Source organism: Stecheria intestinalis (assembly GCF_009696165.1).
Classification (GTDB): domain Bacteria; phylum Bacillota_I; class Bacilli_A; order Erysipelotrichales; family Erysipelotrichaceae; genus Bulleidia; species Bulleidia intestinalis.
The window spans coordinates 1-57,671 of the sequence record NZ_VUMN01000017.1 but is presented as its reverse complement, the minus strand read 5'-3'; the positions used below and the strand labels follow the sequence as shown (position 1 = coordinate 57,671).

51 protein-coding genes (1 of these 51 running past the window's edge) are annotated in these 57,671 nt (G+C 47.8%); 46 read left to right on the top strand and 5 right to left on the bottom strand.

From position 1 onward, the window contains the following. From polA to FYJ51_RS07980, 16 genes are all read left to right on the top strand, one after another. A protein-coding gene (polA, locus tag FYJ51_RS08055; protein ID WP_154504816.1) for a DNA polymerase I crosses the window boundary here: on the top strand, positions 1 to 1,638 show its 3' portion. The gene continues 975 nt to the left of window position 1, outside the view; only the last 1,638 of its 2,613 coding nucleotides appear in the window; its start codon lies off the left edge, out of view; the stop codon is at positions 1,636 to 1,638. Then, complete coding sequence (gene mutM, locus FYJ51_RS08050) at positions 1,638 to 2,444, top strand: bifunctional DNA-formamidopyrimidine glycosylase/DNA-(apurinic or apyrimidinic site) lyase (RefSeq protein WP_105304001.1); 807 nt, start codon at positions 1,638 to 1,640, stop codon at positions 2,442 to 2,444. The genes polA and mutM overlap by 1 nt, the downstream gene beginning before the upstream one ends. Before the next feature lie 9 nt (positions 2,445 to 2,453). Next, positions 2,454 to 3,059, top strand: a complete 606-nt coding sequence (coaE, locus tag FYJ51_RS08045; RefSeq protein ID WP_154504814.1) for a dephospho-CoA kinase — start codon at positions 2,454 to 2,456, stop codon at positions 3,057 to 3,059. Next, on the top strand, positions 3,049 to 4,230 hold the full coding sequence (locus tag FYJ51_RS08040) for a DnaD domain protein (protein ID WP_105303999.1): 1,182 nt from the start codon (positions 3,049 to 3,051) through the stop codon (positions 4,228 to 4,230). The genes coaE and FYJ51_RS08040 overlap by 11 nt, the downstream gene beginning before the upstream one ends. Positions 4,231 to 4,233: 3 nt before the next feature. Then, complete coding sequence (locus FYJ51_RS08035) at positions 4,234 to 5,154, top strand: ATP-binding protein (RefSeq protein WP_154504812.1); 921 nt, start codon at positions 4,234 to 4,236, stop codon at positions 5,152 to 5,154. A gap of 33 nt (positions 5,155 to 5,187) precedes the next feature. Then, positions 5,188 to 6,150, top strand: a complete 963-nt coding sequence (pfkA, locus tag FYJ51_RS08030; RefSeq protein WP_105303997.1) for a 6-phosphofructokinase — start codon at positions 5,188 to 5,190, stop codon at positions 6,148 to 6,150. 24 nt (positions 6,151 to 6,174) lie between these two features. After that, positions 6,175 to 7,614 (top strand): pyruvate kinase, encoded by a 1,440-nt coding sequence (pyk, locus tag FYJ51_RS08025; RefSeq protein WP_105303996.1) that lies wholly within the window; start codon positions 6,175 to 6,177, stop codon positions 7,612 to 7,614. A 53-nt stretch (positions 7,615 to 7,667) separates the two neighbouring features. Next, positions 7,668 to 8,291: an MBL fold metallo-hydrolase gene (locus FYJ51_RS08020; protein ID WP_205946249.1), complete on the top strand. Its 624-nt coding sequence runs from the start codon at positions 7,668 to 7,670 to the stop codon at positions 8,289 to 8,291. Between the two features lie 221 nt (positions 8,292 to 8,512). Further along, on the top strand, positions 8,513 to 9,202 hold the full coding sequence (locus tag FYJ51_RS08015) for an ABC transporter substrate-binding protein (RefSeq protein WP_154504808.1): 690 nt from the start codon (positions 8,513 to 8,515) through the stop codon (positions 9,200 to 9,202). A gap of 53 nt (positions 9,203 to 9,255) precedes the next feature. Further along, positions 9,256 to 11,205, top strand: a complete 1,950-nt coding sequence (locus tag FYJ51_RS08010; RefSeq protein ID WP_205946248.1) for an alpha/beta hydrolase family protein — start codon at positions 9,256 to 9,258, stop codon at positions 11,203 to 11,205. Further along, complete coding sequence (locus FYJ51_RS08005; protein ID WP_105303991.1) at positions 11,186 to 12,106, top strand: ABC transporter permease; 921 nt, start codon at positions 11,186 to 11,188, stop codon at positions 12,104 to 12,106. Before FYJ51_RS08010 ends, FYJ51_RS08005 begins: the two co-directional genes overlap by 20 nt. Before the next feature lie 12 nt (positions 12,107 to 12,118). Beyond that, on the top strand, positions 12,119 to 13,075 hold the full coding sequence (locus tag FYJ51_RS08000; protein ID WP_235897254.1) for an ABC transporter permease: 957 nt from the start codon (positions 12,119 to 12,121) through the stop codon (positions 13,073 to 13,075). A gap of 2 nt (positions 13,076 to 13,077) precedes the next feature. Beyond that, positions 13,078 to 14,097, top strand: a complete 1,020-nt coding sequence (locus FYJ51_RS07995) for an ABC transporter ATP-binding protein (RefSeq protein WP_154504804.1) — start codon at positions 13,078 to 13,080, stop codon at positions 14,095 to 14,097. Beyond that, complete coding sequence (locus tag FYJ51_RS07990; protein ID WP_105303989.1) at positions 14,094 to 15,080, top strand: ABC transporter ATP-binding protein; 987 nt, start codon at positions 14,094 to 14,096, stop codon at positions 15,078 to 15,080. Before FYJ51_RS07995 ends, FYJ51_RS07990 begins: the two co-directional genes overlap by 4 nt. Next, entirely contained in the window at positions 15,073 to 16,476 is a 1,404-nt protein-coding gene (locus FYJ51_RS07985) for an amidohydrolase (protein WP_154504802.1), read from the top strand. The genes FYJ51_RS07990 and FYJ51_RS07985 overlap by 8 nt, the downstream gene beginning before the upstream one ends. Before the next feature lie 53 nt (positions 16,477 to 16,529). Further along, entirely contained in the window at positions 16,530 to 16,778 is a 249-nt protein-coding gene (locus tag FYJ51_RS07980; RefSeq protein WP_154504800.1) for a hypothetical protein, read from the top strand. A 202-nt stretch (positions 16,779 to 16,980) separates the two neighbouring features. Here FYJ51_RS07980 and FYJ51_RS07975 read toward each other — a convergent pair whose 3' ends face one another. From FYJ51_RS07975 to def, 3 genes are all read right to left on the bottom strand, one after another. Further along, a complete protein-coding gene (locus FYJ51_RS07975; RefSeq protein WP_205946247.1) occupies positions 16,981 to 17,766 on the bottom strand; it encodes a helix-turn-helix transcriptional regulator in 786 nt (261 codons plus the stop codon). A gap of 112 nt (positions 17,767 to 17,878) precedes the next feature. Next, a complete protein-coding gene (gene rnjA / locus FYJ51_RS07970) occupies positions 17,879 to 19,717 on the bottom strand; it encodes a ribonuclease J1 (protein WP_154504796.1) in 1,839 nt (612 codons plus the stop codon). 81 nt (positions 19,718 to 19,798) lie between these two features. Further along, on the bottom strand, positions 19,799 to 20,365 hold the full coding sequence (def, locus tag FYJ51_RS07965) for a peptide deformylase (RefSeq protein WP_105303984.1): 567 nt from the start codon (positions 20,363 to 20,365) through the stop codon (positions 19,799 to 19,801). Between the two features lie 166 nt (positions 20,366 to 20,531). Here def and FYJ51_RS07960 point away from each other — a divergent pair, with 166 nt between their 5' ends. The 9 genes from FYJ51_RS07960 (at position 20,532) to FYJ51_RS07920 (ending at position 31,179) form a co-directional block, all read left to right on the top strand. Continuing rightward, complete coding sequence (locus FYJ51_RS07960) at positions 20,532 to 21,788, top strand: FtsW/RodA/SpoVE family cell cycle protein (RefSeq protein WP_235897253.1); 1,257 nt, start codon at positions 20,532 to 20,534, stop codon at positions 21,786 to 21,788. Beyond that, positions 21,785 to 22,351, top strand: coding sequence for a 16S rRNA (guanine(966)-N(2))-methyltransferase RsmD (gene rsmD / locus FYJ51_RS07955; protein ID WP_277084792.1), 567 nt, complete (start codon positions 21,785 to 21,787; stop codon positions 22,349 to 22,351). Before FYJ51_RS07960 ends, rsmD begins: the two co-directional genes overlap by 4 nt. Continuing rightward, on the top strand, positions 22,348 to 22,836 hold the full coding sequence (gene coaD, locus FYJ51_RS07950; RefSeq protein ID WP_154504794.1) for a pantetheine-phosphate adenylyltransferase: 489 nt from the start codon (positions 22,348 to 22,350) through the stop codon (positions 22,834 to 22,836). Before rsmD ends, coaD begins: the two co-directional genes overlap by 4 nt. A gap of 154 nt (positions 22,837 to 22,990) precedes the next feature. Then, positions 22,991 to 24,022, top strand: a complete 1,032-nt coding sequence (hrcA, locus tag FYJ51_RS07945; protein WP_154504792.1) for a heat-inducible transcriptional repressor HrcA — start codon at positions 22,991 to 22,993, stop codon at positions 24,020 to 24,022. Next, positions 24,019 to 24,654 carry a nucleotide exchange factor GrpE gene (gene grpE, locus FYJ51_RS07940; RefSeq protein WP_154504790.1) on the top strand — a complete coding sequence of 212 codons (636 nt, stop codon included), beginning with the start codon at positions 24,019 to 24,021 and terminating at the stop codon, positions 24,652 to 24,654. Before hrcA ends, grpE begins: the two co-directional genes overlap by 4 nt. Positions 24,655 to 24,676: 22 nt before the next feature. Next, positions 24,677 to 26,512 carry a molecular chaperone DnaK gene (gene dnaK, locus FYJ51_RS07935; RefSeq protein ID WP_154504788.1) on the top strand — a complete coding sequence of 612 codons (1,836 nt, stop codon included), beginning with the start codon at positions 24,677 to 24,679 and terminating at the stop codon, positions 26,510 to 26,512. Between the two features lie 88 nt (positions 26,513 to 26,600). After that, a complete protein-coding gene (dnaJ, locus tag FYJ51_RS07930; RefSeq protein ID WP_154504786.1) occupies positions 26,601 to 27,755 on the top strand; it encodes a molecular chaperone DnaJ in 1,155 nt (384 codons plus the stop codon). A gap of 42 nt (positions 27,756 to 27,797) precedes the next feature. Next, complete coding sequence (locus tag FYJ51_RS07925) at positions 27,798 to 30,356, top strand: ATP-dependent Clp protease ATP-binding subunit (protein WP_154504784.1); 2,559 nt, start codon at positions 27,798 to 27,800, stop codon at positions 30,354 to 30,356. A gap of 241 nt (positions 30,357 to 30,597) precedes the next feature. Then, positions 30,598 to 31,179, top strand: a complete 582-nt coding sequence (locus FYJ51_RS07920; protein ID WP_154504782.1) for a hypothetical protein — start codon at positions 30,598 to 30,600, stop codon at positions 31,177 to 31,179. Between the two features lie 107 nt (positions 31,180 to 31,286). Here the strand turns inward: FYJ51_RS07920 and FYJ51_RS07915 are convergent, their stop codons facing one another. After that, on the bottom strand, positions 31,287 to 31,499 hold the full coding sequence (locus tag FYJ51_RS07915; RefSeq protein WP_105303973.1) for a hypothetical protein: 213 nt from the start codon (positions 31,497 to 31,499) through the stop codon (positions 31,287 to 31,289). A gap of 96 nt (positions 31,500 to 31,595) precedes the next feature. Here FYJ51_RS07915 and FYJ51_RS07910 point away from each other — a divergent pair, with 96 nt between their 5' ends. From FYJ51_RS07910 to FYJ51_RS07810, 21 genes are all read left to right on the top strand, one after another. After that, positions 31,596 to 32,504: a nucleoside hydrolase gene (locus FYJ51_RS07910; protein WP_154504780.1), complete on the top strand. Its 909-nt coding sequence runs from the start codon at positions 31,596 to 31,598 to the stop codon at positions 32,502 to 32,504. Further along, on the top strand, positions 32,501 to 33,151 hold the full coding sequence (locus tag FYJ51_RS07905) for a hypothetical protein (protein WP_154504778.1): 651 nt from the start codon (positions 32,501 to 32,503) through the stop codon (positions 33,149 to 33,151). Before FYJ51_RS07910 ends, FYJ51_RS07905 begins: the two co-directional genes overlap by 4 nt. A gap of 29 nt (positions 33,152 to 33,180) precedes the next feature. Continuing rightward, entirely contained in the window at positions 33,181 to 33,843 is a 663-nt protein-coding gene (locus tag FYJ51_RS07900) for an acyltransferase (RefSeq protein ID WP_154504776.1), read from the top strand. A 102-nt stretch (positions 33,844 to 33,945) separates the two neighbouring features. After that, positions 33,946 to 34,578, top strand: coding sequence for a lactate utilization protein (locus FYJ51_RS07895; protein WP_205946246.1), 633 nt, complete (start codon positions 33,946 to 33,948; stop codon positions 34,576 to 34,578). A gap of 17 nt (positions 34,579 to 34,595) precedes the next feature. Continuing rightward, the gene (locus FYJ51_RS07890; RefSeq protein WP_154504772.1) at positions 34,596 to 35,090 is read left to right on the top strand and encodes a hypothetical protein; all 495 of its coding nucleotides are present in this window, start codon (positions 34,596 to 34,598) and stop codon (positions 35,088 to 35,090) included. Between the two features lie 4 nt (positions 35,091 to 35,094). Continuing rightward, positions 35,095 to 36,612, top strand: a complete 1,518-nt coding sequence (locus FYJ51_RS07885; RefSeq protein WP_154504770.1) for a nicotinate phosphoribosyltransferase — start codon at positions 35,095 to 35,097, stop codon at positions 36,610 to 36,612. Then, positions 36,609 to 37,238, top strand: coding sequence for a nicotinate (nicotinamide) nucleotide adenylyltransferase (gene nadD / locus FYJ51_RS07880; protein WP_154504768.1), 630 nt, complete (start codon positions 36,609 to 36,611; stop codon positions 37,236 to 37,238). The genes FYJ51_RS07885 and nadD overlap by 4 nt, the downstream gene beginning before the upstream one ends. Beyond that, positions 37,235 to 39,190: an NAD(+) synthase gene (locus FYJ51_RS07875; RefSeq protein ID WP_154504766.1), complete on the top strand. Its 1,956-nt coding sequence runs from the start codon at positions 37,235 to 37,237 to the stop codon at positions 39,188 to 39,190. Before nadD ends, FYJ51_RS07875 begins: the two co-directional genes overlap by 4 nt. 425 nt (positions 39,191 to 39,615) lie before the next feature. Beyond that, positions 39,616 to 39,990: a peptidoglycan recognition protein family protein gene (locus FYJ51_RS07870; protein ID WP_154504764.1), complete on the top strand. Its 375-nt coding sequence runs from the start codon at positions 39,616 to 39,618 to the stop codon at positions 39,988 to 39,990. Positions 39,991 to 40,032: 42 nt separating this feature from the next. After that, a complete protein-coding gene (locus tag FYJ51_RS13935; protein ID WP_154504824.1) occupies positions 40,033 to 40,371 on the top strand; it encodes an SPOR domain-containing protein in 339 nt (112 codons plus the stop codon). 26 nt (positions 40,372 to 40,397) lie between these two features. Continuing rightward, on the top strand, positions 40,398 to 40,787 hold the full coding sequence (locus tag FYJ51_RS07860; RefSeq protein ID WP_328597272.1) for a phage holin family protein: 390 nt from the start codon (positions 40,398 to 40,400) through the stop codon (positions 40,785 to 40,787). Between the two features lie 202 nt (positions 40,788 to 40,989). Next, complete coding sequence (locus tag FYJ51_RS07855) at positions 40,990 to 43,098, top strand: site-specific DNA-methyltransferase (RefSeq protein ID WP_154504760.1); 2,109 nt, start codon at positions 40,990 to 40,992, stop codon at positions 43,096 to 43,098. Then, positions 43,098 to 45,953, top strand: coding sequence for a DEAD/DEAH box helicase (locus tag FYJ51_RS07850; RefSeq protein WP_154504758.1), 2,856 nt, complete (start codon positions 43,098 to 43,100; stop codon positions 45,951 to 45,953). The genes FYJ51_RS07855 and FYJ51_RS07850 overlap by 1 nt, the downstream gene beginning before the upstream one ends. Positions 45,954 to 45,973: 20 nt before the next feature. Beyond that, positions 45,974 to 48,616, top strand: a complete 2,643-nt coding sequence (locus FYJ51_RS07845; RefSeq protein ID WP_154504756.1) for a DNA-directed RNA polymerase subunit alpha C-terminal domain-containing protein — start codon at positions 45,974 to 45,976, stop codon at positions 48,614 to 48,616. Positions 48,617 to 48,618: 2 nt separating this feature from the next. After that, positions 48,619 to 49,827 (top strand): hypothetical protein, encoded by a 1,209-nt coding sequence (locus tag FYJ51_RS07840; RefSeq protein WP_154504754.1) that lies wholly within the window; start codon positions 48,619 to 48,621, stop codon positions 49,825 to 49,827. Beyond that, the gene (locus FYJ51_RS07835; RefSeq protein ID WP_205946245.1) at positions 49,827 to 51,701 is read left to right on the top strand and encodes a DEAD/DEAH box helicase; all 1,875 of its coding nucleotides are present in this window, start codon (positions 49,827 to 49,829) and stop codon (positions 51,699 to 51,701) included. The genes FYJ51_RS07840 and FYJ51_RS07835 overlap by 1 nt, the downstream gene beginning before the upstream one ends. 13 nt (positions 51,702 to 51,714) lie before the next feature. Beyond that, positions 51,715 to 53,322, top strand: coding sequence for an AAA family ATPase (locus FYJ51_RS07830; protein WP_154504752.1), 1,608 nt, complete (start codon positions 51,715 to 51,717; stop codon positions 53,320 to 53,322). Next, on the top strand, positions 53,319 to 54,392 hold the full coding sequence (locus tag FYJ51_RS07825) for a 5-methylcytosine restriction system specificity protein McrC (protein WP_154504750.1): 1,074 nt from the start codon (positions 53,319 to 53,321) through the stop codon (positions 54,390 to 54,392). Before FYJ51_RS07830 ends, FYJ51_RS07825 begins: the two co-directional genes overlap by 4 nt. A gap of 242 nt (positions 54,393 to 54,634) precedes the next feature. Then, a complete protein-coding gene (locus FYJ51_RS07820; RefSeq protein ID WP_154504748.1) occupies positions 54,635 to 54,970 on the top strand; it encodes a hypothetical protein in 336 nt (111 codons plus the stop codon). 364 nt (positions 54,971 to 55,334) lie between these two features. Then, positions 55,335 to 56,111, top strand: a complete 777-nt coding sequence (gene udp, locus FYJ51_RS07815; RefSeq protein WP_154504746.1) for a uridine phosphorylase — start codon at positions 55,335 to 55,337, stop codon at positions 56,109 to 56,111. A gap of 37 nt (positions 56,112 to 56,148) precedes the next feature. After that, positions 56,149 to 56,532 (top strand): VOC family protein, encoded by a 384-nt coding sequence (locus FYJ51_RS07810; protein ID WP_154504744.1) that lies wholly within the window; start codon positions 56,149 to 56,151, stop codon positions 56,530 to 56,532. A gap of 158 nt (positions 56,533 to 56,690) precedes the next feature. On the opposite strand, the gene FYJ51_RS07805 is transcribed toward FYJ51_RS07810, so the two are convergent. Further along, the gene (locus tag FYJ51_RS07805) at positions 56,691 to 57,596 is read right to left on the bottom strand and encodes a patatin-like phospholipase family protein (protein ID WP_154504742.1); all 906 of its coding nucleotides are present in this window, start codon (positions 57,594 to 57,596) and stop codon (positions 56,691 to 56,693) included. Positions 57,597 to 57,671 lie beyond the last annotated feature (75 nt).

Below are 57,671 nucleotides of genomic sequence, written 5' to 3'. Positions count from 1 at the left end.
CAGGAACCGTTCTATGCTTCAGCCATCAGCGGCCTGGCTCTCTCGGATGGGAAGATGTCCTATTATATTTCACTGGAAGATGCAGAGCAGGATCAGAAGCTTCTTGCCTATCTTGCCGGAAATCAGCCATCCAAGATCGGCTTTGATGTCAAGCGGGCCATGCACCAGCTCAAGCGCACCAAGCTGAAGATTGCTTTTTCAGAAGATGCGATGATTGCTGCTTCCCTGGCCGACAGTTCCCTGACTTCTCCGGAGAAGATCTATGAAGCCTGCGGCATTGAGACGACGAAGAAGCGGGAAGATATCTACGGCACAAAGGCCAGACCGAAGCTTGCGGATCTCTCTGATGCCGTGCAGTTTGCGTGCGAGAATGCGGCAGGCATCTACGCGATCTTTGAACAGATGATGCCGAAGATTCATGAGTCATTGATGGATTCGCTGTACCGGGATATGGAGATGCCGCTGACAGAAGTCCTTTATGAGATGGAAGAGACCGGCATCACATGCTCGAAGGAGACGCTCGGTCAGCTTTCTGCAGAGATGAAAGAGAAGATGGACCGCCTGCAGGATTCGATCTATGCAGAGGCAGGCGGACCATTCAATATCAACAGCCCGAAGCAGCTTGCGGAAGTGTTATTTGACAAGCTCGGTCTTCCGGGCGGGAAGAAGCGCAGCACGAGTGCAGATGTTCTCGAGAAGCTCAACGGGTTCCATCCGATCATCGGCGAGCTGCTGGAATACCGCAAGCTTTCGAAGATCTACGGAACGTATGCAGAAGGACTGCAGCGCTTCATCTGCAGTGATGGAAAGATCCATACGCTTTACAACCAGTGTGCAACCCAGACCGGAAGACTCAGCAGCAGCGATCCGAATCTGCAGAATATCAGCGTCCGCGATGAACAGGGCAAAGTGATCCGCAAGGCATTCCTGCCTTCAGAAGGCTGCGTGCTGCTTTCATCCGACTACCATCAGATCGAGCTGCGCATGCTTGCAAGCATGGCTGGCGAGACTTCGATGATCGAAGCATTCCGCAATGGCGTCGACATTCATACGAAGACTGCCATGGATGTGTTCGGAATCGATCGTCCGGAAGACGTGACCCCGGAACAGCGCCGCCGTGCCAAGACCGTCAACTTCGGCATCGTCTACGGCATCAGCGACTTCGGCCTGGCCGAACAGCTCGGCATTTCCCGCAAGGAAGCAGCCGACTTTATTGAGACGTATTATCAGAAATTCCCGAAGATCCGCACCTATATGAATTCGATTGTCGAGTTCTGCGAGGAACATGGCTATGTGACGACGCTCTGCGGCAGACGCCGTGAGATTCCGGAGATTCATGACAAGAACCGGATGGTGAGGGAGTTCGGCAAGCGGGCCGCGATGAATGCGCCGATCCAGGGCAGTGCGGCAGATCTGATCAAGATCGCGATGCTGAAGATCGATGCCGAGATGAAGAAGCAGAATGTGAAATCGAAGATGATTCTCCAGGTTCATGATGAACTGATTTTTGATGTGCCGAAGGAAGAAGTGGAGCTGATGACGAAGCTCGTGACTGACGGCATGTGCAATGCGATGAAGCTGGATGTTCCTCTGACCGTGGAGTGTGCGGCCGGTTCTGACTGGTATGAGGCGAAGTGATGCCGGAGCTGCCTGAAGTAGAAACCGTCGTCCGCACGCTGGAACATCAGATCCAGGGCAGAGAGATCGAGGATGTTGCGGTGCGGACCCCGATGATTCTCGAATGCGATCCGGACCAGTTTCGGAAAACGCTGATCGGACAGCATTTCCGCACGTTTGAAAGACGTGGCAAGTATCTGCTGCTCTATATGGATTCCGTGCTGTTCCTGTCGCATCTGCGCATGGAAGGCAAGTATTATCTGCAGGCCCCGGAAGAACCGCTGGACCGGCACATGCATGTGATCTTCCAGCTGGATGACGGAAGACAGCTGCGCTATCGGGATACGAGAAAATTCGGGAGGATGAATTTACTGCCGATGGATACGGATCTCCTGACGTTTCATGGACTTGGTCCGGAACCGTTCTGGGATTCGTTCAATGCGGACTATATCAGGGAGTACTGCAAGGGCAGAAAAGAGCCGGTCAAGTCATTATTGCTCGATCAGCACTTCGTGGCAGGCATCGGCAATATCTATGCTGATGAGATCTGCTTTGCCTGCGGCATCCGCCCGGGCAGAAGCTGTGCAAGGATGACAAAGAAAGACCGGGAAAATCTGGTCACGGAAACGAGAAGAATCCTGACGAGAGCGATCGCGGCGGGCGGAACGACGATCCGTTCCTATACATCGAGTCTCGGGGTTACCGGAAGGTTTCAGCTGGAGTGCATGGTCCATGAACAGAAAGTATGCAAGGTGTGCGGAAATGAGATCCGCATGAAATGGATCGGCGGCAGAAGCAGCTACTACTGCCCGCATTGTCAGCACTAGGAGGAATTCATGAAGAAAGTTGCAGTGACCGGAACGATCGGCTCCGGCAAATCGACGGTATCCATTCTGTTAAGGAGAAGGCATCTGCCGGTATTTGATGCGGATCATTACAGCCGCATCTGCATGCACCGGGATCAGCCGGTCTATGCAGAGATCGTGAAGACGTTCGGAACGGAGATCCTGGATGATCATGAGGAGATCGACCGGAAGATGCTTGCCTCGACCGTGTTCTNTTCTGAAGAGAAGCGGCATGCCCTGAATGGACTCGTGCATCCGTTTGTGCTGGAAGGTCTGCAGAAATTCTTTGACAGTCATGAGAAAGATCCGCTCGTCTTTGCTGAGATTCCTCTGCTGTATGAAGCAGGCTGGGAGAAGTATTTCGATGAGGTCCTCGTTGTGACATGCAGCGATGAAACAGCAGTGAAGAGGCTCGTGGAATACCGGAATTTCACGGAAGAAGATGCCAAGGCAAGATTGCGTTCTCAGATTTCGAAGGAGCAGCAGCTTGCAGAAGCGGATTACATCATTCACAATGATGGCAGCCTGAAAGAACTGAATCAGACAGTCGGAGCAGTTCTGAAAGAACTTCGCGGGGTGAAACGGCATGGAGCTTGATCCGAAAGATACGTATCGGACAGAAGGAACGGAATTTCTGAGCGAGGATGGGATTTCTTCGCTTGTTTCGCTGTATCAGCCGATTGTGGGCATGGATGCGGTGATGCTGTATCTGACCCTGCACAGCGAGGGCAGAAGGCAGAAGACGCTGGAGCCGCACAGCCGGCTGACCGCGATTCTGAATCGTTCGATAGATGAGATTGAACGGGCCAGAATCCATCTGGAAGAGATGATGCTGGTGAGAAGCTATGTGCTGAAAGGCGATTCGAAGAACAGCTATCTGTATCATCTCAATGCGCCGCTGTCTCCTTCTCTGTTTCTGGAGAACCGGGAGTTCTATGCAAGACTTGTTCAGGCACTGGGAAGAAAGAATGCGGAACTGAGTGCAGGAAAGTTCATGACTGGAACGAACCTGAAGGGATATGAAGACATCACCAGAAAGATCTCGCATTCCGTGCTGAGGGATTATGACAATGAGGTGACATTCCAGCAGGTGAAGCCGCGCTACCGGTTCAGCGGGGAAGATGTCTCGATCTCGTTTGATTATCAGTCCTTCCTCGAGAAGGCGACGAATCTGATCTTCCCGGTGGAACTGAGAACGCAGGAGAACATGAAGCTGATCGGACAGCTGGCCAGCATCTACGGAATATCTCCGGATCAGATGCTGATCTGCGTGAGCAGAGCATGCAATCTGAGCACGATGACGTTTGATGAAGAGAAGCTGAAGCTGTACTGCGCAAGGGCGAAGACAGAAGTCAGGAAAGTCAAGGATCCGTATGAGCTTCCGCCGGTTTCGTTTCTGCAATCGAAGCAGAACGGAGCCCAGGTCACGCTTGGCGACAAGAAGATTCTCGAGCATCTGTCGCTTGATATGCATTTCAGCTCAGAAGTCATCAATATTCTCGTGGAATATGTGCTGAATACGAGCGGAAACCGGCTGGTTCCGTCGTTTGTCGACAGCGTTGCTTCGCAATGGGCAAGAGATGGCGTGAATGACCGGAAGACGGCACTTGCGGAAACGAAGAAGATGAATGGCTATAAGAGCGGCAGAACTCCGCATCGCAATGTGCTGCCGGCATATTATCAGAAACCGGATTCAGCTTCGGAACAGAAGATCAGCGAAGAAGAAGCACGGTCTGTGGAAGCGCAGCTTCAGAGAATGGGGAAATAAGTTATGCAGAAAGCAGAGTTCCGGATGCCGGAAAAGACGGAAAAAGAACTGCGGGAAGATCAGGAACTGATTGCCTCGCTGAAGAAAGATCCGGCAGTGAAGAAACTGCTGGAGAAGGAAGAGATTCCGGAAAGCGTTCTGGAAGATAGGGCCTATACGTTCAAGCGGTGGCGGAAAGAAGTAGCGCCGTGTCTTGGCTGCAAGGCTCTTTCCGAGTGCCGGCAGAAGCGGAAGGGATACCGCATGGGATTGTCCTATGACGGTCTTTTGCAGGAGACGATGCAGGCGTGCCCGTATGAACGAGAAGCGGAGCAGAAGACTGCGCATCTTTCCAATTACCTGATCTCGGATCTCGGCGAGGAGCTTTCCTGCGTCCGGTTCCGGGAGATCCGGATGTCTGGAGAATCAAAGGAGTACACAGATGCAGTTCTGAAGGTCAGCACTGCCTGCGAGAATCATCAGGGAATCTATCTCTACGGGCCGATGGGTACCGGCAAGACGTATCTGGCGGCGTGTGCGGCGAACTATGTTGCTGGCTTTGATGGACGGCCTGCATTCGTGCATGTTCCGTCCTGGGCAGACCGGGTCAATGCGACGTACTATTCCGGCGAGTTCCGCACGGAAGTGTCCAGGATGAAGTTTGCAGACCTATTGGTTCTGGATGATATCGGTTCGGAAGAAGTGACGGATCGGTTAAGGTCTCTGCTGCTGTCGGTACTGGATGCACGCATGCAGAATCACCGCATGACGTGGTTCACGTCCAACGAGGACTTCACGTCTCTGAAGGATCATTTCACCGTCAGCTCAAAGGGAAATGAGGATGTGATGGAATCAGAACGGATCATGGAGCGGATCCGGGTACTTGCAGAACCGGTTTTCCTTGCTGGGAACGATCGTCGTCATCTTTATCAATCCACAGAATAATGGTAGAATAAGGGCGATTTGGAGGATAGCGGAATGGTCCGTAAGATTGGGATTCTGACATCCGGCGGCGATGCCCCTGGAATGAATGCAGCGATCCGTGCGGTCACCCGCGTTGCGCTCAGCAACGGTATTGAGGTGGTAGGTGTACGGGACGGATACCGGGGACTTCTGGATGAGAATTTTGAGACAATGACCCGTTCTTCCGTTTCGGACATTCTGGATCGCGGCGGAACGAAGCTTGGTTCGGCGCGGCTTCCGGAGTTCAAGGAAGATGAAGTGCAGGAGAGGTGCGTTGCGACGATGAAGAAGAGCGGTATTGATGCCCTGGTCGTCATCGGCGGCGATGGTTCCTACCGCGGAGCGCTGGCGCTGACGCAGAGAGGAATCAACTGCATCGGTCTGCCGGGAACGATTGACAATGATATTCCGGGAACGGATTTCACGATCGGCTTTGATACAGCTCTGCATACGTGCGTCGAGTGTGTCGATAAGCTCAGAGATACGAGCAGCTCACATCATCGGGCAAGTGTGGTCGAGGTCATGGGCAATCATTGCGGCGATCTCGCATTATATACGGCAATCAGCTGCGGTGCGGAGATGGTCATCACGCCGGAGACCGGCTATGATGAGCTCGAAGTGCTGGAGAAACTGAGATATCTTGGCGAAGCGGTGCATAAGAACCATGCGATCATCATCATCTCCGAGAAGATCACGGATGTGGATGCGCTGGCCAAGAAGATTTCGCAGAATACAGGGTTCAGCGGCAGAGCAACCGTGCTTGGTCATATTCAGCGCGGCGGCAGCCCGACTCCGAAGGACCGCATGCTTGCCAGCATGATGGGTGAGAAGGCTGTGGATCTCCTGATGGAGGGGATCGGCGGTCAGTGTGTCGGAATCATCGATAACTGCATTACCTCCATGCCGATCAATGAAGCGCTGGAGCGCCCGCGGCAGAGCCGCAAGCGTCTCTACAGACTGTTTGATCGTCTGGTATAGAATCAGCTGAAAGGGGATCTCAAAATGGAAGATCAGAAGAATCACTTATTCAAGAAAACGAAAGTAATCTGCACCATCGGCCCGGCAAGCGAAGACAAGGATACGCTCCTCAAGCTTGCTAATGCCGGCATGAATATTGCCCGCATGAATTTCTCTCATGGTACGCATGAAGAGCACCTCGAGAGAATCAAGAGAGTCCGTGAAGTCAGCGATACGAGCGGAATCAATCTGGCCGTTGCGCTGGATACCAAGGGACCTGAAATCCGCTGCGGCGTCTTCAAGAATGATGTCGAGGAATATCACAAAGGCGAGATTGTCTATGTGGAGAAAGCCGAGATCGAAGGAACGCATGAGCGTTTCCATATCGACTGCCCGGAGCTCTTTGATGATCTGAAACCGAACAACTATATCCTGATCAACGACGGAAAGATGAGGCTCACCGTTCTCGAGAATGACGGCAATGAGCTCAAGTGCCGTGTCGAAGTCAACGGACCGATCAGCTCCCGCAAGGGCTGCAACGTGCCTGGTGTCAAGCTTTCGATGCCGTTCCTTTCTGCAAAGGATGAAGCAGACCTGCGCTTCGGCTGCGAGAATGATGTCGATTTCATCTTCGCTTCCTTCACCCGCCGGGCAAGCGATGTCAACCAGATCCGCAAGATTCTGATTGAAGAAGGAAAACCGAAGATCCAGATCATCGCGAAGATCGAGAACCAGGAAGGCTATGACAACATTGATTCCATTCTGGAAGCTGCTGATGGCGTCATGGTTGCCCGCGGCGATCTCGGCGTGGAAATACCGACCCAGATGGTTCCGGTCTATCAGAAGAATATCATCAAGAAGGCAAACATCATCGGCAAGCCGGCGATCACTGCTACGCATATGCTGGATTCCATGACCCACAATCCGCGCTGCACGCGTGCAGAAGCTTCTGATGTCTGCAACGCAGTGCTCGATGGTTCCGACGGCGTCATGCTGAGTGCTGAATCTGCTGCCGGCGAATATCCGGTAGAGTCCTGCGAGATGATGTCTGAGATCTGCGAAGAAGCAGAGCGCATCATCCCTTACCGCGATCGTCTGGAAATCTCCAAGCGTTCCAGCAACCGCACGATTCAGGATGCGATCGGCATTTCCGTATCCGATGCAACCCTGACCCTCGAGAATGTCGGTGCAGTCGTTGCCTTCACCCAGGGCGGCACGACGGCCCGCAGAATTTCCAAATTCCGTCCATGTGTTCCGATTCTTGCAATTACATTTACGAAGAGCACCCAGAGAAAGCTGGAAAGCTACTGGGGCGTGACTCCGATTTTCTCGGATGTGCAGAATAATATGACCAATGATGATGACCTGGCATGCCTGTTCGCAAAGGGTTACGGCATCAAGCCTGGTCAGCTGATCATCCTCACCGCCGGGTACCCGACAGGCGAGGGTTCTGCGAACATGATGAAGATCATCCAGGTCAAGTAAACAGACAGTGCAGGGAAGGGGAAACCCTTCCTTTGCTGTTTCAGGAGGTTCTTATGACAGCAATTACTTATTACGGACATTCCTGCTTCCGCCTGGAAGCAGATAACGGCTGGAGTGCCGTGTTCGATCCCTATGAAGACTACAGCGTGCCGGGACTGAAGCTTCCCCGCACGATTACCGCTGATGAAGTATTCGTCAGCCATCCTCATGAAGACCATAACGCTGCCCATCTCATCCAGATGAACAGGCGGAAGCTGCACAGCCCTTATGAAGAAAGCGCGCTGATCGTCCCGCACGATGACGCTAATGGCACCAAGCGCGGCATGAATCAGATCCGGATCCTGGAAAACAGCAGTGAGAAGATCGTGCATTTCGGAGATCTCGGCAGAATGCTGAACATCGAGGAAATCAGCCGTCTTCATCATGCGGATGTGATCATGATTCCATGCGGCGGCTATTATACCATCGACTCCCGGATTGCCCGTGCGATCATTGAGCGGGTCGAACCGAAGCTTGCAATCCTGATGCATTACCGCACGGATACTTCCGGCTATTCCATGCTTGAGAACATCGCTCAGCTGAAAGAGACGATGCCGGAACTCATTCAGACAGATCAGGATGAGATCACACTCGGATCTTGCAGCGGAATTATCCTGATGAAGGCAAGACAGAAGTAGTCAGAACTCAGACAGACCTGTGATACGCAGATCTGTCTTTTTTTATGTCCTGACTGATACTGTTTCTGCGGTTTCATGATTTTTCTGAATGACTCTGTCGATGACAAGAAACAGAGTTTTCTTAAGATGCCACTCCTAGGGACAAAATGGTCAGAAATAATGTATAGAGAATTTAGCGACCAGCTTCTCTGACTGCAAGAGATGGTCAGAAGCAAAGACTGATGAAATGTGCGGAAGCGATTGTCAAGACCTCTCTGGCTGACGTGCTAGGCGGCGAGAGCTTCTATCCGCCAATGTATGGCTATGTTCCGAAAGGATTTTCCGGCAATCACGGTGATTACTGTGAAGAAGGTGATCAGGAAGCAGCAGATGCCGGAAACATGATTTCGTATGATCCGGATGATGCCAAGGCACTGCTGGCAGCCGCCGGATATGATGAAAGCAACCCGCTGCATATCACTTACAAGTATTCGAACTCCGGCATCCACGGTGATGTTGCGACGGTCCTGCAGCAGATGTGGCAGGCAGTCGGAATCGAGGTAGACTTCGAAGCAGTCGAGTCCGGCGTCTTCTATGATCAGCTCGATCAGGGCGACTTCGAGATTGCCCGTTACGGATATTCCGCAGGTGATTCTCCGATCCAGTTCCTCGATCTCTGGACCACAGGAATTCAGGTCACTGCAGCAGTGGATGATGCGACGTTCGATCAGATGGTAGCGGATATCAAGCAGATCGCCGATCCGGCAGAATTCATCACGAAGTGCCATGAAGCAGAAGAATATCTCTATTACGAGAATGTCTATGTGATCCCGCTGTTCCAGTACACGTCACAGTATCTGGTGAATGCGGACCTGGCCGGATATGAGCTGGATGGAACGAATACGTTCTACGGCCACGCCTATTTCAAATGATTCCCAGGCAGAGGAGTCTGACTCCTCTGCCTCATTTTAAGAAAGGATCTGAAATGGAACTTGTCAGAAAAGAAGACATTGCAAAGCTCAGCTGCCTGAATCATCTGGTGCTGAGCCCGGATCAGGAGACCGCAGTCTTCACGGAAATCACTCCGGACCTCAAGGAGAACAAGGAACACAGGAATCTCTATGTCCTGGTTCCGGAAACCGGAAAGGTATCTCAGCTTACGTCCGGAAACAGTGATGACATGGCAGTATTCGAAGACGATCGCACGATCCTCTTCATGAGCGGACGGAAAGAATCGGAAACGGATCCGCACAGCAGCTTCTATCGCATCGATGTGAATGGCGGTGAGGCAGTGCCAGCATTTGAACTGGATGAAGACGTTGAGCAGATCTGGAAGCTTCCGGAAGGAAAGTATCTGCTGAAAATCTGCAGAGACCGCTATCGTTTGGATCCGAAAGAAAAGGCCAGCGATGTGCATGTGGCGGAAGAGATTCCGGTATGGGCAAATGGCAGAGGATTTGTGGCAGGAAAGAGATCAGGATTATTCCTCTTTGATCCTGAAACGAAAGAACTGAAAGCTATCACGGATCAGAATGAGGATACCGCGCATACCTGCGTGTATGGCTCTAAAGTTCTCTGGATCAGCCGGACATTCGATGACATTCTGCCGGAGACAAGCACGCTGAAGCTGCTTGATACTTCGACTGGAGAAAAGCAGATCCTCGTTCCGGAAGGAGTCATGAGGGTCAGCTTCTGCACATTCACGGACAAGGCAATCATATTTGCCGGCACCGACATGAAGCCATGGGGACTCGGACAGCTGTGTGATTTCTATCAGGCAGATCCGAAGACCGGAACGTATTCTCCTGTTCATCAGAATGCGGAAGAGCTTGCGATCGGCGATACACCGCTGACGGATACGCTGCGTCCTTCGGGAACGGTGTTTGCCGGAAGCGGAAGCGATGTCTATTTCACGGCAATGTGCCATACGCATACGGATCTCTACAAGCTGTCTGCAGACGGAGAAATCTCAGAAGCAGCAGATGCAGAGGGCGGCGTGATTCTGAACTTTGCGAAGACGGATGCAGGATTGATCACGATCCAGGCTCCGGTCAATGGCCTGAGCCAGGTATGCGTGAATGGAAAGTGTGTCTATGATCCGAATGCGTCCTATCTGAGGGAACATGTCGTCTCACCGGTGAAGAAGCTGTCCTTCACGAACCGGAATGGCGATATCGTCGAAGGCTTCTATCTCGAACCTGCAGGCGCAACGAAAGAACAGGCGGCTGGCGTGCTTGAGATTCATGGCGGTCCGAGATGTGCATACGGACTGACGTTCTACCATGAGATGCAGACGCTGGCGGCAGATGGATACTATGTCTTTTTCTGCAATCCGCATGGCAGCGAAGGCTATGGCGAAGCGTATGCAGACCTGCGCGGAAAGTACGGAACGATCGATTATGAAGATCTGATGGACTTCACGGATGAGGTGCTTAAGCAGCTTCCGATTGATCTGGAGAGAATCVGAGCAGGCGGCGGCAGCTATGGCGGCTTCATGAGCAACTGGATTGAAGGGCATACCGATCGCTTTGCGGCAATCGTGTCGCAGCGTTCCGTCTCGAACTGGGTATCGGACTTCGGAGCCAGTGAGATCGGCGTCTCGTTTGATTCCAATGAGATGGCTGCAGATCCGTGGAGCGATATGCAGGCGATGTGGAAACAGTCTCCGCTTGCCTATGCGGATCATGCCAAGACCCCGATTCTGTTCCTGCACAGCTTATGCGATTACAACTGCACGATCGATCAGGGAATGCAGATGTATACGGCGATGAAGTATTTCCATGTGCCTGCCAAGATGGTGCTGTTTGAAGGAGAGAACCATGGACTCAGCCGTTCGGGCAAGCCTCAGCACAGAATCCGGAGGCTGAAGGAAATGACAGAGTGGTTCCATACGTATCTGAAGAAAGGAGAAGGGAATGGGAAAGTATCTTGCTAAGAGAATTCTGCTCGGAATCGTGACGCTGTTTGCATTGATGTTCATCACGTTCTTCCTGATGCATTCCATCCCTGGTTCTCCGTTTGCCGGGGAGACCTCACGTCTTCCTGCATCGGTCAGAGATGTGCTGATTCAGAAATATCAGCTCGATCAGCCGATCAGCGTGCAGTTTCTGGCCTATCTGAAAAATGTGCTGCATGGTGATTTCGGAACGTCCCTGAACCGCAAGGGAACAACGGTCATGTCGATTATTCAGAAGGGTCTGCCGACGACAGCAAAGCTTGGCGCAGCTGCCTTCGTGGTTGCGATGGTTGCCGGCATTGCGCTGGGTATCGCATCTGCCCTCTCGAATAAAGCATGGGTGCAGGGCCTTGCTGCATTCTTCGGTACGATCGGTGTATCCGTGCCGAGCTTCCTGCTGGCGCTGCTGCTGATGTTCGTGTTCGGTGTCTGGCTGCACTGTCTGCCAGTCATCGGTCTCAATACCCCGCAGAGCTACATCATGCCAAGCGTTGCCCTGGCAATGAGTCCGATTGCGATGATCTCGCGTTTGACCAGATCCTCCTTAACCGAGGAGATGAAGCAGGATTACATGATCCTGGCTCGTTCCAAGGGCACCAGCAAGAAAAGGGCAATTCTTCATCATGCGATGAAGAATGCCAGCATTCCGGTCATCACCTATGCCGGACCGCTGCTGGCGACACTTCTTACCGGTTCATTCGTCGTCGAGACGATGTTCTCGATTCCGGGTATCGGCGCTGAATTTGTCAACAGTGTCTCCAACCGTGACTATACGATGATCATGGCGCTGACCATCATCTATGGTGCTGCCATCATCGTTGCCAACATCGTGACCGATCTGATCACGGCGATGATCGATCCGCGTATCCGTCTGAAGTAAAGGAGGGAAAACATGTCTGAACTGGAAATGAAACAGCCGTATCCGGATGCTCAGAGTGTTCCGGAAAGCGAATTCGAACCGCTTCCGGATTCGGAAAAAGACGCCGAATTCGTAGCCATGGAATCCCGTACCTACTGGTCGGATGTATGGCGCAATTTCAGAAAGAACAAACTGGCGGTAGTCAGCCTCGTGTTCCTGATCGTGATGATTCTCTTAGCGATCTTCGTGCCGATGTTCTCTCCGTATACGTATGACGGACAGGATCTGACGACCCGCAATGCGATGCCATCGCTTGCCCATCTGTTCGGAACGGATAAGTTCGGCAGAGATATCTTCGTGCGGGTGATGTACGGCGCGAGAATCTCTCTGTCGGTCGGGTTTGCGGCAGCTGGCATCAATCTCGTGATCGGCACGATCTACGGCGGCATTGCCGGATACTGCGGCGGCAAAGTCGATCTGATCATGATGCGGATCGTCGATATCATCTATGCTGTCCCGACCCTGCTGTACGTCATCCTGATCATGCTGGTGTTCGGATCGAATGTCTGGTCCGTGCTGCTGGCAATCTGCGTGAGCTCCTGGGTCGGACTTGCCCGTCAGGTCAGAGCCCAGGTCATGTCCCTGAAAGAACAGGAATATGCTCAGTGTGCCAGAGTCATGGGTGCTTCGGATGCCCGGATTCTGTTCCGCCATCTGATTACCAACAGCATCGGCCCGATCATCGTCAACACAACTCTGATGGTTCCGAGTGCCATCTTCACCGAAGCATTCCTGTCCTTTGTCGGCATCGGCATCTCGATTCCGCAGGCTTCCTGGGGCACGATGGCAAACGATGCCCGTTCGCTGATCAGCTCCTATCCGCTGCAGATGGTATGGCCGGTTGCGGCAATCTGCCTCACGATGCTGGCTCTGAACTTTATCGGCGATGCGCTGAATGACGCGCTCGATCCGAAGAAACGGGGGCAGTGAACATGACCCGTCATATTCTTGAAGTCAATGATCTGGTCGTGAATTTCAGCACCGACCAGGGCACCGTCTATGCAGAACGGGGCATCACGTATGAAGTCAATGAAGGCGAGATTGTCGGCATCGTCGGCGAGTCCGGATCCGGCAAGTCCGTCTCGATGTATTCCGTCATGGGACTTCTGGCAGGCAATGGCAGAATCGAATCCGGCGAGATCATCCTGAATGGCGAAGACATCACGGCTTCTCATTTCAAGGATGAGAAAGCATATGAAAAACGCATGGATGAGATCCGCGGCAAAGAGATGTCGATGATTTTCCAGGATCCGATGACCTTTCTGAATCCGACCCTGACAATCGGAAAACAGATCAAGGAAATCATTCTGAACCATAACAAGGTCAGCGATGCCGAAGCGACGAAGCGGGCCATTGAACTGCTGAAGGAAGTCGGCATCAATGAACCGGAAAAGCGGATGACTCAGTATCCGCATGAATTCTCCGGCGGCATGCGCCAGCGTATCATCATCGCCATTGCCTTAGCCAATAAGCCATCGTTAGTCATCGCGGATGAACCGACGACTGCTCTGGATGTGACCATCCAGGCCCAGGTTCTCGACCTGATCAAGAACCTGTCGAAGAAGGAAGGTTCTTCCGTCATCCTGATCACGCATGACCTCGGCGTCGTCGCTTCGATGTGCGATTACATCTACATCATGTACGGTGGCAAGATTGTCGAATCCGGAACGGATCTCGATATCTTCTATCATCCGACCCATCCGTATACGATCGGTCTGCTGAACTGCATCACGAATCCGGAAGACGATACGTACAAGGAACTGCAGCCGATTCCTGGTTCTCCGCCGGATCTTCTGAAGCCTCCGGTCGGCTGTCCGTTTGCGGACCGCTGCAGCAAGGCGATGAAGATCTGCCGGAAACAGATGCCGGCCTTCACCCAGTTCACCGAGAACCACAAGAGTGCCTGCTGGCTGAATGAAGTGAAGCGCAGAAAGGGGGAGAGTCCGGTATGAGTGAACAGCCCATTGTATCGATCCAGCATCTGAAGACGTACTTTGATGTGACCAGAGGCATGTTTGCCAAGAAGCAGATCGTCAAGGCAGTCGATGATGTGTCGTTTGATGTGTATCCCGGTGAGACGTTCGGTCTGGTCGGAGAGTCCGGCTGCGGCAAATCCACGCTCGGCAGAACAATCGTCAAGATCTATGATCCGACTGGCGGCAAGATCTTCGTGAAGGGCAAGGACATCACAGAGCTGAAGGGCAAAGACCTGCATGAGTTCCGCAGAACCTGCCAACTGATTTTCCAGGATCCGTATGCCTCGCTCGATCCGCGCATGACGGTCGGCGAAATCATCAAGGAACCGATGCAGATCAATCATCTCTACGGCACCGCAAAAGAACAGGAAGAGAAAGCGGAAGAGCTGCTGAAGCTCGTCGGCCTGAAACCGGACCATATCCGCCGCTATCCGCACGAATTCTCCGGCGGCCAGCGGCAGCGGATCTCGATCGCGAGAACCCTTGCCCTGAACCCGGAATTCATCGTCTGCGATGAACCGATCTCCGCCCTGGATGTTTCCATCCAGGCCCAGATCATCAATCTGCTCAAGCAGATCCAGAATGAACTCCATATCGCCTATCTCTTCATTGCCCATGACCTGGCCATGGTCGAGCATATCTCCGACCGCATCGGCGTCATGTACCTCGGCCACCTCGTCGAAATCGGCGAAGCCCGTGAGGTCTATCATCACCCGCTTCACCCGTATTCCCAGGCATTGCTGTCAGCAGTGCCGATTCCTGACCCGATCAAGGGCAAGAACAGCCACCGCCAGATTCTGCAAGGAGAGATTCCTTCTCCGATCAATCCGCCGGTATGCTGCCCATTCTGCACCAGATGTCCGTTTGCGGAAGAACGCTGCCATCACGAGATGCCAGCTATGAAAGACTACGGCGGACATTCGGCGGCCTGCTTCAAGCTGGAGAAAGAACATGAATAACCCATACACAGAAGATCTGAAGAAACTGGCAAGATTCGTCTATTCGCATCCGGAACCAGGATTTTCGGAAGTTGAATCGAGCAATGCGCAGATTGAGTATCTGAAATCGCAGGGCTTTGCGGTGGAAACCGATCTCTGCCATACGCATACCGGCTACCGTGCTTCCTATGGAAGCGGTCATCCTGTGATTGCATTGCTCGGTGAGTTCGATGCATTATACGGACTCGGCCAGAAACCGGATGTTCCTGAACCATGCCCGGATGGAAAACCGATGGGACACGGCTGCGGACATCATATGCTCGGCACCGCCGTGATCGGAGCAGGACTCCTGATCCGCGATTATCTGAAAGAGAAGGGCATTCCGGGAACGGTCCAGATCTACGGATGCCCAGGTGAAGAAGCAGGGTCCGGAAAAGCCTACATGGCAAGAGATGGGGCCTTTGACGGCGTCGATCTCGCGTTCTCGTATCATCCGTCCGTATTCCACCAGGTATGCACCGGCAGTTCGCAGAGCTGCATTTCTGCCAACTTCCGCTTTCATGGCGTCGCTGCCCATGCGGCTGGCGAACCGCAGAACGGCAGATCCGCTCTCGATGCGGTCGAGCTCATGGATGTCGGTGCCAACTATCTGCGCGAGCATATGGAAAGCACGGACCGCATCCACTATGCGATCACGAATACCGGCGGCAGCTCGCCGAATGTCGTTCAGGCCGAAGCAGAAGTCAAGTATCTGATCCGTTCCACGAACAACCGCAAGTGCCTTGCTCTCTATGACCGGGTCAAGAAGATTGCCCAGGGAGCAGCGCTGATGACGGAGACTTCCGTTGACATTCTGTTTGATGAAGGCCTCTCGAATACGATCGTGAACTTCACGCTGGAGGATGTGCTGGCTGATGCATTCCGCAAAGCCGGTGCTCCGGTCTATACGAAGGAAGACCTGGCCTATGCGAAGAAGTTCTACGACACCTGGAAGGAACCCTATACGCTGGATCAGATTCCGTATCCGGTCAAAGATAAGCAGAAGCTGCTGGAGTCTGAGAAGACTTCTGTGATCGATGACTACTTCGTTGAGACGATTCATTCTGATCGCTGCGAGATGGGATCCACCGATGTCGGCGATGTGAGCTATGTTGTGCCGACCGCAACTCTGAATACGGCCTGCTACAGCTACGGTGCCAATGCGCATTCATGGCAATGGGTAGCTGAAGGCGCCAGCGAGATCGCGATGAAAGGCATGCTGAAGGGGTCTGAGGTATTGGCTCTGGCAGCAGAGTCTCTCTATGAATACCCGGAAACAGTGGAAGCCGCAAAGAAGGAATTTGCAGAACGGACCAAGGATGATGCGTATCAGTGCCTGATCCCGAAAGACGTGATGCCTCATCAGATCCTGATGTGAAGCGCTTGCAGAAACCTTTTTGCTGCAGAAAGCTTATTTCATGAAAACTCTTCATGAATCCGGAACGATCGCTGATCGGAATCAGCTCTCTGTTCGCTATAATACGGGCAAGCAAGGAGGAACAGGACATGGCTTACAACATGCAGATGATCAGCGTGGCAGCAGATGATGCCCTGAATGCAGAAGTAGAAAGCTTCCGGATTCAGAACCATATCTGCACTAAGTCCGAGGCCGGCGCCGAACTCATGCGGCTTGGTCTTGAAGCTGCAAAAGCACATGCCGGTGCAGCAGAGAGACGCTGAAGCGTTTCCTGTTGACATATCGGTAAATGAAAGGGCAGAACTTAATCAATCAGTTCTGCCTTTTAATGACTTCAGATCCCAGGTGAATATCAAGGCAATCTGCGCAACGATTTCTCAGTATGTACTGTAGCTGAATGAATCAGGCATCTGCGGATAGATCACAGATGCCTTTTATTCATGAAGCCTTCGGTAAGGGTGTGCATTACTTTTCTGCACCGGTCTCTTTTGCTTCTTTTGCTGCTTTCTTCTTCTGAAGTCTCCGGTAGCGGGCCGGGGTCATCTGATACTGCTCATGAAACTTCTTCATGAAGTAGCTCTTGTCATGGAAGCCGATTCGGGCGGAGATCTCATCGATCTTCAGATCGGTTGTTGTCAGCAGATGCTCTGCTTCGTCCAGCCGCATTGACAGCAGTTTCTGCTTGAAGGTCTTTCCGGTGACCGTACGAAAGCGGGTGGAGAGATAGTTCGGATTGTAGCCGAACCGGGCAGCCGTATCTTCCAGGGTTGCCGTCGCATAATTCTCTTTCATGTAATCCAGGATTTCGGCAAATCTCGTATTGGATTCCAGAAATGCACTTGATGGTTCGATCTCTGCCGGGACGCAGCTGTCAATGGTCATGAAGAACCCGAGCATCAGCACTTTCATGATCCGTTCATGATGGTCCTGGTTCCTGACTGCCTCTGCCTTCAGCAGTGTGGTCCAGTCGGCGAGAACCGGGTTCTCTTCGGCCCGGAAGAAGATCGGCTGCCATACTTCTCCGGAAAGAAAGCGGGAAAGGACGGTGCAGTCTTTCAGTTCCTTCCGGAGATCTTCCGTGAAGAAAGCTTCCCGGAACGTTAGTGAGATCAGGCTGCCGCGGCTTGAGGTCTTGTAGACAAATGCCTCCGGGGCAAGGATCAGATCGCCCTGATACATGGCCAGGCGGCTGCCTGGAAAACAGAAAGAACAGCTGCGCAGGCAGTACAGGATCGTAAAGTATCCGGTCATCCCGGCATCAGCATCGGAGAATACGACAGATTTCATATCGGAAAAATAGTATAAATTGCAATAAAAAGCAATAAGAAAACGCAGGCGGAATGATTTCTGCCTGCGTAATTACTTATTCGGCTTTCTCTTTTTCTTTTGATTTTGCGCTGTGAGAAGCAGTGCGGGTGTGCGGTTTTGCGGCCTTTGCCTGAATCTCCGCAATCGCAGCCTTCTGATTCAGGATGACCGGAATCACGATCGGATTCCGATTTGTGCGCTGGAACAGCCATGGCTCAAGCGAAGAGCGAATGCAGTTCTTCAGTTCGCCGAAGGTCGTGCGCTGCTGCATCTTCTGCTTCAGGGCATCGTAGACGACCAGTTCTGCTTCCTTGAGCAGGGTCTGATTGTCCTTGATATAGACGAATCCGCGGGAGACGATGCTCGGCCGGCAGAGGATCTTGTTATAGCGGCTGTCGATGGTCACGATGACCGCAACCAGACCGCTGCTTGCAAGGATCTGACGATCCTTGATGACGCTGGTAGATAAGCCGCTGGCATCGTTGCCATCAACATAGATCGCATCCGTCTGGATCCGTTCGTTGGCGATGAAGGCTTCTTCATTGCGCAGCACGACAATGTCGCCGTTCGAGCAGATGAAGCAGTGATCGTCCGGAACACCGGTTTCCTGGGCGGTAGCACTATGCTGCACGAGCATCTTGTATTCGCCATGGACCGGCATGAAGTATTTCGGCTTGATCAGGTTCAGCATCAGCTTCTGCTCTTCCTGCGGCGCATGTCCGGTGGTATGGAAAGACGTGAGCGGGGAGTTGACGACAACGTTGGCGCCGACTCTTGTCAGCTGATCGATGACTCCGCTGACGCTGACACCATTGCCCGGAATCGGGTTGGAGCTGAACAGGACCGTATCGCCTGGAATGATGTGAATGTATTTGTGCGTGCCATTCGCAATGCGCGAAAGAGCAGCCATCGGTTCACCCTGCGATCCGGTGCAGACAATGCAGATGCGGTTGGCAGGGAGGGTATTCAGATCGTTGCCGGTGATGAAGTTTTCATCGCTGATCTTGATGAATCCGATCTTTCTGCCGATCTCCAGCACATTCTCCATGGAACGGCCGAAGACAGCAACCTTGCGGTTGCAGGCAACGGCTGCCTGAAGAATCTGGTTCAGACGGTTGACATTCGACGCGAAGGTCGAGACAAGAAGTCTGCCCGGGGTCTTGCGGATCTGCTCCATGATTGCCATGGCAACCTTCTTCTCGGAAATCGAGAAGCCCGGAACGCCTGAGTTCGTGCTGTCGCTCATGAGCAGGGTCACGCCGACCTGGCCGATATATGCCATCTTCTGATAATCGGACTGCACGCCGATCGGGGTGAGATCGAATTTGAAGTCGCCGGTTTCGACGATGCGTCCGTTCGGGGTATTGATCAGGACTCCGAGAGAATCCGGAATCGAGTGAACGGTATTGAAGAAGCCTACATTGAAGTATTTCGTGCGGACCCGGCTGTCGCCGTTGATCTCGATGACCTTGCAGGCTCTGGTCAGATGATGCTCTTCAAGTTTCTTTTCGATCAGTGCCTTGGCAAAGCGCGGTGCGTAGATCTGCTTCAGATGGATCGAGCGCAGAAAGAACGGGATGCCGCCGATATGATCTTCATGACCATGGGTGATGATGAGCGCCTTGATCTTGGACGCATTCTTCTGCAGGTAGGAGAAGTCCGGAATGACATAGTCAATGCCGAGCAGTTCATCCTCCGGGAACAGCACGCCGCAGTCGACGATGATGATTTCGTCATCGTGTTCGAAGCAGTACATGTTTTTGCCGACTTCCCCGAGTCCGCCCATAGCATAAACAAGGGTGTCAGTCTTGTGATTGATCGCATTCCTGCTGTAATCCGGTTCCGGGACCTGCGTATAATGAGCCGGCCGTACAGCTTTTGCTTTTTCTTCCATTAATTATAAACCTCATTTCCAGATGCGGTTGAATCTGTCAACCGCATTATATCATTCTTTGGAGACTGCACAATGCAGAAATCAGATCACCATTGCGCCGGGAACTTTGGCAAATGGATCCTTCTTGCTGATGTGGTCATAGAACAGAACTCCCTTGAAGTGCTCCAGCTCATGCTGAAGGACAATGGCAAGATATCCTCTTGCCCGGATCGTGATGTTCGAATCCGTCAGAAGGTCGTAGCCTTTCACCGTAACCCGGGCATGACGGACTACATATCCCTGATGTTCCTCGGGTACGGACAGACAGCCTTCGCCGCATTCCAGATAGGCCGGCTGCACCGACGCAGAAACGATCTTCGGGTTGGCAAGCATGTACTGATAGACTTTCTCATTGCCGGCCGAGTCTTCTTCCTTGACGATGACTGCCGTCAGCTGCTTCTTCACGCCAAGCTGGATCGCACTGATGCCGACTGCCGGACGGAGGTTTCTAGCCTCAGCAAGCTCCGGCACGGTGCTGTCCTTGACATACTGGAACATATCTCTTAACAGCTGCTTGTCTTCTTCTGAAAGAGGAAGGGGAACTTCCTCAGACTTCTCACGGATAACAGGATTATCATCTTTGATAATCGTATCATTATTAATAATCATACTCTTTTCTCAATCTCCATACGGTATTCTAGCAGAAAGTGATTCCATGTCAAAAACAAATGCATCAGAAAGCGGCGCTGTAAGCGCTTAATCCAAACTTTTCCTCTCTGATCTGCAGGGTACAGGGCAGGATGCTCTCCCATTTGGAAATAAAGAGACTCATCCTTTGTGCTACAATCTTACTGCTATTATGACTGTTCTGGAACAGAACCGGCTGGCGGCAGTGCCGAAGAAAAAACAGAAACTGCTGTCTCTCCGCATGCCCGCAAAGAGCGATCGTGCCATTCAGGGAGCGATGATCGTGCTTTCCGTATACGGACTGCTGATGATCGCCAGTGCCTCGATGGGTCTTGCGGTCAATAATCAGAGATATCTTCTGCTTGTCGTTCTGAAGCAGATTGTCTTTCTTGCGGCAGGTTATTATGCCATGTGCTTCTTTGCCCGCCGGTTCTCGCTGAAGTACCTGCAGAGCTCGAAGTTTCCTCCGCTTGCCATCGGCATGGGCTTTGCGCTGATGGCATGCCTCGTGTTCCCGGAAGTCAATGGCGCCCGGGCATGGATCCGGGTTCCGGTCAGCAGTGTGGATATCTCGATTCAGCCATCTGAATTCGCCAAGATCATGACCTATCTCATCATTGCCGCATACTGCGGCGATGTGCGCACCCGCTATCCGCGGGGCAGGGATATCTGGAAGCGGCCGCTGATCTTCATCTTCAGCTATCTGATCATCATCGCGGCATTTCAGTCTGATGCCGGTTCGGCTGCCGTCATCGTGCTGATCGCTGCCTTCTGCATGCTCATTCCGGCAAACAAGCAGCTGAAGCCGATTCAGGGACTCATTGCAGGTCTATTGATTCTGGGCATCGTATTCTTCCTGTTTCTGATGACGGATCAGGGCGTTGCACTCATCGAGAAACTGCCGCTGAAGGAATATCAGAAGAACCGTTTCCTTTCTTCCATCAATCCTTTCATCGACCGCTATAATACCGGCTATCAGCTCGTCAACGGTCTGATCAGCTTTGCTTCCGGCGGCTGGACGGGACTGGGCTTCGGCAACTCCGTACGCAAGTACACGAACTTCCCGGCCGCGAATACCGACTTCATTCTCGCAATCGTCGTCGAGGAGATGGGCCTGATCGGCTTCCTGCTGATCTTCATCCCGTATCTGATCATTGTCATCCAGCTGTTCCGCTATGCGATGAAGATGAGAAGCGAGAAGGGCAGAATCATCCTGGTCGGCACGGCATTATACTTAGTCATCCACTGCCTGTTTAACATCGGCGGAGTTACCGGACTGATTCCGCTGACCGGCGTCCCGCTGCTGATGATTTCTTCCGGCGGTTCTTCGACCCTGTCGTTCATGTCGGCAATCGGCATTGCCCAGGCTGTCATCTCCGCTTATCGCAGAAAGGAAATCCAGTGAGAATCGTAGCCGGGGAGTGGGGATCCCGGAAACTTGAAACCCTCAGCGGTTCCCTGACCAGACCGACGCTCGACAAAGTCCGCGAAGCAGTCTTTTCCACGCTTGGCGGCTTCTTTTCCGGCGGGGTTGTGTTCGATCTTTATGCAGGCTCTGGTGCAGTCGGCCTGGAAGCATTGAGCAGGGGGATGGAACATGCGTATTTCGCTGACCGCAATCCTGCGGCCTGCCGCATCATTCGGAACAATATCGCTTCTCTTCATGCTGAAGAGAAGTGCACGGTCTATCACGTTTCTGCAAGAAAAGCCATCGAGCTGCTGGCAGAGAAAGAAGTCAGAGCAGATATCGTCTATCTCGATCCTCCGTATGCAGAACAGGAGAATGAAGCAATTCTATCCCTGCTGTCAGAGAAACATCTGCTGAACCCCGGAGCAGTCATTGCCGTGGAATCCCTGAAGGAAGAATCCTTCGCTGCTTCCATCGGCTCGCTTCAGCGGGTTCTGGAAAAGATCTACGGCATCTCGAAAGTCACATATTATAAGGAAGCAGCAGGAGAACACATATGAAAGCAATCTACCCCGGAACATTCGACCCGATCACGAACGGCCATCTCGATATCATCGAGCGTGCATCTCATGCCTTTGATGAAGTGACGGTCGTTATCATGAGAAATCCGAACAAGCACGTTCTGTTCACGGAAGAAGAGCGGGCCGAGATGATTGAGCAGAGCATCGAAGCGCTGACGAATGTCCATAATGTACATGTGGCGATCGGCAGCGGCCTGACCGTAAAGTTTGCAAGAGCCCATCATGCCGGCGTCATCATCAGAGGCATCCGCGCTGTTTCCGATTATGAATATGAACTGCAGCAGGCTACTGCGAACCTGATGCTCGATGATACGATCGAGACACTGTTCTTCATTGCCAGGCCGGAGTATTCCTTTCTGTCCTCTTCGGCAGTCAAGGAGATCGGTTCCAACGGCGGCAGCCTGGAGGGCTTCGTGCCCCGGCCGATCATTGGCAGAGTGACAGAAAAACTTCAGCAGATATGACCATCTCCGGATGGTTTTTCTTTAGGAAAAAGGCATGGTTATGCGGGATTCAGAAATTCAAAAAGATTTAGCACACCAATATTGACAGTGCTAAACCCTCGAGCTATACTGTTAGCAGTCAAACGAAATGAATGCTAAAAGGAGGCGATTCGGAATGCTGACACCAAGAAGAATAGAAATATTCAAAGCGATCGTGGATGAATATATCCGAACCGCAGAACCGGTTGGCTCCAAGACTCTGCAGCAGAAATACAAGCTCCCGTATTCGAGTGCGACGATCCGCAATGATATGCAGGTTCTGGAAGAAATGGGCTATCTCGAAAAGACTCATACTTCCAGCGGCCGGATTCCGAGCACTGCCGGATACAAGTTCTATTGCGAGAATCTGCTGAAGGATTCCAACATCGACAAGAAGATGGAAGTTGCCATCCGATCTGCCTTCGATGCGTCAAACCTCAACGTGCAGGAAGCGGTCGAGCAGAGCTGTCAGATCCTCAGCGAGATGACCAATATGACCACAGGAGCGGTGGGGCCTGATTCCAGCTCCCAGCGCCTGGAGCATATCAAGCTGTTCCCGATTGACGATCAGAATGCCGTAGCCGTATTCATCACGAATACCGGTCATACGGAAACGAAGAACTTCCATTTCGAACGGGCAATATCCATCAAGGACATCGAGACGTGCACCGATGTGCTGAATCAGAGGCTCAAGGATGTACCGGTCAGCCAGCTGGTCCGGCGGATGGAAGAACTCAAGCCGGAGCTTGGCCAGGTCGTGGAGCAGCACGATGTGCTATTCACCGCATTCGTGCAGGCATTCGTGAAGTTTGCCAGCGAGAACGTCTATTTCTCCGGCAAGGACAAGATGCTGTATCAGCCGGAATTCGAAGATATCAGCAAGCTCAAGAAGCTGATGTCGGTGCTCGATGATACTTCCAAGTGGAAAGAACTGAACAATTCCGAGCATGCCGTGACGGTAACGACCAGCAAGGGTGCAGAACTGACATGGGTCAATGATGTGGCAATTGTCCGAAGTACGTTCCATGTGAATAAAGATGAGAAAGGGCAGCTGATGGTCGTCGGGCCATCCCGGATGAATTATGAACGGGTTGTCTCGATGCTGGACTATGTTGCCCAGATGATAGAAGACATGTATCGATCCGGAGGCGATGGAAAGAAAAAATGAGCGAAGAAACACAGGACATGAAGAAACCGGAAGCTGAGAAGCAGCCGGAACCTTCGGAGAGCAGCGAGGCTGCTCCGAAGGAACAGGAGCAGAAACCTGCAGAACAGAAAGAAGCTTCTTCCGAAAAGAAAGAAGAGAAGAAGCCTGCACCTGATCCGAAGGCAGAAGAAATCGCAGCCCTGAAGAAACAGAATGCAGAACTGCAGGGACAGGTAGACAAGCTGAAGAATGCCTATGCCAGAGCTTATGCGGATACCGAAAATACCCGCAGGCGGCTGACAAACGAATTCGATCAGCACATGAAGTACCACATCGCAGACTTTGCCAAGGAGATTCTCCCTTGCATCGACAACTGCGAGCGGGCCCTGGCTGTGAAGCCTGCGGATACGAATGATGAGAATTACCGCAAGGCATTCGAGATGGTTCTGAAGAGTCTGACTGCAGCCCTGAAGAAAGAAGGGGTCGAGGAAATCGAAGCAGACGGAAAAGAATATGATCCGAATCTGATGCAGGCAATGATGACCGAGCATGTCGAAGGCGTGAAGCCCGGCATGGTTACTCAGGTGCTTCAGAAGGGATACAAGCTGAAAGACCGGCTGTTAAGAGCCGCTATGGTAAAGGTGAGCGAATAAGCTCAGGAGGAAAAAGAATATTATGTCTAAGATTATCGGAATTGACTTAGGTACTACGAATAGCTGTGTTGCAGTCATGGAAGGCAAGGAGCCTAAGGTAATCACCAATCCGGAAGGCAACCGCACCACTCCGTCTGTCGTTGCATTCAAGAACGGTGACCGCATCGTCGGCGATGCTGCAAAGCGTCAGATGATCACGAACAAGAATACCGTGTATTCCATTAAGAGAAAGATGGGTACCGATGAGAAGGTTACTCTGGAAGGCAAGCAGTACACGCCGGAAGAGATTTCCGCAATGATTCTGTCCTACCTGAAGGACTATGCAGAAGGATACCTCGGTGAGAAGGTCGAGAAGGCTGTCATCACTGTTCCGGCATACTTCAACGATGCACAGCGTCAGGCAACCAAGAACGCCGGCAAGATTGCTGGTCTTGATGTTGTCCGTATCATCAATGAGCCGACTGCTTCTGCTCTTGCATTCGGTATCGATAAGGGCGATAAGGAACAGAAGGTCCTCGTTTATGACCTCGGCGGCGGCACCTTCGATGTCAGTATCCTCGATATCGCAGATGGCACGTTCGAAGTTCTGGCTACGGCTGGCGATACTCATCTGGGCGGCGATGATTTCGATAACGTGATCATCGACTGGCTTGCTGACAACTTCCGCAGAGAGCATGGCATTGATCTCAAAGCAGACAACATGACCCTGCAGAGACTCAAGGATGCTGCTGAAAAGGCAAAGAAAGACCTCTCCGGCATGCTGGAAGTCGATATCTCCCTGCCGTTCATCGCAATGGCAAAGGATGGCAGCGGTGCTCTGAACCTCGAAGCTAAGCTGACTCGTGCAGAGTTTGATAAGATGACAAAATTCCTGGTCGACAAGACCATGGGACCTGTTCATCAGGCTCTCAAGGATGCAAAGCTGACTGCTAATGACATTGATCAGGTTCTGCTGGTCGGCGGTTCTACCCGTATCCCGGCAGTTCAGGAAGCAGTCAGAAGAGAGCTCGGCAAAGAGCCGAACAAGTCCGTCAACCCGGATGAGTGCGTCGCAATCGGTGCTGCAATCCAGGGCGGCGTCATCGCCGGCGATGTGAAGGATGTCCTTCTGCTGGATGTCACTCCGCTGTCTCTTGGTATTGAAACACTCGGCGGTGTCATGACCGTTCTGATTCCGAGAAACACCACGATCCCGACTTCGAAGAGCCAGGTATTCTCAACGGCTGCGGATAATCAGCCGGCAGTTGACATTCATGTCCTGCAGGGTGAGCGTCCGATGGCTGCTGACAACAAGACGCTGGGCAACTTCCAGCTCGATGGCATCGCACCGGCGCGCAGAGGTGTTCCGCAGATTGAAGTCACGTTTGATATCGATGTCAACGGTATCGTTCATGTGTCCGCTAAGGATAAGGGTACCGGCAAGGAACAGAGCATCACGATTTCCAATTCTTCCAATCTCTCCGATGCTGAGATCGACCGCATGGTGAAGGAAGCTGAGGCGAACAAGGCTGAGGATGACAAGAAGAAGGAAGACATCGAGACCAAGAACAAGGCAGAGGCTTACATCAATCAGATTGATGAGACTCTGAAGACTGAGAACCCGAATGTCACGCAGGCTCAGAAGGATGAGGTCAAGAAGCTTCGCGATGAGCTGCAGGAATGCATTGACAAGAATGATATGGATGGTCTGAAGACGAAGATGGATGCCCTGGAAAAGGCAGCCAATGAGATGGCTCAGTCCATGTATCAGAATGCCGGCGGCCAGCAGCAGAGTGCAGGCACTCAGCAGAATGCCGGCAGCACTGGTTCCAAGTCCGATGATGATGTAGTGGATGCGGACTTCAAGGAAAAGAAGTAATCACTGTGTATGCGGCAGATTCCTGGAAGAAACTCCGGGAATTTGTCTTCTACGGGGTTTTCCCGCATAAGGAAAGAGGCACGCGGAAATGGCAGAAAAGAGAGATTATTACGAGGTGCTTGGCGTCTCGAAATCGGCAACGGATGATGAAATCAAGAAAGCATATCGTTCTCTTGCCAAGAAATATCATCCTGATGTGAACAAGGCGCCGGATGCCGAGGAGAAGTTCAAGGAAATTAATGAAGCCTATGAAGTTCTCAGTGATCCGGATAAGCGCCAGAAGTATGATCAGTTCGGATTTGCCGGCATGGACGGTGCTCAGGCGGATGGCGGATTCVGCCAGTACGGCGGATTCACGTCCGGAAGCTTCGATGACCTGAACGATATCTTCTCCAGTTTCTTCGGCGGAGATATGGGCGGCTTCGGCGGCTCGAGACGGTCTTCGTCACGTGCTTCTTCGCAGCCTCGCAAGGGCCAGGACCGGCTCATGCGCATGGATATCACGTTCATGGAAGCATGTTTCGGAACGACCAAGACCCTGAACCTGACGGTGGATGAAGTATGCAGTGCCTGCGGAGGCAGCGGTGCGGCATCGCCTTCGGATATCGAAGACTGCCCGACCTGCCATGGCACGGGTACGGTCATCTCCCAGCAGCGGACCGCGTTCGGAGTATTCCAGTCGCAGAATGTATGTCCTGACTGCCGCGGAACCGGCAAGCGGATCCGCCGCGTATGTCCGACCTGCGGCGGCAAGGGCTACGAGCGCAAGAAGGTCACCGTGGATGTGAAGATCCCGGCAGGCATCGCGTCCGGCCAGCAGTTAAGAGTTGCTGGCAAGGGCGAGCGCGGAACGAATGGCGGCCCGAATGGAGATCTGTATCTGGAGATCAATGTTCTGCCGCATGAGCAGTTCGTCCGGGATGGCCGGAACATCCTCCTGGATATCCCGGTTTCCGCAGTGGATGCGACACTTGGAACGACGGTCGATGTGCCAACGATCCGCGGTGAGGTTTCGATGAAGATACCGGCAGGAACCCAGGATGGCACGCAGCTGAGACTGCGCGGAGAAGGGGTTGCTGATTTACGCACGGGCAAGCCAGGAGATCAGCTATGCACGGTACGGATCAAGATTGACAAGAAACTCAGTGCAAAAGAAAAAGCACTCTATGAACAGCTGAAGGAGCTTGAGGACAGCCCGGAGAAAGAATCTGTCTGGGATCGGTTCCGCCGCTCCTTCAAATAAAGAGAATGACTGAGGGAAACCAGAAACAGGAGGTGATCTCTCATGGATATTGAAAAGATGACTGAACAGCTGCAGCAGATCATCATGGCTGCACTGACGAAAGCGCAGGAGAATCATAACCCGGAGCTGACGCCGGAACATGTTCTGGCGGCGATGATCGAAGACAATGGTCTCGATGGGATCTGGGAGAGAGTCAAAGCCGATAAGGCAAAGATGCTCGAATTCGTGAATCAGTATCTGGCAAGACTTTCCACTACGACTGACAGCGGTCAGCCGGCATTATCCAGATACCTGAGCGAAGGCTATACGCATGCGCTGGATTACATGAAGAAGAAGGGCGATACGTACATGGGCACGGCCGCTCTTCTGATCGGATTGCTGGAAACGAATGCTCCGGTCTGCAATGATCTCATGAAGCAGTTCCATTTCACGCTGAAAGATGTGATCAAGGCCGAAGAAGAAAGAAGGGCTGGAATGAAGATGGATGACAAGAGAAATGAAAGCCAGCTTGATGCTCTGAAGAAATACGGGCATGATCTGGTCCAGGATGTCAAGGACGGAAAGATCGATCCGGTCATCGGCAGAGATGAGGAAATCCGCCGGGTCATCGAGATTCTTTCCCGCAAGACGAAGAACAATCCGGTTCTGATCGGTGAACCGGGCGTCGGCAAGACTGCTATTGTCGAAGGACTTGCATGGCGTATCTACAACGGCGATGTGCCGTTAGGACTCAAGGACAAGCAGCTCATCGAACTGGATATGGGGGCGCTGATTGCCGGGGCCAAGTACCGTGGCGAATTCGAGGAACGTCTCAAGGGCGTGCTGAATTCCGTCAAGAAAGCAAATGGCAATATCATCCTGTTCATCGACGAGATTCATAATCTGGTCGGTGCAGGCAAGACGGAAGGATCAATGGATGCTGCGAACCTCCTGAAGCCGATGCTGGCAAGAGGCGAGCTGAAGTGCATCGGTGCAACGACCTTTGATGAATACCGCAAGTACATCGAAAAGGACCGGGCACTGGAGCGCCGGTTCCAGAAGATCATGGTTTCCGAGCCTTCGGTTCAGGATACCATTTCGATCCTCAGAGGACTCAAGGAACGCTTTGAGAGTCATCATGGCGTGCAGATCAAGGATGAAGCAATCGTGGCTGCTGCTACTCTGAGCAACCGCTATATCACTGATCGGTATCTTCCGGATAAGGCCATTGACCTGATCGATGAAGCATGTGCATGTCTGCGAGTGGAAATGGATTCCATGCCGGCAGACCTCGATGAGCTGAATCGGAAGATCATGACCCTGCAGATCGAGGAGACTTCTCTGAAAGACGAGACGGATCCGAAGACCGTAGAGCGCAAGAACGAGATCGAAAAAGAACTTGCAAACCTCAATGAAGAAAAGGCTCAGAAGTTCTCGAAGTGGCAGAAAGAGAAGAAAGAACTCGATGACGTCAAGACCTACCGCGAGCAGCTCGAACAGGCGAAGCTGCAGCTGACCCAGGCACAGAATGACGCTGACTACGAGAAAGCAGCAAAGCTGAAGTATGATACGATCCCTGCGCTGCAGAAGAAGATTGATGATGCTTCGGCAAAGGAAAGCAAAGATTCCATGATCCGTCAGGTCGTGGATGAAGAGATGATCGCTCAGATCGTCTCCCGCTGGACGCATATTGAAGTATCCCGTCTGATGGCAACCGAGCGGCAGAAGATCCTGCACCTGCCGGAAGCTCTCCGCAAGCGGGTCATGGGTCAGGACGAAGCTCTGAAGCTGGTTTCGGACGCCATCATGCGTTCGAAGGCAGATATCCAGGATGAGAACCGTCCGATCGGAAGCTTCCTGTTCCTCGGCCCGACTGGTGTCGGCAAGACCGAAGTTGCAAAGGCTCTGGCAGAACAGCTGTTTGATGACGAGAACAAGATCATCCGGATCGATATGTCCGAGTACATGGAGAAGTTCAGCGTTTCCCGTCTGATCGGTGCTCCTCCTGGATATGTCGGATATGATGAAGGCGGCCAGCTGACGGAAGCAGTCCGCCGGAATCCTTACAGCATCGTGCTGCTCGATGAAGTCGAGAAGGCACATCCGGATGTGTTCAACATCCTGCTGCAGATTCTTGATGATGGCAGGGTCACCGACTCCAAGGGCGTGACCGTGGACTTCAAGAATACGATCATCATCATGACCTCGAACCTCGGCTCCCAGTATGCGTTTGACCCGGACAAGGAAGAACGCCAGCAGCACTACATGGAAGAAGTGAAGAAGTTCTTCAAGCCGGAGTTCGTGAACCGGATTGATGAAATCATCGTCTTCAATGCGCTGACCAAGGATACGATGAAGCAGATTGCTCAGAAGTTCCTGAATCAGCTGAGAGACCGTCTGGCTGAGAAGGACGTCAAGCTTGAGATTACCGAGGCTGCAGAAGATCGGATCATCTCCTGCGGAACGGATCCTGCCTTCGGCGCTCGGCCGATGAAGCGGCATATCCAGAGAACCATTGAAACCGATGTTGCAAAAGTGATTCTTTCGGATCCTGCAATTGCCGGCAAGACCATTGTCGTTGATGCCGATGAGAACGGATACCGCGTGAGCGAGAAACAGTAACAGAAAAATCAGTTTCCAATTCCGGAAACTGATTTTTTTCGCTTGCAATCTTTCTTTTCAGGAATCATTCCATCTGCACCGGATCTCTGCCCTGAAGCAAGTACAGCTGGCACGATAGCGTGAGGGGATGGGGAAGCTGCATCTGCTATGGCTGGAGAAAAAAACGGATTATGCTATCCTGTCATTGTAAAGAACCGAATCAATGCGGTTAGGCCGCAGAAAGGATCATGGTGTACTGCATATGGAAAAAATTCTGATCATTGTTTTGCTGTTTCTCACTGCCTGCAGCCAGCAATCCTCTGCTGCAGCAAGTACTCCTTCAGCTGAGATGCCTTCTTCTTCCGCCCCGGTGATCCAGAGCATAGATCGTGCGGCTTCTGAATCTGATACATTGACAGATGAGATCATCAAGGATCTGCTGATCAGATTCAGAGGGATCTTATTGTATGACTATAATTGTGTCCTCGATGATCAGACTGGTTTTACTGACGAAGACCGGGATTATCATCTGGTGGAAAATTACGGGAGCCTGGAACAATTGAAGAATGCTGTTCTCTCTTACACCACTGAAGACATTTTCGATGAGTCTCTGAAACTGGCTTCATTCGAAGAGAAAGATGGGAAATTATATTTGAGTCAGCCGGCCATGGGATTGAATGCATATAGCGACAACCCGTCCTGGGAGACTGTTGATGAAACTACCGTAGCTGTCCTTGGGCAGACAGGTGATGGGGCAGAGGATGGACGAAAGTATATCATCCGCTTCGGCAATGAAGATGGAGTGTGGAAAGTGATCTCATATCAATGTGTTAATCCGCAATGATCATCCTTTTGCTGGCATGATCCGGATCTGATCGGCGTTTTTCGCAGCTGGCATCTTTTCGTTCTGATCAAGAAAACGGCATGGGTTATTCCCATGCCGTTCGTCCCTCAGCAGTTGTAGTTGATACGGGAAGGGGTCTCGATTACATACTGAATTGCAGATACCGGAATCTTGCGGTCCGCAGTCGTGGAGGAGAGGGTCATGATCTCTTTTCCTCCTTCCCGGTGAAGACCGGTGAGGCTGCCAGTGCAGATCCTGTGATTCTGTGCGTAAACCAGTACATGCTTGCCGAGGTAATTCTGCAGATCAATGGATTTCATGACAATTTCTCCTTTCTTTCCTGCCTATAATATAGTCAGCAATTGACGCAGAATTATGTCTGCAGAGTGAAAATTTGCTGAAATGCGGAGGCAGTTATGGCAATTCCATTGATTCTGGATACCGATCCTGGCGTAGATGATTTCTTCTGCTTTGCGATGGTCTGTGCGTTCCGGGAAGTATTCGATCTGAAAGCAGTGACCGCCATGGGCGGCAACAACACCACATCCGTAACCTCGAAGAATGCTCAGCGCATTCTGAACCTGTTTCATTGCAAGGTTCCGGTTTCCTATGGGGCAGATTCCTATCTGACAGAGCCATTCGGAGAGCCGGTTGTCAGTGCGCATGGACATAATGGCCTTGGAGAAGCAGAGATCCCGGATCCCGGTCTACCGCTGGACCCATTGAGAGCATGGGATAAGATCCATGAAGAAGCAGAAGAGAATGAAGGTCTTCAGCTGCTGACGGTTGCCCCATTGACGAACGTTGCGATGGCACTGATCCGCTATCCGGATCTGAAGCGGAAGATCTTTGGCATCACGATGATGGGAGGCTCGCAGCTTGTAGGCAATGTGACGCCGTACGGAGAAGCCAATGTGACGCATGATGTTTTTGCGGCTGAGAAGGTGTTTGAAAGCGGGATCCCGATCACGATGATCGGTCTTGATATCACGTCCCGGTGCGTGATTTCTCTGGACGAGTTTGAAGAGATGTCTGAAGGTCTGAACCCAAAAGTGCGTTCCATCATGCGGCAGCTGATTGCGTTCCGTCATGGCGAGGCTATGCATGATGCCGTTGCTGCGGCAGCGATGGCTGATCCTTGCTTCCTGAAGTTCCGGAATGCGAAAGCAAGGATTGAGATGGCAAGTACGCTCAGCTATGGCAGGGTCTGGCTGGAAGACACTGAAGAAGAGACTGGCTTCCGGTATGCATATGAAGTGGATGTGCCTGCATACAGAAAGATCTTTGCGAAGATGATCTCATCTCTGGAGGAAACCATCCGATGAAATACTTTCTTGATCTGGATCTGAACAGCTTCCGCGTTCTGGAATCCCTGGGGAATCAGGAGATCGGAGCATCGTTCTGTTCATGCATGGGAAAAGAGATTCCGGAAGGTTTTTCTGTTCCCTTGTTCCGCGGGGCATCAGAACCGATGCTTGGCACGTGGAGCAGGACCGGGGAAGCAGCAGAGCTTGATGAGATTGCAGAATTCCTATGCAGAGAAGAAGAGGTCACCTATGTCTGTCTCTCTGCACTGACTGATCCGGCAGAACTCGTTCTGTTTCACCCGGATGTGATTCCGCATATCAGGACGTTTATCGTCTGTGCAGGTTCTCTGAAGAATGAACGGGATTCGATCACGCAGAAGCGTCTGACCCTGGATCCGGCTGCCGCAAAAAGCTTCTTTGCATGGGATCTGAGCCGGGTGCTGATTCCGGGGCCGATCGGGGATGAGAATTCGGCAGTTCTTTCGTACCTTGAGAATCCGGAATCATTCCATGCAGAGAATGGATTCGTGCAGGTGGATCTGAATTCCGGCGGCAGAGCTGGGGCAGATCTCGTGATTGACCTCCGTCAGGGATGGGCACGAGAGCTGCGGAAGAATCAGCCGCATACCGATGTCATCATGGAGCGGATTCTGAGGGAATCCTGAGGTATAATAGCCTGCAGGGGCGAAAGAACATGATTTATACGATAAAAGATCTGTATGACCTGGATCATACCATAGCAAAAGATTATCTGCTTCAGTTTACTTATCCGTGGGAAGCACTTGCCGGGATCAGGCAATTGATTCTGGATCTTGGCGAAAAGCTGGATCCTGAGGAGTATACGGAAGTATCCGAGCATGTATGGGTTCATAAGACTGCCAAGGTATTTCCTTCTGCATATCTTGGTGCACCATGCATTATCGGGCCTCGCACGGAAGTGCGTCATTGTGCCTTCATCCGCGGTTCTGCATTAGTCGGTGCGGATTGTGTCGTAGGCAATTCGGTCGAGCTCAAGAATGTGATTCTGTTCGACCATGTGCAGACTCCGCATTATAACTATGTCGGCGATTCGATTCTCGGATATTATTCTCATATGGGGGCAGGATCGGTCACCAGCAATGTCAAGAGCGACAAGAAGCTTGTTGTGGTACACGATGGCACAGATCGTCTTGAGACTGGCCTCAAGAAGTTCGGGGCAATGCTCGGCAATCATGTCGAGGTCGGCTGCAATTCCGTGCTGAATCCCGGAACCGTGATCGGGGTTAACAGCCGCGTCTATCCGACGAGCTGCGTGCGCGGGGTCGTGCCTGCCGATTCGATCTGGAAAGATGACGGAACCATTGCGGAAATCCGCTGAAGTGAAAGCTGGAGAAATCCGGCTTTTCTTGCGTCCTGAAGCTTGTTTCAAGGGGGATTTCCGTCTGTTATAATGACAGGGACAGGAAGAAGGAGTGCTATTATGCAGGATCCGAGAACAACTGCAGCTGCTTTAAGGGCTGATAGCTGCATCAGCCATCTGCGCATGCATGGATTCGGTGCGTATTATTTTGAAACAAAGGAAGAAGTGCTTTCCTATCTGAAAGGTGCGATCGAGAAAGGTGCTTCGATCGGAATCGGCGGTTCCATGACGCTTTCTGAGCTTGGAATCGTCAGCTGGCTGACTGGCAATCCGGACTACCGGTTTCTGGATCGCTATCATACGGATGATCCGGAAAAGATATTTCATGAAAGTCTGCTGGCCGATGTCTATCTGATGAGTACCAATGCTGTGACCGAAGAGGGAGAGCTTTACAACATCGATGGAAAAGGAAACCGGCTTGCCGCACTGATCTACGGACCGAAGAAAGTCTATGTGATTGCCGGCACGAACAAGATCGTGAAGAATCTGGAAGAAGCGGTGCAGCGGGTGGAGCTGCTGGCTGCTCCAGCGAACAATATCCGTCTGAACAAGACGAATCCGTGCACGAAGACCGGTCAGTGCATGCATTGCAGCACGCCGTCCACCATCTGCAATCAGATTGTGACGACGCGCCGTTCGGGGACGCCGGGAAGAATTCATGTGCTTCTCGTGAATGAAGCACTTGGCTATTAGAGAGGAAGAAATCATTCATGGATACATCTTCAAACCTGCTGCTGACTGCACTGTTCGGGGGCCTCGGTGTATGGATGCTGATGGGGTATTTCCGCTGCGTGAAGAATCTGAAATACAAAGACAGGATGTGGACTGCCAGCCGCATTCTGTTTGCGGCTGCCGGAGTGCTGTCGCTGCTTTCCATTGTGGTCTACCGCTCTGCTCTTGATTTCGTGAGGTTTGCAGCGATGACGATGTGCATCATCGCATTTCTGATTCTTAGAGATGGAATCGGAGAGGAAGGCATCGGATCGATGGGACGCTTAACCCCATGGAAAGATGTCAAAGCCTACGATTGTGCGGTATACAAGAAGAATTTCAGAGTGTTCTTCGTCTGCGAGGACAAGGACGCGAAGAAGAAAAAGGGCGAATATACCGTGGCAGTCAATTTTGATGCGAAGGATGAAAAGGAGATCACAGACTATCTGAATCAGAAAGCGGGAAAGAAGCATATCCGCATGAAGAAGGACTGAAGGTATGAGTGAGATTAAAGTACAGCCTTATATTCCGGATGAAGATTATGACAATCCGGCAATGGTCACGGATTTCTATGAATTCTCGATGGCAAACTGCCTGTTTCTGCATGGATTCAGGGATTCCGTCATGGTGTTTGATATGTTCTTCCGGGAGAATCCGGACCGGGGCGGTTTCTCGATTGCCTGCGGGCAGGATAAGCTGGTCAAGTTCCTCCTGAATTATCATTTCAATGAGCAGGATCTGATCTGGCTGCGTTCCAAGGGCATGAGTGAAGAGTTCTGCGAATACCTGCGCACCTACCGCTGGAAAGGGGATATGTATGCCCTGCGGGAAGGAACGGTCTGCTATCCGCAGGTGCCGATGGTCCGCATTGAGTGCGATATGGTCGGGGCAATCCTGATTGAGACGTATCTTCTGCAGACGATGAATTTCCATTCTCTGATTGCTACGAAAGCGACCAAGATCAGCGGACTTTCCACGCATACCCCGCGGAATGTCATGGAGTTCGGAACCAGAAGAGCACAAGGGGAAAGCGCTGGCAATGATGGTGCGTATGCGGCAGTCCTCGGCGGGTGTGTCGGAACGGCCAACTGCCTGGCAGAGATGAAATACGGACCGGAAGTCAAGGCAGTCGGCACGATTGCCCATAGCTTCATTGAGTTCTATCCGTCTGAATACGAGGCATTCCAGGCTTATGCAGAGACCTATCCGGAGAATGTTTCGCTTCTGCTGGATACGTACAATATCTTTGAGTCAGGCCTGCCGAATCTGATCAAGCTGGATGACTGGCTGATTTCGAAGTATCCGGATGATCCGAATAAGCGTGTCAAGTCTGCGCGGATTGACAGCGGCGACCTTGCCCGCGGCTACAAGAAGCTGCGCAAGGCACTCGACAAGGCAGGCAAATCGTACATCAAGCTGGTTGCCTCGAATTCTCTGGATGAGAAGAAGATGGCTGATATGGAAATCTATGAAGGCGCTAGGTTTGATTCGTACGGAGTCGGGGAGAAGCTGATTACAAGTGCGACATCCCCGGTTTTCGGAGGAGTGTACAAGCTGGTCGCCGTGAAGCAGCCGGATGGCTCATATGCGCCGAAGATGAAGTGCAGCGATTCTGCTTCCAAGGCGATTATTCCGGGCAAGCTGATGGCCTGGAGAGTATTTGATGAAGAGGGCAAGGGACAGTGCGATATCATCGCCCTGGATCATGAGGTGATCCGGGAAGGGGAGCCGATTGAGGTCGTGAACCTGGATCCGGATGCGTTTGATCATGTGAAGACGATCATTCCGGTGCATGTGGAGAAGATTCTCATTCCGCATATCCTGAATGGACAGCTGGCCATTGATCTGCCTGATATCAGGGCAAAGAAAGATTTCATCCGTGAGCAGCTTGAGCATCGGGTCTGGGAGTCCGAACTTCGCCCGGAGATGCCCCATCAGCATTATGTGGATATGACCAGAGCAGTTGCGGAAGTACGTGAAAACATGTATCAGCAGCTTCATGGAGGCTGGATTTGAGCACGGCGCTGATGTTCGGCGGGGCTTTCAATCCGCCTACAGCTGCTCATCTATTGGCTGCAGATACGGCCAGGAAGGCAGTGGACTTTGATAAGGTCATCTTCGTTCCGACTAAGCAGGTCTATGTCGAGAAGGATCAGGGCAAGGATTTTGCCTTCGGGGATCAGGAACGGCTGGATATGCTCAGAATGATCAGCATTTCCCAGCCATGGATGGAAGTGTCTGCTTATGAGATTGAACAGAGCAGCCAGCCGCGGTCTTATGAGACCCTGTGCTGGTTAAGAAAGCAGGGATATGAACTGAGACTGCTGATGGGCAGCGATAAGCTGCCGGAACTGGAACATGGCTGGCTTCATGTAGAAGAGATCTGCAGGGAGTTCGGCATTGTATGCATGTCCCGCAGTCATGATGATCCTCATAGACTGATACAGAATGATCCGTATCTGAGAACACTTTCTCCGTATTTCACGATTGTTTCCCTGCCGGAAGAAACCCAGGATGTCAGTTCCACGAAAGTCCGTCAGAAATATCTGGAAATCCAGCAGGACCTGAAAGAACTCGAGCAGATGGTTCCGGAAGAGCTTCATGGACTGAAGCCTCAGCTGCTGAAGGGAGAGTTGTTATGAAGAATCATTTGATCAAGGTGGGAACCGCTGTTCCTGCTCTGAAGATCGCAGACGTTTCCTATAACACGCAGAAGATCATCTCGTGTGCAGAAGCCCATCAGGATCTTGGTCTGCTGGTATTTCCGGAGCTTTGTCTTACGGGTTATACGTGTGCCGACCTCTTCGGGCAGGATTTATTGCTGAATGCGGCCGAAGAGGGTCTTGTTCAGATCGCGGAAGCAAGTTCTTCGTGGCATGGGATGACCATCGTGGTCGGGGTTCCTCTTCGCTTTGAGAACAGTCTTTATAACTGTGCTGCTGTGATCTCTGAAGGAGAGATTGCCGGCATTGTCCCGAAGATCAATCTGCCGACCTACAGTGAGTTCTATGAGGCAAGATGGTTTTCTTCCGGCAAGGATGTGATCGGCAGAACGATTCTGATCCATGGACAGGAAGTCCCCTTCGGCATTGATCTCTTAGCATCCGATGATCATTCCGGAGCAGTTCTCGGCATAGAGATCTGCGAGGATTTATGGGTTCCTGACAAGCCGAGCACGCATGCATGTCTGGCCGGGGCGAATCTGATTGCCAATCTCAGTGCCAGCGATGAAGTCATCGGCAAGCAGGACTACCGTCGTTCGCTTGTGAAGCATCAGTCTGCAGACTGCTACTGCACGTATCTCTATGCTAGTTCTGCGATGGAGGAATCTTCTACAGATCTGGTTTTTTCCGGTCACTGCATGATTGCAGAAAACGGAAGCCTGAAAGCAGAAACGATCTATCCGGAGCCTGAGACGGTTCTCAAGGCAATTACGGATCTGGATGTGCTGATTCATAACCGGACGCATCAGAATACGTTTCCGAGTGAATCCGGCGGGTGGTTCCGCAGGGTTCCGGTGTCGATTGAACCGCTTGGCGGAAAAGAAGAGCTGACGGCGGCTGAGCTTGCCGGAGCATTGAAGAAAGAACAGGTTTCTTATCCAAGAATGCCGTTTGTTCCTTCGGATGATCAGCTGCTGCAGGAGCGGTGCCACCGGATTCTTCAGATCCAGGCAAATGGCCTGGCTACCCGGGTGAAAGCAACGGGGATTCATACCCTGGTCATCGGCATCTCGGGCGGACTGGATTCTACTCTGGCTCTATTAGTCTGTGCAGAAGCGAGGAAGATGGTTCCGGATCTGCGCATAATCGCGATCACGATGCCGAATCAAGGCAATACGACTTCGCTGACTTATTCCAATGCCATTGCTTTGATGAAAGCTCTGGATGTTGAAATCCGGGAGGTGGAGATCGGCAAGGCTGTCCGTGATCATCTGACTGCGATCGGACACAGCGAAGCATATCAGGGGGAAGGGGATACGACCTATGAGAACGCCCAGGCCCGCATGCGCACGTATATTCTGATGGATACCGCAAACATGGAGAATGGTCTGGTAGTCGGAACGGGCGATCTCAGTGAGCTTGCCCTTGGATGGTGCACGTATAATGGCGATCACATGTCCATGTACGGAGTCAATGCTTCCGTTCCGAAGACGCTGGTCCAGTATATCTGCAGGGCATATGCACTGACCTGCGGCAGAGAAGATCTGAAGAAGGTTCTTCTTTCGATCATTGATACGCCGATCTCTCCGGAGCTGACGCCGAATAAAGACGGAGCAATTGCGCAGAAGACGGAAGAGAAGATCGGCAAGTATGATCTCAATGATTTCTTCCTTTACTGGATGATGAGATATGGCTTTGAACCGGATAAGATTCTGGGCATGGCAATGACCGCTTACCCGGAGCTGGATCCGGAAACGATCCGCACGGCTGAGATCCGGTTCTATAACCGTTTCTTCCATCAGCAGTTCAAGCGCAGCTGTCTGCCGGATGGTCCGAAGGTCGGCTCGGTCACACTCAGCCCAAGAGGCGACTGGCGCATGCCCAGTGATGCATGTGTGAATCTCTGGCTTGAGGAGCTGAAGAACAGCTGATAAAAGAGCCGATTATTGCATTATTAAGCCAAAACAGAAGGCTCCTGCTCAAGTGCAGGAGTCTTTTAAATGGCTATTTCGCCAATCTCCACTCATTGCCTGATACGCTCGATAACGCGCGTACACGCTCACACACGATTTTGGATTTGCGTTGATTTTGCGTTGGAACTCAGTTCAGGAGAACCCATGTCTATATCAATGGCGCGGACATTTTAGGAAAACTGGGAATTGCAGCCCAGTAAGAAGGAAGAAGAAAAAGGGTGAATTAACAAAACGAGTACACGATTTTGAAAAGGAAGTGATCCACACGATTAATCAATCTGGGCTGCCACCTATTGTGGTGGATCTGGCTTTATCCGGGATTTTGAATAATGTGAAGCAGATCGAGGCGGAACAGGTACCGGCCGAGAAGGCAGAATCGACCAATGAGTAATTCCAATCTGGTTGATTATCGAAGGATCGTCAAAAACCATTCTGCGGGAAGGCTGGGGTATGCGATTGATCGGGTCGTGATCCATCATGTGGCAGGAATTTGTTCCGTAGAAGATCTTGGGACGGTTTTCTCAGGAAAACGGAAAGCCTCCGCAACGTATGGGATTGGCAGCGATGGTCGGATTGGGCAATATGTGGATGAAACAGATCGTCCTTGGACGATATCCAGTGCCAGAATTGATAACCGAGCGGTCACGATTGAAGTGTCGAATTGCAAACTGGGACCGAATTGGGAAGTGTCGGATCTCTGCCTGGAAAAGACGATGGAGCTTTGCGTTGATATCTGTAAGCGAAATGGTTTCCGATAGGTGACCTATCTTCCGAATGATCGGGAGCATTCCATCCTCCAGATGCATAAGTGGTGGAGCAACACTCTTTGTCCTGGAGCATACCTTTCTTCCAAATTCTCTTATATTGCGGAACAGATTAATGAAGCATTGAGCAATGATTTCTCCAAAGCATCTACCTTGTACGTTGTACAGGCAGGTGCTTTTTCTAGCTATCGGAATGCAGCAAAGATGAAGAATCAGCTCAGGAAGGCAGGATTTGATGGGTACATTATCAAAGGTAATCTCTATCGAGTCCAGGTAGGGTCTTTCAAAGAGTATGCCAATGCGGAGGCTTTGGCAGCAAGGTTAAGGCCGAAAGGATTCACTGCTTATCTCAGAAAGAAGGATGGATCTGAATGAAGAATGAGTTTTGTGTTGAAATCTGATTGATTAGCGGCTTGATTGCGACGGCGCTAGGAGGATGGGATGTGGGAATGCAGACCCTAGTAATCTTTATGTGCATTGACTACATCACTGGCATCTATGTGGCAGGTGTGTTCCATAAATCCAAGAAAAGTGAAACGGTTACGTTGGAATCACGTGCTGGCTGGAAGGGGCTGATTTGGAAGGGTGTTACACTTCTGATTGTGCTGGTAGCTGTGCAGCTAGACAAGGTCATTTGCAGCACATTCATCCGGGATGCGGTCATCATTGGCTTCATTGCCAATGAACTGATCTCTATTGTCGAGAATGCTGGGCTGATGGGGATTCCGATTTCGGCAGTGATCACTAATGCCATCGATGTGCTGCAGAAGAAGGCAGAGACAAAAGAATAAAGGCTTGAAACACTGGCTATCAGTGATGGTGGTCAGCGATTCTTTTGCGTTCTGGAAAGTGCTTTAGGTCTCGATCGTAACGCAAATGCATGATATGCGACAGAAAAAGTGAAAAAGATAGTAAAATAAGAACAATAAAGGCAATTTGGTATCGAATAGTGCGGTTTTTGCGTATAAAGCATCGTCAAATTGGGGATATAAAATGGCAGCATTAGATGAATTAATTGACAAGATTGAAGACAAAGAATTACGGAAGAGGATCCTTGAAGAAACAAATAAGCTGAGAAATCAGCGGAAGTTTGGCTTGGTTTTTGAAGATCATATTCCTGAATGCACGCCTCTTTATGGAGTTGAAATTAAAAAAGGAGTATCTGTTGCTTTAAAAAATGGCCAAATTAATGATGTTTTTGATGTGCTTAGTATTGAAGGAAAAAATGTATATTGCAAGAATCGTAAAACTGGAACCACTACTTATAAAGATATTAGTGAGTTAGTTGCTGTTGCTGAGTTCGGAGATCCAATCTATCCATATCTCCTAAAAATTGATTCGATCTGCAACGCACCAGACAGTGATCTCTGGCACACTCTAATAGAAGCTGATAACTATCATGCATTACAGTTGCTTGAATATTTGTATGCAGGAAAGGTGGATTGTATTTATATTGATCCACCGTATAATACTGGCGCAAGAGATTGGAAGTATAACAATAATTACGTAGACGGTAGTGATGCATATCGGCACAGCAAATGGCTGTCGTTTATGGAGAAGCGGCTGAAGCTGGCGAAGAAGCTGCTAAATCCTGGGGACTCGGTTCTTATCGTGACGATTGATGAAAAGGAGTATTTGCATCTCGGATGTTTGCTGGAACAAATGTTTCCAGAAGCTAAAATTCAAATGGTCAGCAGCGTTGTGAACCCTACATCTGTTGCACGAAGCAACGAGTTCAATCGCAACAATGAATTTTTATTCTTTGTTATGATAGGAAACTACCATATTACTCCTATTGAAGAATCTGTGTTTAGCAAGAATACGAATGGAAAAGTTAGGTGGCGTGGGTTTAGGCGAACCAATGCGGCCAATACTAGAGACAAAACTAATACGCAATTTTATCCGATTTTCGTGAACTCATTAAATAATAAAATCGAAAAAGTCGGAGATCCTCTACCTAGAAGTGTTGATATTAATACTGTTCAAGACATGCCTGGCTGTACTACGGTTTTCCCAATTAAGGATGATGGCACAGAGATGATGTGGGGGGTTAGTGCTAATGAGTGTAGAGATCGCCTTTCAAAGGGTTATATCAGAGCTAGTAAAGCAACCTATAATAAACCTCAAAAATATTTGATAGAATACCTGACTTCTGGAACTATATCTGACATTGATTCTGGAAGAGTAGTTATTAAAGGCTATAAAACTGATGGAAGTGCTATTGCGGAAAATGTTTCCACAGTAAAAGTTTTGCCAAAAACACAATGGGATTACAGGAGCCATGGTGCAAGAGAATACGGGACAAAATACCTTACTGAAATATTTCATGATAAGCGCTTTCAATTTCCAAAGTCACTTTATGCCGTTCATGACTGTTTAAGGTTTTTTGTTTCTGATAAGCCTAATGCTCTTATAATCGACTTTTTTGGCGGCTCGGGCACCACACTTCATGCAGTTAACTTATTGAATGCAGAAGACGGTGGGGACCGACGCTGCATAATTGTGACGAACAACGAAGTGTCCGATGCTGAGGCAAAAACACTGACAATTCAAGGATACAGGCCAGGTGACGAGGAATGGGAGAAGCTTGGCATTGCTCGCTATGTCACATGGCCGCGTACAGTCTGCTCGATAGAAGGACGTGATATTAATAATTTCCCTTTAAAAGGTAATTATTTAGGCTTAGATGGGCAGAAGGAGACTGGTCAGCCTATGGCAGATGGTTTCAAAGCTAACTGTATCTTTTTTAAGCTTGGATTCCTTGATAAAAATGCAGTTTCTCTTGGAAGGCAATTGTGCGAGTTAGTTCCTCTTCTTTGGATGAAGGCTGGCGCAATTGGAGAATGTCCAGAAATTGATCGCTCACAAGTTTCCCAAATGCTGTTTTTCCCCAAAAATAAAATGGCGATTTTGGTGAAGGAATCTTATTATTCAAGATTTATTCTAGAATTACAAAAACATCGAGAAATTCAAACGATTTTTATTGTTACTGATTCTGATGATAGTTACCGCGAAATGATTAAACCTCTTAGAGGAAAGACTACTTACCAGTTGTATCGTGATTATTTAGACAATTTCAAAATAAACGGAGGTAATCTCTGATGAAGGATGTATTGTTTGAATTTCAGGAGAAAGCTTTAAAAGAGATGAGGCAAGCAGATACTCTTGCTGTGATGGGGTATCAAAAGACGCAAAAGCCTCAAGTAATTGCATTATCTGCTCCAACTGGTTCAGGCAAAACTAATATTCTGATCAGTTTTATTGAGAATACATTATTCGGTGATGAGATAAAACCCGCTGAACCTAACTCAGTCTTTATTTGGCTATCGGATTCTCCAGAATTGAATAATCAGACAAGATTAAAATTTGAAGAGAAGGGAGATAGATTATCGCCTGGTTCCTTGGTGACAATTGAAAGTACTTATGATTCTGAAATGTTGTCACCAGGACATATCTATTTCATTAATACCCAGAAGCTTGGAAGGGATAAACTGTTGACTAAAATTTCTGATTCCCGACAGTATTCTATCTGGGAAACAATTCAGAATACGGTTAACCGTAATCCCAGGACTTATTTGATAATTGATGAAGCCCACAAAGGTACGAAGAATGATAGAGAAGCTCGTGAAGCTCAATCCATCATGCAGAAATTTATTGTCGGTAGTCCAGAAGATGGAATATCGCCTATGCCTTTAATTATAGGGATTTCTGCAACACCTCAACGTTTTCTCAAACTTGTAAGTGCAACTCCTTCTACTATTTTCCGTGTGCCTGTTGCTGCAGAAGATGTCAGAGAATCTGGACTGTTAAAAGACAGAATATTTATTAAATTTCCTGATTCCAATCAGATGCCAGATATGGCAATGCTACAAGCAGCGGCTGACGACTGGAAAGAAAAATGTGATCATTGGGAATGGTATAGCAACTACAATGAAGGAACTTTAGTTGAACCTGTATTAGTTATTCAGGTGCTGGATGGAACTAATAATAGCGTAACAGCGACGGATCTTGGAGCTTGTTTAAAAACCATTGAGGAAAGAATTGGAATTAGGTTTAAATCAGGGGATGTTGCGCATACTTTTAATGATTATGGTGATTTAAAAGCTGACGGCATTGATATTTACTATATTGAACCTTCAAGTATTGAAGAGAGAAAAAGTATCAAAGTAGTCTTCTTTAAGATGAATCTATCGACGGGATGGGATTGCCCACGCGCTGAAACAATGATGTCTTTCAGACGCGCTACAGATTCAACATATATCGCGCAGTTACTTGGAAGAATGATTCGTACACCGCTAGCCAGACGAATTCCTTCTGATGAAGTCCTAAATGATGTGAAACTCTTTCTTCCGCACTTTGACGAACATACCGTAAATGACGTGGTTGCTGCTCTTAAGGAAACAGATGGTCCGGATATTCCTTCAGAAATCACTACCATGAAGAAGACGACTATCCTTACAGCTAATCCAATTATCAGCATTCACTCTCCTTCTAGTCAGAATATTCAAGAAAAGGATGATTCTGAATCACAAAAGGGTAATTCATCGAGTTTTGGTTTTCATGGTCCTGCTGTTAATGTTACCAATCAGCCAGTAACAAACCATATTGAACCGAAAACAAGCTTTGTGAGTGAGGATGGTCAATCTAATCCTGCAAATTCAGATGGGACTGTTCAAGAACCTGAAAAGCCTTATTGCGGTAGTTCTTCCAAATTGGATGACGATCTAACTATTCCACCAGTTATTACGTCTGATGTTTCTTCTACCAGTGAAGTAAAGCCTATCATACCTACTTTTGACCGGCTCCAGGTTATTAAGGCAATTAATATTTCTGCATTATCTACATACTCTGTTTCGAAAACAAAGAAAAAGAAAGCTTCGAAATCACTGTTTGATCTGGTTAATCTTCTTGTATTAAATGGTATCAATACGGATGCAAAGGATGATGCTGTAGATTCATTGGTAGACTTAATCCATGCGTCTATTCAAAGGATGAAGGAAGAGGGAATATTTGCTGATTTATCAAAAAAAGCAACCCAGTTTAAACTAAAAACCCTCAAAGTAGATAGTGCGTGGAATTCAGAGATTCTGTCATCTTTATCGGATTCGATGCTAACTACAACACTTGATATTGACAAAAAATATGAGATTGCTAATGCTCTTCTTGGTACAAGATCAGTAGGGCAGACTTTCTTGAAAAAGTATGGAGATCTTGACGATCTTGATTCTTCTAAAATTGAAGTGATTGTTTTCACTGATAATTCTGAATGCATGTCAAAATATGAATATCAGTGTGATCGTATGTTCAATGAGCTTTATGATAGATCAAGGATTTCAGTTTCCAAAGCTTCTGATAATATTAGAAATCGCTATAACGACATTGGCGCTTTATCCGCAACAATTAAAAGGGGAATACTCAATCTCCCATATGATATTGACTTCCCAATGTACACGAAGGGAGAGATATTTAACGATCACTTATATGCAGATAATAATGGTCAGGTTAGGATTGATCTAAATAGTTGGGAACATGGATTAATAAAGGAAGAAGAGAGCCAGCCGGATTTTGTTTGCTGGCTTAGATTTGTTGAACGTAAGTCATGGTCTATTTTGATTCCCTATGAAATGAATCATGAAAAAAGAGCTGCATATCCGGATATGCTCATAGTTCGTAAACATGGTTTTGATGATTTCCTTTTTGATATTTTGGAACCACATGATCCTACACGAAGGGACAATTTGGGAAAAGCAAAAGGTTTCGCCAAGTATGCTGAAGAAAACTTGTCGACAGAAATTGGACATCTCCAATTGATACGTTATGAAAAAGGAGATGATGGCCATAATCATTTTCTTAGGCTTGACCTGACAAAACGCGAAACTAGAGAAAAAGTATTGAAAGCAAATTCTAATGATGAGATTGATTCCATTTTTGCTTCTAATGGTTTTTACATTCAATAATAAAGAGATGAACAAGAATTATGTTTGATGAAAAGTATCGGGATATTCCAATTGAACGACTAGCCTTAAGCGCAAGGACTTTTCATATGCTTAAAAGAGCAGGGATCGACACAATTGGAAAGGTTCATGATTCTTCATTAAATTCCTTATCTCATCTAGAAGGGATCGGATCACTCTCTGCAGCAGAACTGGAAAGAGTAAAAAATGAAATTGAGAATAATGAATTGAATTTAGCAGATGGTGATTTTGTTATTCCAAATAGAAGTGATAATTCCGCTCCTCGATCTCTTGCTATCGATGTTTTTAAGTCTTATCACTTATCAAATAGAGCAATTAATAAATTGGTTAGCCTTTCGATTGTTACACCTGAAAAGATCGTTACTCTGACTCCGGAATATATCTTTAAACTTCCTGGTATTGGTGAAAAAACAGCCTTAGAAATAATTGCCTTTTTGCAGAAATATAAAGATGAATATGAGATGCCTTTAGGTGAAAGAAACATAATTTCTGAAATGATCTCTTTTTCGCCAGAAGATAAACAAGTTTTCCAAGCTGCAGGAATTCAAATTGATGTGGAAAAAACTGAAGTTTCAGAGGAAAATTATGTCCAATACATTTATCAGAATCCAGATGTTCAAAAAGCAATTAAGAATAAGATTCTCGAAATCATTGGAAATTATCCAGATGGGATCTCTTTATCTGACCTTCTTGACAGAATGCCAAAGCATTTAAGTAATACTGTAATAACTGAGCAGTTTGTATTTGACTTGGAAGGAATTGATCAGATTGAAGAAAAAGAAGGCAAGCTCGTCCGCATATTTCCTCGTTTTTCATCATATATTTCGAAGAATCTAACAGGAAGAGAAAAAGAAATTGTATTAAAACGGATCTCAGGGTTAACACTCGAAACAATAGCCAATGATTATGGTTTAACCAGAGAAAGAGTTCGTCAGATTTATAACAAGGCAGTAAGAAATAAGCCTCGTGTTAGAGAGGATGATTATTTGTATGCTTTTGAACATTACCAGATTTCAAAAGAAAATTTTCAGTTCGCATTTCCGAATGAACCAAATGAAACTTTTTATTACCTTTCATTCAGCGCAGTTTCTAAGTTTGAGGATCGAAAACCATTAGAAGCAGCCCTGGAAGACGAGAATATCCCTACAAGAATAAGAAGACAGTTAGAAAAAGCAACTAATAAAAATTATCTAATAATTGACGGAAATCGGATTCCAAAGAGTAGGGGTGAGATCATAAGGTATCTTGTACAAACATTATGTGTTGAGGATACTAAAGCTGATGACTTTGCAGAATTCTATAACCAATTTCTTGCTGACAACGGACTTGAGAATGTTGAAAGCTTATCCTTGAACTCTGCGCAATATATTAATAATCGTCTAGCTGTTTCCAGATTCGTTTTATGGAAACAAGGGAGAACCTTCAGATATTACAACATTGATGGCCGCGACTATTCCGATTTAGTTTCTGTTCTGAATTTAAGAAACTATCGTGGATTGGAAATTTCAACACTAAAGCTGTTCCGCGATTACTCTGAGGTCATGGATGATTATGATATTCATGATGAATATGAACTTCATGATCTATTAAAGAAAATTTGGAATGAATACTCTGATGGTACGGAAGTAGAATTTGCCAGGATGCCAACTCTTGTGATTGGAAAAGCTGATCGTACAAAGCAACTGAAACAGTTCATGTTTGATCGTGCACCGATATCTTTGCAGGATTATTGCCAACAATATGAAGAAGCATATGGATTCCGAGCAGCAACCGTGATGGGCTCGTATGTTTCTATTCTCTACCCATATTTAAAGGATGGAAGTTTAATTTATACGGAATCTCACCTTACACATGAGCAGTATGAATTCTTAAGAGTAACACTAACAGATGATGTATATTCATTTAATCAAATTAAATCCATCTTTCATCAAAAATATCCAGATGAAAACCCAGATAAGGTCACCTCATATTCTTTGAATTTACTTGGCTTTCATATTTATTCTACATATCTCATAAATGGTAGATATCAAAATGCTAGTGATTATCTGCATCATGTATTGCTAGAATCAGATGTTGTTGATATTTCTACAATTAATCCTGTATTTTCCTCAACTTCAACTTTTACGAATTATTTGTATGGATGTAAATATAATTTGGATCTGATTGAATTTGAGCCAAAGCAATATCTGAATTTTAGAAGATTAGCTAGTAAAGGGTATTCGAAAACTGACTTGAGAGAAATTACTGATAGCCTGGCATTGTCCAAAGATAGAGGCACTTATTTCACCATTAAATCTTTAAGAAATGAAGGATTTACTAGCCAATTTGATGATCTGGGGATGGATGATTGTTTTTATGAATCCATTATTCTTGCGGATCGTATTAATTTCTCCTCTACTAAGTTTGGACTTCAGAGACTTTTCTGCAAAGGAAAAGAAGCAGTATTCACTGATTTTCTTTACAGATTACTCGAAGAACTAGAAAGTATCGATATCTTCGACTTAGAGGAATTGTTAACTGATAGGTATGGTTTTAAAATAAAGCATGACAAATTGATGGAGACCATCAAAGAAACTAATCTTTATTACGACAAGATTATGGAGAAGGTCTATATCGATTATGACACTTATTTTGCGGAGGTATAATTATGGGCTTATTAGAAGAGCAAAAAGAAAATGGGACAGTTATAAGGACAGCACAGACAAGAAAACTAACAATTGATGGCGTGACACGAGCATATCCAGTGTACAAAATTAAACTGTCAAACCTTTTTTACAATGATCAGAATGATCGCATTGCAACCTGGATCAGTAAATATAAGTCTGATCATAATGGAAAAGCTCCTGATACTTCGGATAGAAACTCATACAATGACATCATTGAACAATTCATTGTTGAAAGTAATCCCGATGCGATCAATAAAACGCAGAATAATATTGAACTGGTAGATCAGAGAGAACCAGGTGTGGTGTTAAACGATGGAAGAATCATTGATGGTAATCGTCGTTTTACTTGTCTCAGAAGACTGTCTAAGAAAAATGAAAAATATGGCTACTTTGAGGCGGTGATTCTAAATCGAAGCCTTGAAACAAGTACTAAAGAGATCAAGATGTTAGAGCTCTCAATCCAGCATGGTGAAGAGAGTAAAGTGGATTATAACCCAATTGACCGATTGGTAGGTGTTTATAACGATATCATCAACACAAAACTAATTTCAGTGGAAGAATATGCAAGAAGCACGAATGAAGACGTCAAACAGGTAAATCATAGGGTGGAAGTTGCCCAGTTAATGGTGGAATTCCTTGAATTTATTAATGCTCCAGAACAATTCTATATTGCTCGTGATCTAGGAGTCGCTGCAACACTTGAGGAACTTCCGAATCTGTTGAAGAAATGCAAAAATGATGACGAGAAAGATAATTTGAAAAATGTTGTATTTACAAATATTCTCATGCATCCACCTGGAGAAATGCGCGGTTTCCAGAGAAATATAAAAACTGTTATCGGTTCTGATTATAAAGAGGAATTCATTGATAAACAGATGGAAATTGCTCAGAAGGTGGTCGATACTTTACCTCCAGTAGGGGAAGTGAGCACTCAGAAGATTCGTGAAGTAATTAGAAACAATGATCCTGTTGTTCAAGAACTTGAAGCATCTATGGATCAGACTTTACTAAAGGTAAAAAGAAACCAGACAAGAAATGAGCCGATTCGCTTGGCAGAAAAAGCAAATGAATATCTTGAAGGAATAGATGAGAATATTCTTGCCAAGATGAGCGATTCAGAAATTGACAGATTTGTCGAGCAGATTACCCATATCAAAAACACTCTTAAAAAGCTTGAGGAAAATATCTAGTGAGAACATGGATTCTTGATTATGATGGAGCCTTGTCTCTGAAATTTACTCCTCCTGATAGTTTAAGCTTCAAAAGTACTGCATTCTATAAACTGTATCTCAGAAGATATATCCGTGAATGTTACGATGGACTTATACGATTTAAACCTGCATTAAACTATCGGGATTATGAAAAAATAATTAATCTATGTGAAAAGGAAGCAATCCATAACAACATAGACTTTTCGGTGAGCAAAGAATTAAGAGAATATATCGATCAACGTAACATCTATATTGAGAGTCGCTCACGCCTTGGAATTGAAATTAAGAAACATGAAGATAAGCTAGAGGACAAATATTTTGAATATAAACAAATTGTAGACAGGCATATGACAAGACAACTGCGAGATCAGCAGATGCGAGATTCTTTTTTCATGTGCGCAATGCAGAGGGCTGCCGACTTTTCTGTTCCTGGTTCTGGGAAAACGGCTTCTGTTCTTGGAGTTTATGCATATCTTCATTATAAAAATCTAGCAAATAAAATCGTGGTGATTTGCCCTAAGAATGCGTTTGGTTCATGGATAGATGAATTTCATGCATGTTTTGATGGATTAGATACATTGAATGTTTTTAATGTTCATGATGACAAATTCAAGAACCGAGAAGAACGTAGGGAGGCTTTGTTGTATTATTCGGGAAAATGCAATTTATTCTTGATTAACTATGAATCTGTGGAGAGCATCTATGAGGAACTAAGAGAAATCATAGATAGGCATAGTCTCCTTGTTTATGATGAAGTTCATAGAATAAAAAGAATTGATGGAAGAAGAGCACAGTATTCGTTGGCTATTGCAAAAAATGCTTCATATGCAATTGTCATGACCGGAACTCCTCTGCCAAATGGGTATTCAGATATATATAATTTCCTGCACATCCTGTTTCCTGATGAATATAATGATTTTTTTGGATTTAGTCAGGGTATGCTTAGCAATCCAGCACAATCTGATATTGATCAGATTAATAATAAACTTCAACCTTTCTTTTGCAGAACAACTAAAGATCAATTAGGAGTTCCTAAGGCGAATCCGGATGAAATCATTGAAGTAGAAACAACACCTGATGAAGAGAGAATTGCTGAAATCCTGAAGATGAAATACAGGAGAAATAAGCTCGCTTTGTTTATCAGGTTGTTACAGGCAGAAAGCAATCCTAAAATVCTGCTTGAAAGATTAGACATGTCTCAATTTCAGTATTTGATTGATGACTCTGTGGAGAGTATTGATCAGATTGATGTTGCCGATTATAGCGATGAGATTAAAGAACTAATCAATAGGAATGATTTAACTTCAAAATATAAACAATGCATTGACTTAATTCAGAAATTAGTAAACGAAAAGAAGACAGTTATTGTTTGGTGCATTTTTATCAATTCCATTCGAAGAGTTACAAGAGATCTTGAAAAAGCAGGGATTATCTCAAAAGCAGTGTATGGAGAAATAGAACTGGATGAGCGTCAACAAATTATCAATGATTTTAAGAATGGCGATATTCAAGTTATGATAACGAATCCTCATACGTTGGCGGAATCAGTTTCCTTACATACTGTTTGCCATGATGCGGTATATTTTGAATACTCTTATAATCTTGTGCATCTGCTTCAGTCAAAAGATCGAATCAATCGCCTGGGGCTGCCTTCAAATCAATATACTCAATACTACTTTATTCAATCAGCTTATTCTGGTGAGCAGGGTGAATGGTCTATTGACGAAGAAGTCTATAACCGACTGAAAGATAAGGAAGAGATCATGTTAAATGCAATTGATAGACATGTTCTAGAAACTATGCCAACAAGTATGGAAGATCTCGATATCATTTTTTCAAAATTAAAGCTATGAGAGGATATTGAAAATGATGAATGAAGCAGAATTATTAAAAATCATCAGCGCTTATGAAGAAGATTTTCCTATCCACTGGGATGATGAAAAGTATAAGTGGGAAGCAGTAAGGTATTTTCAAGAACATTGGGATATCCAAGCTAATGAGTTTGCAAAAATGTTTTTTGATGCCACTTCCAAATGTGGTAATTTGCTGGCTTCATTGCAGTTTCAGCCCAGAGAAATGATCTACAATCTTGCAAAGGCGGATCAAGAAAAAGTTAGAAAAATGTTTTCTGATCTGTTCGATGAAGATGAAGATTTGCAGCATCGGTATCTTGATTTTTCAAATTCTGCAAAAAAACTGACTTCAGAATATTATCCAGGCAAGAAAGATTATCAAAGTGTAAATGCCATCAGCATTTATCTTTGGCTCAAATATCCGGAAAAATACACCATTATAAAATTCTCTGATCTTCGAAAGCTTGCAGCTGCAATTGATAGTGACTTTCTCCCTAAAAAGGGCAAACTATTAGATGAGCTTACTGATATAAATGAATTTATTAAACAGATTAACGATTCATTAAAACAGGACATAAGTTTAACGAAAACTTTTGACAACTCTATCACAGAAAAATGTTATCCTGATCCAAATCTGATGACATTAACAGCAGATTTTATTTTCTATTCCTCACGATATTACCTCCAAGGGTGGAATCTTGAACAGGATGATGAACCAGAAGGTCAGGAATCAATTCCTTTCTATTCTCAAGATAATTATGCTCCTTATGACAAATCAAGATTTTTGGATCAGGTTTTTATTTCTGAAAATTTATATGAGGAGATAAAAGATATTCTTTCTATCAAAGAGAACATTATTTTTCAAGGGCCTCCTGGCGTTGGGAAAACATTCAGTGCAAAGCGACTTGCCTATGCTCTTATGGGTGAAGTAAACGATGATAGGATCGAATTTGTGCAATTTCATCAAAATTATTCTTATGAAGATTTCATAATGGGATATAAACCTACGGAAGACGGAGGATTCACATTAAAAAATGGCGTATTCTATGATTTCTGTGAGAAAGCAAAAAAGAATCCTGGACAGGACTACTTCTTTATTATTGACGAAATAAATCGTGGTAATCTTAGTAAAATTTTCGGTGAATTATTGATTGCTATTGAAGCGGGATACCGAGATAAATCAGTTAGGCTTGCTTACCGAAATGAGCAGTTTTCAGTTCCCTCAAAGCTTCATATTATCGGTTTAATGAATACAGCAGATCGAAGCCTTGCGGTGATCGATTATGCTTTAAGGAGAAGATTCAGTTTTGTATCTCTAAAACCGGGTTTTGAATCTAAAGGATTTAGGGAATATCAAAGGTCTTTATCTAATTCTATGTTTGATCATTTGATTTCTAAAGTGATCGAATTAAATGGGGTTATAGAAAAAGATCAATCACTTGGAGATGGATTCTGCATTGGCCATAGTTATTTTTGCGATCTGACAAAAGAAAAGTGCACAAAAAGAAGAATGCAAGAAATCGTTAAATACGATATCATTCCGACGCTAAAAGAATATTGGTTCGATGATAAAGAAAAGCTTGATAGGTGGAGTAAGGTTTTGTTAGATGTTGTCAAATGACTGAAAATAAGGGAATATTCATTAAAAATATCTACTACATGCTAGCGTATGCTTATCAGGTTCTTAAGCAATTAAATTATCAGAAGATTGCTGCTGAACCTTTTGATAATATTTATGATTTATTCGCTGCAATTTTAGCCATCGGAATGGCTCAGCTTTCTAAGCAGGGTTTATATAAAGAATATATTTCTTCTCGGGACGATCTCAGTATTCTTCGAGGAAAGCTTGACTTGAATGGATCGATTCAGAACAGGCTAAGAAATAAGCAATTACTCACTTGCGATTATGATGAACTTTCCGAAAATAACTTGGCTAACCAAGTCATTAAAAGCACGGCGGTTTTCCTTTCGAAATGCAATGAAGTAAGAAAGGAGAACCAAGAATCACTTCTCAAAGGGTTAGGTGGGTTTTCTCACGTTGAACTCATTGATCTTAAACGTATCAAATGGGGAAAGGTGAATATTCAGCAAAATCGACAGAATTATAGAATGCTACTAAACCTTAGCTGTTTTGTGGCAAATAGCTTACTAATGACAACTGAATCTGGAAAATACTCTATGCAGCAATTCACAGATGAGAATATGGCTGCTTTATTTGAAAAATTCATTCTTGAATATTTCCGAAGAAACCATCCTGAACTTGATGCTTCTGCCTCCTATGTAAGCTGGGACATTAGAAGTGAATTATCAGCATCTGCTTTAGAGTACCTTCCAAAGATGAAGACTGATATTTCGCTTACTAAGGGGAATAAGAAACTAATTATCGATGCAAAATACTATAGATCTCTCTGGCAGCATTACGATAAGAATTCTTCTGATGCTAGTAGTACGATACGTAATAATCATTTATATCAAATCATGAGCTATGTAAGGAATGCCGATACCGAACGAACAGGTAATGTAAGTGGAATGTTGCTTTATGCCAAACCTGGGAATGAGATGTTTGATTTTGATTATCCGAATATTGGAGGAAATCATTATGTCATTAAAACTCTGGATTTAAATACTGATTTTTCTTTAATTTCTTCTCAACTAGATTCCATCGTTACTGATTTTTTTGAAGAGAACTGAGAATGCCCGTCGGTTGTGACATATTTCTGTGATTAAGAATTCATGCAATTGTCACAACAACCATTGACTAGCATCAAAAGCTAATCTCTTGAAAGTTAATCTTTATGCATAAGATTACGCAAAGCAGAGAGGCGAAGCTTCCTTCAAAGAATCGCATAATGGACCTTATGTGAAGTGCATGGTAATGATTACTCTACTAAGGGCAACGGCAACAGAGAACTAATGGGAGTGTTTACATAAGGGTGACCATTTCTCTTTCTGGTGATGCAATTGCTGAAGTTCAGATTTATTTAGATGGGGAGTTCATCACCCATACCGCTGACCTGAATTACCAGATTGATTCCATTGACGCTTCAAAAGACCATCAGATCAGAGTAGTAGCAATTTCTTCGGATAAGTCTAGATTTACTCCAAGTGAATCTACTTTCACCGCAGGTAGGTATTATTATCCGACTCCCGAACTGATTACTCCAACCCCGGAAATAACTCCGGAGCCACTCCTGCTCCAAGCCCATCCGCTTGTCCAGCATCAGCGGAAACATAAATCGCAGAATTCTATGTGGGCTGTTTCAACGTAAGAGCAGAATTCTCATTGATTCGATAGGCATCTTATGTCCAGAAATTCATCCGACGCTCTCTAACGATAAGAATGAAAGGGTCTGAGATTGTTTCATGTCTGACTGCTGGTATCTACAACCTGGTTTTCGTGAAGTTCTCAATAGGAAGCACGGCTAGAATTACTGTAAGCGGTAAGAATGATATTGATTCCATATCAGATTACTGCTGATTATCCTGAAGCAATAAAGAAGCCAGGGGAACTATGAATGATATGGCGGCGTGCAGTCAGAAGTATTGCACTGATTAGAAGAAGTGTTTTGAAGTGTTCTCAGACAGTTGATCATGTGATCTTTGTTCTCATAAAAAGTGAAAGGATATTCAATCATGGACAAGACAAAAGAAGACTATCAGTTTCATCTGCACATCAGACCAGGAGACGTAGGAAAGTACGTGATTCTGCCTGGAGATCCAGGCCGATGCAAGCGGATCGCAGAATACTTTGATAATCCGAAGCTGATTGCATCAAACCGGGAATTCACGACCTATACCGGAACTCTGAATGGAGAAAAGGTAAGTGTATGCTCTACCGGAATCGGAGGGCCTTCTGCGGCCATCGCAATGGAAGAGCTGGTTCATTGCGGGGCTGATACGTTTATCCGTACCGGCACCAGCGGAGGCATGGATCCGAATGTGATTCCTGGTGATATCGTGATTGCTTCCGGAGCGATCCGGATGGAAGGAACCTCAAAGGAATATATGCCGATTGAGTTTCCTGCAGTTGCTGATTTTGATGTGACGATGAATCTGGTGAATGCAGCAAAGAAGCTCGGGTACCGGTATCATGTCGGGATTGTGGAATGCAAGGATTCGTTCTATGGTCAGCAGCATCCTGAGACCATGGGAGTGGACTACGAGCTTCAGAACAAATGGAATGCATGGCTGAAAGGCGGAACGCTCTGCTCTGAGATGGAATCTGCTGCTCTCTATACCATTGCTTCAGTACGGCATGTAAAGGTCAGTACTGTGCTTCTGGTATTCCAGAACCAGGAGCGCAGAAAGCTCGGGTTCGAAGAGTATGCTTCAGATAAAGACATGGATTCGTGCCTGAAGACAGCAATCGAAGCAATCAGGATGATGATTCAAGAAGCGAAAGAAAGGTGAGCTTTCTTTTGCGGGCAGAGATTCCGAGGAGGAACCGATGAGGATTGAACATATTGCTATGTATGTGAATGATCTGGAAGGGACGAAGCAGTTCTTTGAGAAATACTTCGGCGCTGTTTCAAATCAGCTTTATCACAACAGGAATACAGGCTTCAGATCCTATTTTCTGTCTTTTTCTGATGGAGCACGTCTGGAAATCATGAACAAGCCAGGCATGACGGATCCGGAAAAAGGAACGGCAAGGACCGGGTATGTTCATATTGCATTCAGTGTCGGCAGCAAAGCCAGGGTAGATGAACTCACTGAGACTCTGAAGAGGGATGGCTATCAGGTGATCAGCGGCCCCAGAACAACCGGAGATGGCTACTATGAGAGCTGTATCCTGGCAATAGAAGGAAACCAGGTTGAGATCACTGAGTAGGATATGACAATTCAGAATCATTTCCAGAAACATCTGAACCAATTCCTGGTGAAAGATCGGCTGAATCATCTGCATGCTGATGGAAAAACCGGACCAATGAAGAAAACAATTCCTATGGTCCGGTTTTCATGAACAGGCAGTACCTGTCTTGCTTCATCTTATTCTGTTTCGCTCAGATATTTTCTGAGTCTAGGTGCAGAGGCTCTTGTATCGGCTCTTCCTAGCTCATAGAGAGCTCCGAGCTTTTCCATATCTCCTGAGAACATCGGGATCCGGATGTTCTCAGAGGGACTGATCACGAAGATTCTCCCATTCTCCTCCAGCTCATCAATTTGATTCAGAATCCGGTTGGTCCTGTGCTTCATGGTTTTCAGCTTTTCATCGAATTCCGGATACTTCTTATAAAAAGAATCACACAGGCGGGCAGGGTAGTCTCTTTCCTGTCTCCATCCTTCCGGTCTGGTCTTGACGATCAGAATCTTTTCATATCCCTGAGTAAGTGCCCATTCCAGAGGGACCGGATCAGAGATTCCTCCATCCATGCAGGGGACTCCTTCTATGACAACGGGTTCTGACAGAAAGGGAACGGTAGCGCCTGCTCGTACTCCTCGCCAGAACCAGGGGTCTTTTCCTTTTTCGAAGTATCTTGGCATCCCCGTCTTCATGTCTGTGGCAATTGCTACATGTCGAAGGTCCTGGCGGTAATAGCGGGCATTGTCTGCTGGCCAGAACTGCTCAACGCCTTCATGCATGAATCGGAAGCCGGAGATGCCATGGTTCTCGATCAATGCGCGCCAGCCCACAAACCGGCTGTCATGCCGGTATTTCAGAGTGATATATGGTCCTCTTCCGATCTGTCCGGTCAGATAGTTGACGGACATCAGCGCTCCTGCCGATACCCCGATGGAACAGTCGAGATTGATTCCCTGGATCATCAGCTCATCGATGACCCCCTGGGTATATACTCCTCGCCAGCCTCCGCCTTCGAACACGGCACATCCGTGAATAAAATGATTGTCTGCTTTTCCTTTCGGAAGCTCATTCAGCCTGCTGTATTCTTTCATACCTCCAGTCTTGATCGTGACTGGCTTTCATGCCATAGTCATTCCGTGCATTCTGTAAGGTTCTTTCCGGAACGT

Bases quoted from the DNA above. Each gene is read 5' to 3' on its own strand.
- mutM (WP_105304001.1), top strand. From the start codon at position 1,638: ATGCCGGAGCTGCCTGAAGTAGAAACCGTCGTCCGCACGCTGGAACAT.
- FYJ51_RS08040 (WP_105303999.1), top strand. From the start codon at position 3,049: ATGGAGCTTGATCCGAAAGATACGTATCGGACAGAAGGAACGGAATTT.
- FYJ51_RS08035 (WP_154504812.1), top strand. From the start codon at position 4,234: ATGCAGAAAGCAGAGTTCCGGATGCCGGAAAAGACGGAAAAAGAACTG.
- pfkA (WP_105303997.1), top strand. From the start codon at position 5,188: ATGGTCCGTAAGATTGGGATTCTGACATCCGGCGGCGATGCCCCTGGA.
- pyk (WP_105303996.1), top strand. From the start codon at position 6,175: ATGGAAGATCAGAAGAATCACTTATTCAAGAAAACGAAAGTAATCTGC.
- FYJ51_RS08020 (WP_205946249.1), top strand. From the start codon at position 7,668: ATGACAGCAATTACTTATTACGGACATTCCTGCTTCCGCCTGGAAGCA.
- FYJ51_RS08015 (WP_154504808.1), top strand. From the start codon at position 8,513: ATGAAATGTGCGGAAGCGATTGTCAAGACCTCTCTGGCTGACGTGCTA.
- FYJ51_RS08005 (WP_105303991.1), top strand. From the start codon at position 11,186: ATGGGAAAGTATCTTGCTAAGAGAATTCTGCTCGGAATCGTGACGCTG.
- FYJ51_RS08000 (WP_235897254.1), top strand. From the start codon at position 12,119: ATGTCTGAACTGGAAATGAAACAGCCGTATCCGGATGCTCAGAGTGTT.
- FYJ51_RS07995 (WP_154504804.1), top strand. From the start codon at position 13,078: ATGACCCGTCATATTCTTGAAGTCAATGATCTGGTCGTGAATTTCAGC.
- FYJ51_RS07990 (WP_105303989.1), top strand. From the start codon at position 14,094: ATGAGTGAACAGCCCATTGTATCGATCCAGCATCTGAAGACGTACTTT.
- FYJ51_RS07985 (WP_154504802.1), top strand. From the start codon at position 15,073: ATGAATAACCCATACACAGAAGATCTGAAGAAACTGGCAAGATTCGTC.
- FYJ51_RS07980 (WP_154504800.1), top strand. From the start codon at position 16,530: ATGAATCCGGAACGATCGCTGATCGGAATCAGCTCTCTGTTCGCTATA.
- FYJ51_RS07975 (WP_205946247.1), bottom strand. From the start codon at position 17,766: ATGACCGGATACTTTACGATCCTGTACTGCCTGCGCAGCTGTTCTTTC.
- rnjA (WP_154504796.1), bottom strand. From the start codon at position 19,717: ATGGAAGAAAAAGCAAAAGCTGTACGGCCGGCTCATTATACGCAGGTC.
- def (WP_105303984.1), bottom strand. From the start codon at position 20,365: ATGATTATTAATAATGATACGATTATCAAAGATGATAATCCTGTTATC.
- coaD (WP_154504794.1), top strand. From the start codon at position 22,348: ATGAAAGCAATCTACCCCGGAACATTCGACCCGATCACGAACGGCCAT.
- hrcA (WP_154504792.1), top strand. From the start codon at position 22,991: ATGCTGACACCAAGAAGAATAGAAATATTCAAAGCGATCGTGGATGAA.
- grpE (WP_154504790.1), top strand. From the start codon at position 24,019: ATGAGCGAAGAAACACAGGACATGAAGAAACCGGAAGCTGAGAAGCAG.
- dnaK (WP_154504788.1), top strand. From the start codon at position 24,677: ATGTCTAAGATTATCGGAATTGACTTAGGTACTACGAATAGCTGTGTT.
- FYJ51_RS07925 (WP_154504784.1), top strand. From the start codon at position 27,798: ATGGATATTGAAAAGATGACTGAACAGCTGCAGCAGATCATCATGGCT.
- FYJ51_RS07920 (WP_154504782.1), top strand. From the start codon at position 30,598: ATGGAAAAAATTCTGATCATTGTTTTGCTGTTTCTCACTGCCTGCAGC.
- FYJ51_RS07915 (WP_105303973.1), bottom strand. From the start codon at position 31,499: ATGAAATCCATTGATCTGCAGAATTACCTCGGCAAGCATGTACTGGTT.
- FYJ51_RS07910 (WP_154504780.1), top strand. From the start codon at position 31,596: ATGGCAATTCCATTGATTCTGGATACCGATCCTGGCGTAGATGATTTC.
- FYJ51_RS07905 (WP_154504778.1), top strand. From the start codon at position 32,501: ATGAAATACTTTCTTGATCTGGATCTGAACAGCTTCCGCGTTCTGGAA.
- FYJ51_RS07900 (WP_154504776.1), top strand. From the start codon at position 33,181: ATGATTTATACGATAAAAGATCTGTATGACCTGGATCATACCATAGCA.
- FYJ51_RS07895 (WP_205946246.1), top strand. From the start codon at position 33,946: ATGCAGGATCCGAGAACAACTGCAGCTGCTTTAAGGGCTGATAGCTGC.
- FYJ51_RS07890 (WP_154504772.1), top strand. From the start codon at position 34,596: ATGGATACATCTTCAAACCTGCTGCTGACTGCACTGTTCGGGGGCCTC.
- FYJ51_RS07885 (WP_154504770.1), top strand. From the start codon at position 35,095: ATGAGTGAGATTAAAGTACAGCCTTATATTCCGGATGAAGATTATGAC.
- FYJ51_RS07875 (WP_154504766.1), top strand. From the start codon at position 37,235: ATGAAGAATCATTTGATCAAGGTGGGAACCGCTGTTCCTGCTCTGAAG.
- FYJ51_RS07870 (WP_154504764.1), top strand. From the start codon at position 39,616: ATGAGTAATTCCAATCTGGTTGATTATCGAAGGATCGTCAAAAACCAT.
- FYJ51_RS13935 (WP_154504824.1), top strand. From the start codon at position 40,033: ATGCATAAGTGGTGGAGCAACACTCTTTGTCCTGGAGCATACCTTTCT.
- FYJ51_RS07855 (WP_154504760.1), top strand. From the start codon at position 40,990: ATGGCAGCATTAGATGAATTAATTGACAAGATTGAAGACAAAGAATTA.
- FYJ51_RS07850 (WP_154504758.1), top strand. From the start codon at position 43,098: ATGAAGGATGTATTGTTTGAATTTCAGGAGAAAGCTTTAAAAGAGATG.
- FYJ51_RS07845 (WP_154504756.1), top strand. From the start codon at position 45,974: ATGTTTGATGAAAAGTATCGGGATATTCCAATTGAACGACTAGCCTTA.
- FYJ51_RS07840 (WP_154504754.1), top strand. From the start codon at position 48,619: ATGGGCTTATTAGAAGAGCAAAAAGAAAATGGGACAGTTATAAGGACA.
- FYJ51_RS07830 (WP_154504752.1), top strand. From the start codon at position 51,715: ATGATGAATGAAGCAGAATTATTAAAAATCATCAGCGCTTATGAAGAA.
- FYJ51_RS07825 (WP_154504750.1), top strand. From the start codon at position 53,319: ATGACTGAAAATAAGGGAATATTCATTAAAAATATCTACTACATGCTA.
- udp (WP_154504746.1), top strand. From the start codon at position 55,335: ATGGACAAGACAAAAGAAGACTATCAGTTTCATCTGCACATCAGACCA.
- FYJ51_RS07810 (WP_154504744.1), top strand. From the start codon at position 56,149: ATGAGGATTGAACATATTGCTATGTATGTGAATGATCTGGAAGGGACG.
- FYJ51_RS07805 (WP_154504742.1), bottom strand. From the start codon at position 57,596: ATGAAAGAATACAGCAGGCTGAATGAGCTTCCGAAAGGAAAAGCAGAC.